The following is a 49,623-nucleotide window of genomic DNA, read 5'->3' as shown; positions in this document are numbered from 1 at the left end:
CGTCGCGACGGAGCTATTACAACGAAATACTGCCGGCCTTTTTCAACGGAATCGGCCCTTCGCGTCATTTGCTGCGGTTGCACAAAAGCGGTCGGTTTCGGGGCGAAGCGGACATCGACGAAGGTCCGGTAGCCGAGGAGGCCAGCCTGACGCCTTCAGTCGAATTGCGTCCATGATCGACGAGGAGCAGCGACCGCGCGGTTATTTGGAAAGCCACTCCTGAGAATGGGCGACCGATATCATGCCTTCAGGCGATAGGATGTGGAAGGCAGTTGTTGCAGGGTTGTGCGGAAGCATCACGCATTCGCTGCTGATGTATTTCAAATCTTGGGCTGAACTGCTTCCGTCATTCCAGCCCTACGAAAGTCTCCAGACGACACTGAGCCATGTAACGGGCACTGCAATCCATCCGGTGGTGCCTTGGTTACTTTCATTCCTGAATGGCTCAACCTTCGTCAGTTTCATCTTTGGACGTCTTTATCGATGGCTGCCAGGCAACGTCGGTGCGATCAAAGGAATGATATACGGTGTGCTCGGATGGGCGATTATGGGACTGGTGTTCTTTCCTATGATCGGCCTTGGGCTATTCGCACTCCAGGTTGGACTTGGCATTTCACCCGCACTGTTCTCGCTGGCAATGCTCCTAACCTACAGCGTAACACTGGGCATGGTTTACGGCGCACTCAATTCCTGACTTGTTTGAATGTGAGCAACGCATGCCCGTTTGGGGTCACAAGCGGCGGTCGAAGCGAGCGCGGCTCCTGTCCGCCGCTCTGCCGACAATAGCCGACATCACAACAGGATCAGCGTGGTTCGGCTAAGGGGCCAACAGGCGACATTCGCAAAATCAAAGAGGCCGCCAACTGAAGCGGCCTTAGTATAGCTCCCAATTCCTTCGGTCGGGCGCTCTTTTGTGAGCGCCGGGCGTCAATTTTCCAGTCCGGTACCGCTAATCGCAACGGCGGATCCTGCGGACCGAACCGTCGTCGCGCTCGATCGTGACGGTGCGGCATCCACCGCGATATCCGCGATCATATCCGTAAGCGCGATAAGCGGGTCGATCGTACTCTCGGTAGTACCGCCGCTCCGGGCCCACTCTCACGCCGCCGAGCGGAGTTTCAACGGCAACCTGAGCTGACGCGGGCGCAATGGAGATCGGCGTGGCGATAGCGAAACCAGCAACCGCCATTACACCGGCCAATAACAGAGTTCTCATACGAGTTCCTCCTGGGTATTGCAGTTGCTTTCCAACATCCCAGGTAGGGCAAGGTTCCTGCACGACATTCATCCAAACCGCGGGCGGCTCAGATCTAGGTCGCCCGCCTCGGATGGAATACGGACAGTGCCAGCCCGCCGCGCATATTCCTGAACCAAACAAATACCGACCGGAATGCCTGTTGAGGGTCAGACTCCGAAGAACTCGCTTTCAGCACAACGAGTCAGCCTTACTTCAATCAGCCGACATCAAGGCGGAGTTTGCAGAGGTCTGCGTCGAGCCAAAGCGGCGGTGCATTTCTGCAGCTACACATGAGGAGGAAAGGTCCGAGCTCCTTGCGGGAATGCCGGCCAAACATTCGCCGCAGTCGGCAAACTGCATTGGCAAAAATCGCGCACATCCTCGGATTTTCAAAAGGCATGGCGCAAGTTGGCGATTCGACCAATCAACCTGATCCCGTTCCTACAGTTGCCCTCGGGATGCCAACTGAGGTGTTTCAGCGGCCGGTGCGCACTGGCTGCTAGACGATCTGACGCAAGTCAGGTCGAATAGGAACAATTGGTGAACTCCGCCGTTCGTAGCGCACCGGCCGATGAACGTTCCAGGTCAGCCAAGAAGGCTGCTCAAACTCGCAAACGCCGCGCGGCGTGAAGGAGGCACAATGTCGACATGCGAAACCTGCGGCAATGACTATGACAAGACTTTTCAGGTGGTGATGAACGGCCAGGCGCACACGTTCGACAGCTTCGAGTGCGCAATTCATGCCTTGGCGCCAACGTGCAAGCATTGCGGAACGCGCATCGTAGGACACGGCCTGGAAAAGAGCGGCACCTACTATTGCTGCGACCACTGCGCCCAGAAGGAAGGCGTGACCGACCTCCGCGATCGTGTGTAGAGCCAGGAATAGACTCGGCGGTGTTGCACGCACCTTCCTCGGGAATTTTGGCGCCCACCCGGGGGAAGTGAGATGAAACCGGCTGCCGTTGCCAGCCGCTTTCGCGAGAATAGACGACCGACCAGCCGGCAGTCTCCGCTGGCCATGTCTTGCTTGAGACGATCTCAGTACGAGTTGCGCCATGGCGGCCGCAAATAATCGCCTTGTTACGGTGTTCGGTGGAACGGGGTTTCTCGGCCGCCGCGTTGTTCAACATTTGCTCCGGTCACCCGAGTTTTTCGTTCGGATTGCATCAAGACATCCCGAACGAGGCAGACAGCTTTTTGGCCACGACGACCCACGCCTCCAATCCGTGAACGTCGATCTACGCGACGAGGGTTCGATAGCCGCTGCTGTTGATGGCGCATACGGCGCCATCAACGCGGTCAGCCTCTATGTTGAACACGGACAGGAGACTTTTCATTCCGTGCATGTGGAATCAGCCCGGCGATTGGCGACCAGGGCACATCGAGCTGGCGTCAAGCGGCTCATCCACGTTTCCGGAATCGGCTCTGATGCCACGTCGCCGTCCCTCTATATTCGCAAGCGTGGCGAAGGCGAACTCGCGGTCCGCGCAGTATTTCCCGAGGCTACGCTGGTTCGCCCGGCGGTCATGTTCGGCCCGGATGACGCGTTTCTCACCATCATCCTCAAGCTGCTCCGCCGATATCCGATCTATCCGATGTTCGGCCGCGGATCGACGCGATTGCAGCCGGCCTATGTTGACGATGTGGCCGACGCGATCACAAGAGCGCTTCTGAACACCGAATCGAACGCAATCACGTATGAATGCGCGGGTCCTCGCATCTACACGTACGAAGAGCTTCTCAGAACCGTCGCGCACGCAGCCGGCCGCAGCCCCGTGCTGATTCCTGTACCGTTTACTGCTTGGCATGTCGCAGGATGGATTTCGGAGCTGCTTCCAAGGCCACCCATCACACGGAATCAGGTGGAATTGATGCAGATCGACAGCATCGCGTCGGTGGGAATGCCAGGATTTTCCGAGCTTGGAATCCCGCCGCAGTCAGTCGAACAGGTTGTACCGGCCATGTTGCGGGAAAGCTCGTAGGATGAGTTGAGTTCTTGCGAAACCCATCGCCCAAATGGGCGGACGCAGAATCTGGTAATGCTCTGTTAGCTCGATCCGATTTGTGAGGAAGAGGTTTGATGGGTTTCGCTTCGCTCTACCCATCCTACGAGCTGGACTCTGTCAGCTCCAAGGAGTTCTAATGTGTGTCTTGCTCCACATTACCGTGGGAGGAACTCACATGAAAAAGCTCTTGGTGATAGCGGGCTTGGTGGCGTTCTCATTCCCAGCGACCGCGCAAGACACGCCGACGCGGGTCACCCCTGATGCACTTGCGTGGAAGGAAAACCCGAGCTTTCCCAAAGGTGTCCAGCTCGCAACGCTGGTTGGAGACCCAACAAAAGCGGGGGATGTGGTTGTCTTGCGTATCAAATTTCCCCCTAATTTTCAGATGCCGCCGCACACTCATCCCTATTCCGAGGTCGTGACCATCATAAGCGGCGATATCGGGACTAGTCACGGCGAAACGTTCGAGAAGAAGGGCGAGTTGTTAAAGCCAGGCTCATTGTGGGTATATCCGGCAAAGCACCCTCACTACGCCTGGACCGGAAACGAGGAGGCCGTTCTCCAAGTTCAGTTTGTCGGTCCTGGAGGCATCGATTACATCAATCCAGCCGACGATCCGCGCAAGAAGTAAGCGTGGTCCCTACCGTCTTCGTGGCTCCCGATCGGACGGAACGAAACGGTTGGATGTGACCTTGATCCTCGCTACCAAATAGAGGACCATCGCGTTCCTGACCGCTCACGGCAGAATGGGCGAGGAAACGCAGCAATGAACGCAACTGCCGAATTCGGCTTGGTCGAACGTGCCTGCGCCATCGCGCCGCTGATTGCGCGCGAAGCCGATGAGATCGAGCTCACGCGGCGGCTGACGCCTCCTGTCGTCAATGCCCTCACCGAGAACGGGCTCTATCGCGCCCTCCTGCCGCAAAGCCTTGGCGGCGCTGAAGCGCCACCAGAAATCTTCATGCAGATGCTGGAGGAGATCGCGAAGGCGGATGCCTCGACCGCCTGGTGCCTCGGCCAGTGCAGCGTCTGCGCGATGATCGCGGCCTCGCTCGACCATGACACCGCGCAGGAGATCTTCAACACGCCGCCCGGCATCCTCGCCTGGGGTGCGATCGCGCATGAGGCACGCGCGGTCGAGGGCGGCTATCGCGTCACGGCGCGGTGGGATTTTGCCTCGGGCTCGCGGCAGGCGAGCTGGCTGGGGGCGCATGTGCGTATCGTCAATGCCGACGGCACGCCACGGAGGAATGCCGACGGGTCGCCGGAGGTGCGTACCATTCTGTTTCCGGTCGCGAGCGCCGTGCTGCACGATGTGTGGCAGGCAATCGGGCTGGCCGGCACCGGCACCGATTCCTACGAGGTCAGCGACCTCTTCATTCCCGAGCGCTTTACGGCGTTTCGCGACGTGCCGTTTGCGCTGCGCGAGACGGGTCCGCTCTACAAGATCGGTACCGGCTCGACCTTCAGCCTTGGCTTCGCCGCGGTCTCGCTCGGCGTGGCGCGGGCGACACTGGATGCGGCCATCGCACTGGCGCGTGGAAAACATCAGTCACTCGCGGCCAGCGCCATGCGCGACAACGGCGCGGTCCAGGGGCTGATCGGCCGCACCGAGGGCGACTTGCGCGCTGCGCGCGCCTATCTCTATGCGACCGCGCATGCGATGTGGCGCGATCTCTGCGCGACCGGCGAGTTCAGTGCGGCGCATCGCAGCGCGGTTCGGCTGGCCGCGACCTGGACCATCCACCAATCGGCGAAGGTGGTCGACGCCGCCTATCACATGGCCGGCGCGACCGCGGTGTTCCGCAGCAATCCGTTCGAGCGACGGTTTCGCGACATGCATGCGATCGCGCAGCAGATCCAGGCGCGCGACACGCATTACGAGGATGTGGGGAAGGCGATTTTGGCGGGAGGACGCTGAACGGCAGCCGCGATGACGTTGCACTCCCTCGCCCCGTTCTTACGGGGAGAGGGTTGGGGTGAGGGGCCTCTCTCCGCGGATGCGATCGGCGTGAGACCGGTACCCCCTCACCCGTAGGGCTATCGCTTATGCATTTCGCGGGGACCACCCGCGAGTTTGCTCCGCCTCTCCCGCTTGCGGGAGAGGCCGACGCGTCCCGGGCGATGCGAAGCATCGTCCCGAGCGCGGCGGGTGAGGGCTCGGGGAGAGGTGAGGGAGCATCACGCTCTTGCGCCGGACTCACGCCACCAGCGCGGCGTCCTCGTCCGTGGCGTCGATGCCGCGCTGCGCCGCCAAGAGGCTGATGATCTCCGCATTCGGCCTTGCCTTGCTGAACAGAAAGCCCTGGCCCTCGTCGCAGCCCTCGGTGCGGAGGCAGCTGAGCTCGGCTTCGGTCTCGACGCCTTCGGCGGTGATGGTGACCCCTAAGCCCTTGCCGAGGCTGACGATGGAGCGGATGATCGCCTGAGCTTCGCGGTTGGCCCCCAAATCACGCACGAAGGACTGATCGATCTTGATCTTGTCGAAGGGGAAGCTGCGCAGATAGCTGAGGCTGGAATAGCCGGTGCCAAAATCGTCCATCGAGATGCGCACATCGAGCGCGCGCAGCGCATGCAAGGTCGCCAGCACCTGCGTGCTCTTTTCCAGCAGCAGCGTCTCGGTGATCTCGAGCTCGAGCCGCCGCGGCGGCAGGCCGGAATGTTTCAGCGCGTCCGTCACCATCGACAGCAGATTGCCGCTGCGGAATTGCAGCGGGGACAGGTTGACGGCGACACGGACGTCGTCCGGCCACGCCGCGGCATCCAGGCACGCGCGGCGCAATATCAGGCCGCCGAGCGGATTGATCAGCCCGGTGTCCTCGGCGACCGGAATGAACTCGGCCGGCGAGACCATGCCGCGCTCGGCATGCGGCCAGCGCACCAGCGCCTCGAAGCCGGTGATGCGGCCGCTCTGGAGGTCGATCAGCGGCTGGTAATAGGGGCGCAGCACGTCGTTCTGGATCGCGTCGCGCAGCTCGACCTCGATCTTGCGCCGGCTCTGCGCTTTTGCATCCAGCGCCGCCTCGAAAAAGGCAAAGGTGCCGCGCGAATCGGCCTTGGCACGCGACAGCGCCATGTCGGCGCTCTTGAGCAGCTTTTCGGACTCATCGCCGTCGCCGGGCGCCATGGCGATGCCGATCGATGCGCCGATCACCACGGAATGACCGTCGAGCAGATAGGGATCGGCGATGGCTTCGAGCAGGCGCTTTGCCAGCATCACCGCATCCTCGGGACGTGCCAGGCCACTTTGGACAATGGCGAACTCGTCCGAATTCAACCGCGCCAGCGCGTCCTCCTCGCGCAAGGTCGAGCGCAGCCGCTTGGCGACGCCGCGGAGCAGCTTGTCGCCGACCGCGTGCCCCAGCGTGTCGTTGACCGCCTTGAAATTGTCCAGCCCCAGCATCAGCAGCGCGACCTTGTCGGTGCTGCGCCGCGTATGCAGCAGCATCTCGTCGACCTGCTGGCGCAGCAAATTGCGGTTCGGCAGCCCGGTCAGCCCGTCATGCTGAGCCATGAAGGCGAGCCGCGCCTCGGCGCGCTTGCGCTCGGTGATGTCCATCAGCGCGAGCAGCACCGCGGGCCGCCCGGCATAGGTCAGTTCGCGCGAGTAGATCGCAAGGTCGATCAGCGCGCCGTCGGCCTTGACATGCTTCCAGGTGCGGCCGGCGTGCTCCTCGCCGGTTGGATCGGTGGTCCAGGGCGGCTCGCTGTCGAAAGCCTGCAAGGAGCGGATCTTCAGCCGCTCGAACTCGGCGCGGCTATAGCCATAATGCGCGATCGCGGCATCGTTGACGCCGAGGATGCGTTCATCGTCCAGCGCGCAGACGATCATGGGAACGGGATTGCCGTCGAACAGCAGGCGGAACGAGGCCTCGCGCTGCTTCAATTCGGTGATGTCGACGCGCAGGCCGACGACGCCGCCGTCATCGGTCAATCGCTCGTCGATCAGGATGACGCGGCCGTCGGCGAGCTTCTGCTCGTGACGCGCGCCGGGCTGATAGAGCTTTTGCAGCCGCTGCGCGATCCACTCGTCCTCGTGGCCGACGGCCTCGGGATAGTCACCGCGGGCGACACCGATACGCAGCGTGTCCTCTAGGCGCGCGCCTTCGACGAACAGATCGGCGGTCTTGCTGTAGATCTCGGCGTATTGCTTGTTCCAGAGCACGTAGCGGCCGTCGGCATCGAGAAACACGATGCCCTGCGGCAGGATGTCGATGGCCTGGCGCAGGCGCTCATGGGATTTGTGCGCTTCCGCGATCGCGGCTTCCGCCTCGGCGCGGCTGCGCAAGAGTTCATCGCGGTCGGCAGGCGGATGAGGCGTGCGCGCGAAGCGCGGCTTGCGCGGCTGTCGGCCGGCTTGGGCAAGCACGTTGCGCTTTCGCTTTGCTGTCTTTCGAGACCCCAAACTCAACTTCACTCGTCCCAGTCACGCCCAGCGACCGCAGCTTTGGGGCAAGTGTCTGAAAAAAAAGTAATCTTGCCCGGCTGCGGCCGGCGCGAGTGGCCGCTTGCTGCCTGTTTGCGAGGCGCGGCTGCGTCGATGGGCGCCGCCAACCTCATCCCGGCGCCGCGGTGACGGACCGATCTGGCGCAAAATTGCGCGCGCGCTTGAATCATTTCCGAAATCGCGCGCGATTGCATGCGAACCGCGGTTATTCCTCACGTCGCGCACGAATTTTGGTCAATGCAGAACAGGGTTATCGCGCGATTAAGGATCGACCATCGCGCGCGCGACTTTGGGATGACGCGACGGATTTTGGCTGCCCGTGTGATCGCTGCACGGCGCTCATTCCTTAACCCTGACGCGGCGTTGGGTTATAAGGATTCGGCATGAGTCCCCGCCGCCTCGCTCCTCTCCTGCTTTTTGTGACATTCCTGGCCGCCGGCACCGCGCTGGCCCAGGACAAGGGCAGCGTCACCCCAAAACCGCTGCCGCCGCTCACCAATCCGAACGAGCCCTCCCTCGCCGCCAAGGAGCTGTTCGCGCGCAAGCTGCTGCCGTCGAAGGGATCGGCCCATGTCATCGGCTCCTACACCAAGGGCTGCATCGGCGGTGCCATGCAGATGCCGCTCAACGGCGACAATTGGCAGGTGATGCGGCTGTCGCGCAACCGCAATTACGGCCATCCCGACATGATCGCACTGATCAAGCGGCTCGCGGCCAAGGCGCACAAGGACGCCGGCTGGCCGGGCATTTTGGTCGGCGACATCGCGCAACCGCGCGGCGGGCCGGCGCTGTCAGGCCATGCCAGCCACCAGATCGGTCTCGATGCCGACATCTGGCTGACGCCGATGCCGGACCGCCGGCTTTCGCGCGAGGAGCGCGAGGAGATGTCGGCGGTGATGATGGTTCGCCCCGACCGGCTCGACGTCGATCCGAAGGTGTTCACGCCAGGCCATGTGCTGGTGCTGCGCGATGCGGCGCGGGAGCCGACGGTGCAGCGCATCTTCGTCAATGCCGCGATCAAGAAGGCGCTGTGCCGCGAGGCCAAGGGCGATCGCGCCTGGCTGTCGAAGATCCGCCCCTGGTGGGGCCACGACTATCATTTCCACATCCGCATGCACTGCCCGGCGGGCGCCGGAGAATGCGAGGGCCAGCCGTCGCAATCCGAGGACGAAGGCTGCAAGGCCTCCGATCTCGCCTATTGGTTCTCGGATGCAGTGCTACACCCAAAGCCGCCGCCGGAGCCGCCGAAACCGAAGCCGCCAATGACGCTGGCCGACATGCCGGCGGCATGCAAAGCCGTGCTCCATGCGGGTGATGCGAAGCCGTAGCCTCTCCGCCGTCGTCCTGGCGAAAGCCAGGACCCATTACCCCAGGGAGGAGTTGCGGCGCGAACTGGTCACCAGGAGTCTTCGCCAAACTGCATCTTGTGGTAATGGGTCCTGGATCGGCGCTCCGCTGGTCCAGGACGACGAACTGGGTTGGTTCGCGCCACCGAAATACGTTACAATACGTCGCCGCGCTGCCGTAAGCGTGCGACACCCGTCGGGACGCGCATCCCGCTCCAGCCGATCCCATCCGCATGCGCGGCGATATCGCCGTGCGCCAGCCACCGCGAGAACTCCATGCGCATCAGTGCACGCAATCAGATTAAGGGCAATGTCGTCGAGGTCACAAAGGGCGCCACGACCTCGCATATCCGCGTTGACATCGGCAACGGCACGATCGTGACGTCCTCGATCACCAACGAAGCCGTCGACGATCTCGGCATAAAGGCCGGCGGCAAGGTCACCGTGGTGATCAAGGCCTCCGACGTCATGATTGCCGTGGATTGATCATGAAATCGTCTCTCCTCATCGCGCTGCTGCTGCTCGGCGCAGCCCCCGCCTTTGCCGAGGAGCCGAGCGGCTGCGACAAGTTCAAATGGCCGATTGAGCGCGACCGCGCTGCGCTCATCGCGCCGGACCGTGCCAAGCTCGTCTCGGGCAGCGAACAGGCGGCAGTGCCGTCATCCGCCATCACGCTGGGGCTGGTCGCGCCCGCGGACGCAAAATTGCCGACGCCGCCTGAGCGCGCGCCCAAGGACGGCACCTTCGCGGGCTTCACCAGCATCAAGACGCCGAAGGCCGGGCTCTACGCGATTAGCCTGTCCACCGGGGCCTGGGTTGACGTGGTCCAGGATGGCCATGTCCTCAAGCCCGTGGCTTTTAGCGGCGCGACCGATTGCGACGGCATCCGCAAGACCATGAAATATCAGCTGTCGGCACAGCCCTTCGTGCTCCAGGTCAGCGGCGCCAAGGACAATTCGGTCTCGATCGCGATCCTGCCGGCGCAATAGCTCGATCCGTAGAGGCAAACGGCCGCCTTTGACCTGAGCCACCAGCCTGCTATCTTCGCGAGCAGCGATATCCCTGCCGGCCGTAAGCCGTCGCAAGGCCCGTGGAACAGCGCGTCCGCCCGTCGCATCAGACCCACCCAACGCCAGATTTGCGCGCCTCACCGCGCGCGAGCTCGCACGGAGCGCTATCCATGTTTCGTATTGCCGCACTTGTCACCGTCTTCGTCATCCTCGCGGGCGCAAGCCCGTCGCCCGCCGCCGAGGACAAGACCATCACCGTGTTCGCGGCCGCTTCGATGAAGAACGCGCTGGACGAGATCGACGCGGCCTACACCGCCAAGACCGGCGTCAAGTTCAGCGTCAGCTATGCCGCAAGCTCGGTGCTGGCCAGGCAGATCGAGCAGGGCGCGCCGGCCGACATATTCGTCTCCGCGGACACCGACTGGATGGACTACGCCATCGCCAGGAAGACCATCAACGAATCCACCCGCGTCAATCTGCTCGGCAACAGCATCGTGCTGATCGCGCCGAAGGACTCCAAGGTCGACGACGTCTCGATCGCGCAAGGCTTCGATCTCGCCAAGCTCGCCGGCGACGGCAGGATCGCGACCGGCGACGTGAAATCCGTGCCGGTCGGCAAATACGCCAAAGCTGCGCTCGAGAAGCTGGGCGCCTGGCAGGCCGCCGAGCCGAAATTCGCCATGGCCGAGAGCGTGCGCGGCGCGCTGACGCTGGTGGCGCGCGGCGAGGCCGTGCTCGGCATCGTCTATGCCACCGACGCCAAGGTCGAGCCGGGCGTGAAGATCGTCGGCACCTTCCCGGCGGATTCGCACCCCCCGATCATCTATCCCGTCGCCACGACCACGACCGCGAAGGGCGAGAGCAGCGACTATCTCGCCTTCCTGCGCTCGACGGCCGCCAAGACCATTCTGGAAAAATACGGCTTCAAGTTCCTGATCAGCCCCACCACGTGATATCTCTGGCTTGATGTCTGAGATTTCACCCGCCGAATGGACGGCGATCCTGCTTTCGCTCAGGGTCGCCATTGTCGCAACGCTGGTGGCGACGCCGTTCGGCATCGCGCTGGCATGGCTGCTCGCGCGGCGCGATTTCTGGGGCAAGTCGCTGCTCGACGCTACCGTGCATCTGCCGTTGGTGCTGCCGCCTGTGGTCACCGGCTATCTGCTGCTGCTCAGCTTCGGCCGCCGCGGCCCCGTCGGTAGTTTCCTCGCCGACCATCTCGGCATCGTGTTCTCTTTCCGCTGGACCGGCGCTGCGCTCGCCTGCGGCGTGATGGCGTTTCCGCTGCTGGTGCGGCCGATGCGGCTGTCGATCGAGGCGATCGACCGCCGGCTCGAGCAGGCCGCCGAGACGCTTGGCGCGGCGCCGTGGAAGGTGTTCTTCACGGTGACGCTGCCGCTCGCGCTGCCCGGCGTGCTCGCCGGCATGGTGCTCGGCTTCGCCAAGGCGATCGGCGAGTTCGGCGCCACCATCACCTTCGTCTCCAACATTCCCGGCGAGACCCAGACGATCTCGTCCGCGATCTATTCGCTGATCCAGACGCCCGACGGCGACGCTGCCGCAGGGCGGCTCGTCATCGTCTCGATCGTGCTCGCGCTCGGGGCACTGATTGCGGCAGAATGGTTCGCCCGCCGCGCCACGGCGCGGCTGCACGGGAATTGACCATGCTGCGCGTCGATGTCGAGAAACAGCTGGGTGAGTTTTCGCTGCACGCGTCCTTCACCAGCGAGGGCCGCGTCATCGGCCTGTTCGGCGCCTCGGGCGCCGGCAAGACCTCGCTGGTCAACATGATCGCGGGCCTGTTGCGGCCCGACCGCGGCAGCATCGTGATCGACGGCGAGACCGTCGACGACACCGCGGCCGGCATCCATGTGCCGGCCTGGCGCCGCCGCATCGGCTATGTGTTCCAGGACGCGCGGCTGTTTCCGCATCTCAACGTGGCGCAGAATCTCGACTATGGACGGCGGATGAACGGCCTCGCCGCCGATCCGGCCCAGCACAAGCGCATCGTCGATCTCCTCGACATCGGCGCCCTGCTCGGCCGCCGGCCCGGAAAGCTCTCCGGCGGCGAGCGCCAGCGCGTCGCGCTCGGACGCGCGCTGCTATCGAAGCCGCGCCTCCTGCTGCTCGACGAGCCGCTCGGGGCGCTCGACGAAAGCCGCAAGCTCGAAATCCTGCCCTATCTGGTGCGGCTGCGGGACGAGGCCAACGTGCCGATGGTCTATGTCAGCCACGACGCCGCCGAGCTGCGCCAGCTCGCCACACAGATCGTGATGCTGAAGCAGGGCCGCGTGACGTCGTTTGGCGGGGTGAAGGTGCTGACGTGAAGACGTAGTCCGGATGGAGCGCAAGCGTAATCCGGGGCGGTGCAGCGGGTGAGAGCGCACCCGGATTTCGCTTCTCGCTCCATCCGGGCTACGCGGCTGCATCATTCAGAGCTACCACCCGCGCTCGACGTTGCGCACCTCGCCCGTCCTCGCGTCGACATAGACTTCCATCCAGCGGCCGACACGATCCCGTCCATCAACCTCCCATTCGTCGCCGAGGAAGTTGGTGTGCGAGACCGTCACGACGCCGAGATCTGTCGCGACATCGAGTGCGGCCTGCATCGAGATCTGATCGCCGGTATCATAAGCCATCGCCGGTGCGGCAGCGCCAAGCGCAAGGGCCGTGAGAATCGGAAGAATGAACTTTCGCATTGCATACTCCTGTCAGTCCAAGCGGTTACGCGCCTTAGAACGAGCGGCATGGCGGAGTGTTCCGGGTTTCAAGGTCACGAAACCGCGCAAATCTTCGGCGGTTGCGGCGATTTGGTGACGGTTCCTCTTCGTGGTCGTCCTGGCGAAAGCCAGGACCCATAACCACCAACTGCGGTTTGGCGAGGACTCGTGGTTGCCACTCTCGGCAACAACTTGTTTCTGGGGTAATGGGTCCTGGCTTTCGCCAGGACGACACCCCAAGTTAAACCCCCGCCACCGACGCCCATACGTCGGCGAGCTTGCGCCGCAGCGCTTGCGTGCGGGTGAGCGGCGCGGGGGTCTCGTCCTCTTCCGGCAGGCGTAGGCCGACGACGTTGACGCGGCCGCCGGAGATCGAGCGCGCGACCAGCACGATCGTGTCCAGCGCGAGCTCGGCGCCCTCCTTCGGCGCGCGGTCGAGATGGACGTCGAAATAATCGGCCAGCGTCAGCTTGCCGTCGTCCGCGCCGAGCTTCACGCCGTAGATCTCGGCGAGTTCGGCAAGCGTGTGCTCGCCGGAGACCACGAAGTCGCCGAGCAGATGCGGATCGGGCGCCGAGCTCGGCTGCATGTCGACGAAGAAGCGGTCGAGCGCCTCGGCCTTTTCCGGCGGCGCCAGCAGGTAGATGTAGTCGCCCGGCGCGACCGGATCGGCCTCCGTCGGCGTCAATATGTTCTCGTTGCGGATCACCAGCGTCGGCTTGGACCAGGACGGGATCAGGCCACGGCGGAAATACAGGCTCTTCGGCCGCACCGGATAGCCGACCAGCTGCTGCTCGAGCTGGCCCGGCAGATCCAACTCGACGCGGCGCGGACCGCGCTCGGCGCGCGGCAGCGCCACGTGCAGCTTGCGCGCGGCAGGCGCCAGCGTCCAGCCTTGCAGCAGCAGCGAGATGATGACGACGACGAAAGCCACGTCAAAATAGAGATAGGCCTTGGACAGGCCGACCAGCATCGGGATCGACGCCAGGAAGATCGCGACGGCACCGCGCAGGCCTGTCCAGGCGATGAAGACCTTCTCGCGCCAGTTGAAGCGGAACGGCGCAAGGCACGCGAGCACCGCGAGCGGCCGCGCGACCAGCATCAGCATGAGAGCGACGGCGACTGCCGGCAGCACGCTGGCACCGAGCCGGCTCGGCGAGACCAGGAGGCCGAGCAGCACGAACATCACGATCTGCGCCAGCCAGGTCGCGGCGTCCAGGAAGGCCACCACCGAATTATGCGCGCGCGTCGGCCGGTTGCCGATGATGATGCCGGCGAGATAGACCGCGAGAAAGCCTGATGCGTGCATGATCTGCGAGCCGCCGAAGATGACGAGCGCGCCTGTCGTCACGAACGGCGCATGCAGGCCCTGCGGCAGTGCCACCTGATTGAGCGCGATCACGACCAGGCGTCCGCCGATAACGCCGACCACGGCGCCCAGCACCGCCTCCTGAACGAATTCGATCAGCACATGGCCGGGCGAGCTCGATCCCAGCGAGATGTACTCGACCAGCATGAGCGTGAGGAAGATCGCAAACGGATCGTTGGTGCCGGATTCCGCCTCCAGCGTCGCGCCGACGCGCGGGCGCAGGCGCAGGCCCTGGGTGTGCACCAGCAGGAAAACCGCGGCGGCGTCGGTCGAAGCGACCACGGCGCCGACCAGCAGCGACTCCGTCCAGTTGAGATCGAGCGCGTATTTCGCGAAGGGCGCCGTGATCAACGCCGTCAGCAGTACGCCGATCGTCGCGAGCACCACGGAGGGCGCGAGCACGGTGCGGATGCTGGCAAAGCGCGTCCGCAAGCCGCCGTCGAACAGGATCAAGGCGAGCGCGACCGAGCCGACCAGATAGGTGGTGCGGACGTCGTCGAACTGGAGCTGCCCGGGGCCGGAATCGCCCGCGAGCATGCCGATCGCAAGGAAGACCAGCAGCAGGGGCGCGCCGAAGCGCAGCGCAAGCAGGCTCGAGAGGATGCCGGCCATGACGAGGACAGCGCCGAGCAATATGGCGAGACTGACGGAGTCGAGGGAGGCCATCCACCTTCCGGGTACAAATCGCTGGAATTGCATCCTTATCGTCGGCGGACTCGCGCGCCAACCCATTTTCTCCCGCTCGCGGCAATCTGGCCGCATTTTGCGGCCTTAACGCGCATCACTTCGCGGTGTATCGATGGTCCGGCCGTGCCCTTTGTGGGATTCTGCGGCTCCTTCGAATCAATTCCTCCCGCCCGCTTCCCGACGAGACCGCCCCGATGGACATGGACCTCAAGGATTTCATGGAGTTCGTGCAGACCACCGCGCGCAGCGTCGGGGCGGAGATCTCCTCACCCTGGTTCTACCTGCAATTCGGTCTCATCCTGACCGCGGCCGGCATCGCCTATGCCGCGGAGGCGGCCATTCGCATCCGCGTCGACATGACGTCGCTGGCGATGCGCTGGCCGCTGCCGCTCCGGCACTTCGTCCGGGTGATGGTCGGAAGCGCCTCGACGGCGGTGTTCACCCTGCTCGTGATCATTTCACGCGTGGTGATGTACCATGCGACCTGGCCGAGCCGCAGCTATCTGTTGATGGTCGCGGCCAAGCTCGGGCTGGCGTGGCTCGTGATCCGGCTGCTCACCTCGGTGCTGCGCAACGCCTTCATCGTCAAGCTGGTGTCGATCACGGCGTGGTTCGTCGCCGCGCTCTCCATCCTCGGCCAGCTCGATGCGACGGTCGAGCTGCTCGATTCCTTCGCCATTGTGCTCGGCGGCCTGCGGCTGACCCCGCTGTTGGCGCTCAAGGCCGGCGCGCTGCTGCTGATCGCGCTCTGGCTGACCAACATCGCGAGCAATTTCGCCGAGAGCCGGATCAATGCGACCACCGATCTGACGCCCTCGGTGCAGGTGCTGCTGGTGAAAATCATCCGCATCGGGCTGCTTGCGGTCGCGATCGTGATCGCGCTCGGCGCGGTCGGGATCGATCTGTCGGCGCTCGCGGTATTCTCCGGCGCGGTCGGCGTCGGCATCGGTATCGGCCTGCAGAAGATCGTCGCCAATTTCATCTCGGGGATCATCCTGCTCGCCGACAAGTCGGTGAAGCCCGGTGACCTCGTCACCATCGGCGACAACACCGGGCGCATCAGCGCGATGAAGACGCGCTATATTTCCGTCGCTGCCGGCGACGGGCGCGAATTCCTGGTGCCGAACGAGGATCTGGTGACGCAGAAGGTCGTCAACTGGACCTATACCGACAAGAACACGCTGGTGAAGATCGCCTTCGGCACCAATTACGACGCCGACCCACGCCTGGTCTGCAAGCTCGCCGCCGAGACCGCCGCTGCCCATCCGCGCGCGCAGAAGGGCAAGCCGCCGAACTGCATTTTGACCGAGTTTGCCGAGGCCGGCATGAAGTTCTCGCTGACCCTGTGGCTCGCCGATCCCGACGGCATGGACACCGTCAAGAGCGACGTGATGCTGGCACTGTGGGACGCCTTCAAGCGCGAGGGCATCCGGGTTCCCTACCCCGTCCGCGAAATCCGCATTCGAGGTGGCGCGCTACCGGTGGAAACTACCGTAGAAGTCCCGAATTAGGCCCGGTTTCGGGTGCAAAGGTCACGCTTGGCTTGCATGAAGGCCCGCAATCATTAAATTAGGGCCTGAAATCAAGCCTTTCCGCCGAACATCGAAATCAGGCCCCGAGCCCGGAAGACAGTTCCCGCATGAGCTACGTCGAAGCCACCGATACCTCCCTGCGCAAGACCGGACAGATCAAGCTGCATGGGCCGAGCGCCTTTGCCGGCATGCGCAAGGCGGGCGCATTGGTGGCCAAGTGCCTCGACGAGCTCACCGACATCGTCGGGCCCGGCGTGCCGACTTCGCGCATCGACGAATTCGTCCGCGACTTCGCCTTCAGCAACAACGCCTATCCGGCGACGCTGATGTATCGCGGCTACCGTTACTCGACCTGCACCTCGCTCAACCACGTGGTCTGCCACGGTATGCCCGGCGACCGCCCGCTGAAGGAAGGCGACATCGTCAACATCGACGTCACCTTCATCGTCGACGGCTGGTACGGCGATTCCAGCCGGATGTATGCGGTCGGCCCGATCGCGCGGAAGGCCGAGCGGCTGATCGAAGTCACCTATGAAGCGATGATGCGCGGCATCGCCGCGGTGAAGCCCGGCGCCACCACCGGCGACATCGGCTACGCCATCCAGAGTTTCGTCGAGCCGCAGGGCATGAGCGTGGTGCGCGATTTCTGCGGCCACGGCCTCGGGCGCATGTTCCACGACGAGCCGAACATCATCCATATCGGCCGTCCCGGCGAGGGCGTGCAGCTCAAGCCCGGCATGTTCTTCACCATCGAGCCGATGATCAATCTCGGCAAGCCGCACGTCAAAATCCTCTCCGACGGCTGGACCGCAGTCACCCGCGACCGCTCGCTGTCGGCGCAGTTCGAGCATTCGGTCGGCGTAACGGCGACCGGCGTCGAGATCTTCACGCTGTCGGAGCGGCACGGCGAGAAGCAGATCGGGTGATTGCCGGCACCATCGTAGCGCGATCTTGCCGTCCTCTCGGCCGATGACGATCTCCCGCCAGAGCTAATGGGAGAGAGGTGAGTGAACGGATCGACGCGGCGCGGATTCCTGGGGTTTGTATCGGCCAGTGCGGCGGGATTGCTCCAGAGCGGTGCGAAGGCCGCTCCCGCTTCAACGGACGCTGAGCCGGCCTGCATCCTGACGCCCCAGGCGGAGGAAGGGCCGTTCTATGCCGACCCGAAACTCGTTCGGTCCGACATCACGGAGGGCAGGCCCGGTGTGCCACTGACACTGCGGCTGCGCGTGATCGAAGCCGGGCCCTGCACGGCAATCAGGGACGCCCGGGTCGACATCTGGCATTGCGATGCAAGAGGCCTCTATTCGGCGTTTCCCGGCCAGGGCGACGGCCACAACATCGACGCGACCAGCAAGACGTTTTTGCGCGGCACGCAGATGACCGACGAGGCCGGCTGGGTTGCGTTCAATACCATCTATCCCGGCTGGTACGACGGCCGCGCCACGCACATCCATTTCAAGGTATTTTTGGACGACCGCACGGTGCTGACCGGGCAGACTTTCCTGCCGGACGCACTGAACGAGTTCATCTACATCAACGTTCCCGCCTACAAGGACCGCGCCCGGCAGCGCACGATCATCAACGCCAATGACGTCGTGATCGGACGCTCCGATCCCGAGCATCGCGCCTTCTGCGCGGTGAAGGAGGAGCGCGACCGCTACGTTGCGACGCTGACGCTCGGCGTCGACCGCCGCACCGATGCGACCGTCGGGCGCCGCGGACCTCCGCCGGGTCCACCGCCGTCAGGCATGGGCGGATCGATGTTCGGCCGCCCGATCAAGGACAGGCTCGCCGCACTGGTGCCGGGGTTGAAGCCGGGGCGCTAGAGCTGCGTCTCTGACGTCTGGTTCACTCAATGTCATTCCGGGACGTCATTCCGGGGCGCGACGAAGTCGTAAGCCCGGAATCCATTCAGCCGCGTACTCTATGGCCCGATGGATTCCGTGCTCTCTCGCTCCGCTCGGGCCGCGGAATGACGGAATGGACTGTTGGGGTCACAACGCCAGAGCGGCGCCGTGCCGCAATTGACGGTTGCAAAAAAGCCGGCCCCCGGCAATGCTGGCGGCCGATGCCCGCCAAGCCAGACCACGACAAGAGCAAGCCTGAGGACACGCCGCATTATCACGGCCATCGCGAGCGGCTGCGGGAGCGCTTCTACAGCGCGGGCGCGGATGCGCTCAGCGACTACGAGCTGCTCGAGCTGGCGCTGTTTGCCGCGCTGCCGCGGCGGGACACAAAACCGCTGGCGAAGACGCTGATCAAGACTTTTGGTTCGTTCGCCGAGGTCGTGCATGCCCCGGTGGCGCGCCTGCGCGAGGTGGACGGCGTCGGCGAGGCCGCGATCCACCAGCTCAAGCTGATCGCAGCGGCGGCGCACCGCGTCGCCAAGGGCGAGGTCAATAGCCGCAACGCGCTGTCGTCCTGGAACGAGGTGATCGACTACTGCCGCACGAGCATGGCCTTCGCCGACAAGGAGCAATTCCGCCTGCTCTTCCTCGACAAGCGCAACCAGCTCATCGCCGACGAGGTGCAGCAGACCGGCACCGTCGACCATACCCCGGTCTATCCCCGCGAAGTGATCAAGCGCGCGCTCGAACTCTCCGCGACTGCGCTGATCCTGGTGCACAACCACCCATCCGGCGATCCCTCGCCCTCGCAGGCCGACATCCAGATGACCAAGGCGATCATCGACATCGCAAAGCCACTGGGGATTTCCGTGCACGACCACATCATCGTCGGTCGAAGCGGCCACGCCAGCCTGCGCGGGATGCGGTTGATCTAGAGCGGAATGGCTTTAGCCTGTCTCCGCTTGGGGATTGTCCCATTGCGGAAGCACCCTCTCCCCAACCCTCTCCCGCAAGCGGGAGAGGGAGTGCACCTCCATTATGACCGGCAATGTCATCGAACGGACTGCCATCCTTTCGGCGTCCAGCGGAGCAGCGCTCCCGAAAGCGGCTTCGGCGCACGGGCCACGACGTTCCGGGCGAGCGTACGCAGCGCGTCGAGCGCGGCGCTGCTGTCCTCGCCCGAATAGAGCACGAGATCGGGCGTCGGAACCGCCACGATCAGAACGCCACCCTGGGCTTGCGCGAGCGGCGCCCAGCTGTCGATCAGCGCAAGCCGGCTTGTCGCATAGTAATCGCCCTTCAACGTGCCGAACTGTCCGGGCACGGCCGGCTTTGCACCGGACATGAGCGGCTTCAAGCTGCTGCGTACATTGGCGATGGCGATGTCGAAGACCTGGTCCGATGTCAAGCCGAGCGCAGCACGGTCCTTGTCATTGAAGATCCTGACCGTGCGCGGCGAGTCGAGCACCGGGACGATCACCAACCCCTCCGCGAGCGGACGCGTCGGGATGGTGCCGGCAGACTCGAGCTCGCGAAGCGCCTGCCGCATATAGTCGGTCGAGCGCACCACAATTCGGAGAGCTGCTTTGGTCGGAGCGTCCTTTACGTTGCCGGTCGTTGCGACGACCCCGCCGACATAGGTCTCGATCTCCTTGGCGCAGCCGCTCGTGTTGGCCTTGCAGAAAGCGTAGATGCGATCGAGGTTGGCTTGCAAGGGACCGATCGAAAGCGTCAGAGGGCCCTTGATCACGACTTGTGTGTTACGAACCACGGCCTTTATCCGTGCCGCCACGAAAGCAGTGAACGCAGGCTCGTCGGTGGGGATTCGTTGCGCAGATGCAGGGCCGACAGCGAGGAGAGAGCCGCCGACGATCGCAGCGGTCAGCCACCGGCACATGCGAGACCGGATACACATACGCCTCGCTCGGGCCTGTTGCGCCAAAGGGCGGGCATGTCGCGACAGCACGCTTGCAGCGCCCTCAGACCGAGGGGCCCCTGGCCAGAGCAAAGGAAAGCACGATCGCATCCGGCGTCTGCTTGAATTCTCTGGTCACCGTCTCGTGCACGAGGCCGGCAAGGTCGCCCAACGGCTTGGTTTGATAAAGGCCCGGAAACATGACCGTCACCGATGCGAGGCGGCCATTGTGCCAGTTGAAACCGACCTTCGGCCTTACGCCGGTCGACTGCTCGAGATCACCCTCCACGGCCCGTGCGTACTGCATTCCGTTTTTCAGCGCGCCAAAGGCATCGCAGCCGGACAGGGCAAAGGCGAGGACGATGATGACGATGGCTCTGAACATCGAAAGGACCTGAACGGAATGCACGCTCTACGTTGGATTGCGGCAACCGTATCATGCAACACGCCGATCAGACCACAGAAAAGACGTGGCGGCGCCCAGCCGCCGGAGGCGGGGTGTCGCGGCCGTTAGTGGTGGCGGATCGCCGAGCCGGCTGCGGGCTTGCCTACAGAGTGGGGTTACGGTTCGACCCAGCGCTGCACCGCTTCGACCGTGTCGGCGGGCGTCGTATTGAAGCAGATCGCGGCTTCCGGCGCCAGGCGGTGGATGAGGTTGAGCACCTTCTCGAACAGCAGCAGGCGCTCCTTGGGCTCGCGGAGCCCGGCGCCGATCACGATGCAGTCGAAGCGCTCGTCGCGCAGCGCCGCCGTCACGGCAGCCTCGGCGGTCGCATCGAGATCGATCAGACAGCTCGTGACCTCGAAGCCGAGGCCGCGCAAACGCAGGAGCTGGGCCTCGATGTAGCTGCGGACATGTTCGGGCGTGAGCTGCGGGAATGCGCTATAATCCGCATTGCCGGGTTCGATGCCGATCGCGAGGACACGCTTGGCCATGCGGATCTCCCAACGGAATCACCTGTTCCGCTAACCGATTCCCTGCCGGTCCGGTTCCCGTGAGAGCTCGCCGTGTCATCGTCGCAGCGGGGCTGAACGAGCCTACTGACGCAGCATGATCAGGGGATCGGCGGTGTCGGGAACACGCCGCCACTGCGCATTGTCGTCGGCCTCGAACTGCCAGGCCTCGCCCGCCTTCGACATCAGGATGATCTGGCCGCGCTCGAGCCGCCATTGCGTCGGGTTGAACTGTGCGATCGCCGCGTCGCATTTCGGCTTGAGGAAGACCTGGAAATTGTCCGGTCCCGCCTCGGTGTTGGTCAGCGTCAGCCCGCAGACCGGCTGGCCGTTGCCACGCACCATCGACCAATCGCCGATCATCTGGTCCATCGACTTGGCCATCGAGCGCGCGGCGGCGAGATCTTGCAGGATGTAGACGCCCTCGCCCTGACGCAGGCCCTCGAAGATGCCGGCCTCGACCTCGGTGAAGTCGATCACGGCTTCACCGGTCGCGTCCTGCAAGCGGACAATGTCGAGACCTCGAACGTTCCAGGCGACGATGTCCTTGGTGAAAGGCAGCGCGGTCTTGCAGGCCGGCTCCAGCTCCAGTTTAAAACCCTGGCCCGCGGCGTCGCCCTTGAGCGTGACGACGCAGGTCTTGCTGCGCTCGGTGGTCGACAGCTCCCACTGCCCGGGCATCTGCTTCTTCAGGGTCGTCGCATCCTGCGCATGCGCGATGCCGATCGCGGCCAAGTAGGCCGCGACGGCGAATGCAACGCCCCGAAGAGCTCTCATCAGCGCCCCCTGAACGGCGTTTCCGCAACCGGCGTCAGCGGCGCCTTGCCGGCGAACCAGGACTTGAGATTGTCGACCACGAGCTGGTCCATCGCGTTGCGCGTTACCACCGAGGCCGAGCCGATATGCGGCAGCAGCACGACGTTCTGCATGGACTTGAGCTCGTCCGGCACGTTCGGCTCGGCCGCGAACACGTCGAGGCCGGCGGCGAGAATGGTGCCGGATTTCAGCGCCCGCACCAGCGCCGGCTCGTCCACCACCGAGCCGCGCGCGACGTTGATCAGCACGCCGCGCGGGCCGAGCGCCTTCAGCACCTCGGCATTGATCATTTTGTTCGTGCTGGCGCCGCCGGGCACGATCACCATCAGCGTGTCCACCGCCTTCGCCATCTCGATCAAATCAGGATAGTGCTTGTAGGAGACGTCCTTGGACGGATTGCGGGAATGGTAGACCACCGGCACCAGCGATGCATCGAGCCGGCGCGCGATGGCCTGGCCGATTCGGCCCATGCCGACGATGCCGACCTTGCGGTCGCGCAGCGAGCCGACGCTGAGCGGATAATTCTGCGTCTGCCACAGTCCGGAGCGGACATAGCGGTCGGCCTTGATGAACTCGCGCAGGGTGGAGATCAGAAGGCCCATCGCGACGTCGGCGACCTCCTCGGTCAGCACGTCGGGCGTGTTGGTGACGATGATGTTGTGCTCGGCCGCGTATTTGGCGTCGATGTGGTCGTAACCGACGCCGAAGCTCGCCACCATCTCGATCTTGGGCAGCTGCGACAGCGAATCCTTGTCGGCGCGCACGGTGTGATAGGTCACGGCGACGCCGCGGATCTTGTCGCGGACCGCCGGCGTCAGCCTCTCGAGGTCACCGCGCGTCTCGGCCTTGTGCACGACGAAATGGTCGGAAAACCCGTTGTCGAGGATCGGCCGCACCGGCCCATAGATCAGAAGGTCGATCTTTTCGGACGAAATCGAACCGGTAGACATCAGCTTTCCTTTCCAAGCGCGCTCTCATGCCAGCGCCGTAAAACGAGGTGCGAAACTAGCGCCAGCACCCCATAGATGACAATCCCGGCCAGCGACAACAAAAGCAGCGCCGCGAACATGCGGGGTATGTTCAATCGATACCCTGACTCGGCGATCCTGTAGGCGAGCCCGGAGCCGGCACCGGCCGTTCCGGCCGCGATCTCGGCCACGACTGCGCCGATCAGCGACAGGCCGCCGGCGATGCGCAAGCCGCCGAGAATGTAGGGCAGCGCCGCGGGCAGCTTGAGAAAGCGCAGGGTCTGTGGCGGCGAGGCGCCATAGAGCTGGAACAAGCCGGCGAGATTGCGGTCGACCGAGTTGAGTCCGAGCGTGGTGTTGGACAGCACCGGGAAAAAGGCGACGATGAAGGCGCAGACCACCACCGCGGTCTGCTGCTCCAGATAGATCAGAAGCAGCGGCGCAATCGCGATGACAGGCGTCACCTGGAGGACGACGGCATAGGGGAACAGCGAATATTCGACCCATTTCGACTGATTGAACAAGAGCGCCAGCGCGATGCCGCCGACGCTCGCGGCGACAAACCCTTCGAGCGTGGTCAGCAGCGTGGTCGCGAGCGACTGCGACAGCACCGCCCAGTCCTTGATCAGTGTCAGAAAGATGACGGAGGGCGCCGGCAGCACGTAGGGCGGAATGTCCTTGATGCGAACCACCAGTTCCCAGGCGAGGAGGCCGGCCGCGAACACGATGACGGGAAGCACGAAGCGCATCGCACGTTGCGCGCCGGACGGTTTTACGGTGACGGCAGCTTGCGCGTTCATAGCGTCGACTGCCCCGCATAGGACGGCGCCAGCGCGGCCGACACTCTTCGGCAATAATCAGAATAGGCCGCTGAGGTGCGAAACTCCTCAGCGCGCGGCTCGATTGTCTCGATACGGAGGTCGGCTTGAATGCGGCCGGGCCGCGCCGTCATCACCACCACGCGCTGCGACAGGTAGACGGATTCGAACACCGAATGGGTGACGAAGATGATGGTCTTGCCGAGGCTGCGCCACAGCGCGAGCAAATCGTTGTTGAGGCGGAAGCGCGTGATCTCGTCGAGCGCCGCGAACGGCTCGTCCATCAGCAGGATATCGGGATCGGTGACGAGCGCGCGCGCCAGCGACACCCGCATCTTCATGCCGCCGGAGAGCTCGCGCGGAAAGGCATCGGCAAAATCGGCAAGCCCGACGCTCGCGAGCGCCGCGTCGGCACGCGCGCAGGCCTCTGCCTTCGGAACGCGGCCAAGCCTTAGGGGTAGCCGCACGTTGTCGCGCACGCTGGCCCAGGGCATCAGCGTTGGCTCCTGGAACACGAATCCGATGCCGTGGCCCGGTTGCGGCACGCCTTCGTGACGTGCCACCCGCACGATTCCCGACGATGACGTGCTGAGCCCCGCGATCAGCCGCAGCGCGGTCGACTTGCCGCAACCGGACGGGCCCAGCAGCGAGATGAACTCGCCCTTGCGCACCGCGAGATCGAGCGGGCCGAGCGCCATGACACCGTTATCATACGTCTTCGTCACGCCGCGCAGGCTGACGGCGAGAGCCGTCAGGCTGGCCTCGACGGCGGATGACGTTGAGTGCTCTACCATCGATCGCAGGCTGTGATGCGGTGAGATCGAGCTGCAACCTGCACCTCTCCCCAACGGGGAGAGGTGGACGACGCCGACGCACCTTGCTCAAATCTCAGCATGCGTTACGGCTTGTTCGGGCGCAGTTCGACGCCGACGCCCTTGTTGACGAAGCGCAGCGTATAGGATTTGCGGAAATCGAGATCGGGCTTCACCACGCCGGCCTTCACCATCTTGTTGAAGAAGGAAGTGTAGCGCTCGTCGCTCATGGCGCCGATGCCGTTCTTCAGGCTGTCGCCGGAATCGACGATGCCGTGCTCCTTCATCTTGGCGACGGAATAGGCGAGCAGATCGTCGGTCATCTCCGGGTTGAGCTGCTTGATCATGGCGTTGCCGGCGGAATTGTCGCGGTAGATGTAATTGTACCAACCGATCATGGAGGCATCGACAAAGCGCTGGACGAGATCGGGCTTCTTCTCGACCACGTCGCGGCGGGTCTCGATCAGGGTCGAATAGGTGTTGAAGCCGTAGTCGGCGAGCAGCAGCACGTTGGGCTTGAAGCCGGCCGCCTTCTCGACCGCGAAGGGCTCGGAGGTCACGTAGCCCTGCATGGCGCTCTTGGGGTTGGCGATGAAAGGCTGCGGATTGAAATTATAGGGACGGACGTTCTTCTCGCTGAATCCATATTCGGACTTCAGCCACTGGAAGTAGCTGGTCATGCCCTCCTTGGAGACGAACAGCGTCAGCGGCTTGAGATCCTCGATCTTGGCGACCTTGGCGTCGGGCTGCGTCAGCATCACCTGCGGATCCTTCTGGAAGATCGCGGCGATGGTGACGACGGGGACGTTATTGGCGACCGCATCGAATGACATCAGCGTGTTCGCGGCCATGAAGAAATCGATCTTGCCGGCGATCAGCAGCATCCGGTTATTTTCATTGGGCCCGCCGGGCACGATGGTGACGTCGAGGCCGTATTTCTTGTAGGTGCCGTCGGCGACCGCCTGGAAGAAGCCGCCATGCTCGGCCTCGGCGACCCAATTGGTGCCGAAGGTGACCTTGTCGAGCGTCTCGGCCCGCACCGGCACGCTTCCGACCAAAGCGGCCATCAAGCCCGCCGTTAACGCTCGCCGCAGATGAGAAGGGCTCATGAAGGGACTCCGTCGATCGTTGCTGGCCGATGTGAACGCAACGCGATAAAACCGCATGAAGTTCGGGGACGCGAGCCGGCCGGGCCCACGTCCCCTCATACCCCAAATTACGTGACAAATTCAGGCAAAGAAACCTCCAAAGAAACCTTCAAGGAAAGCTCAATGATGCCGTCGCGCGACTGGACCGAGAACCGCTGGGCCGATGCGGCCCCGGCCGAGGTCTCGCGCTGGATTGCGGTGCTGCCGCTGGCGGCGACCGAGCAGCACGGCCCGCATCTGCCGCTCGAAACCGACGTGCTGATCGCGAATGCCTATCTGGCGCGCGTGCGCGAGCTGTTGCCCGAAACCGTTCCGGCCACTTTCCTGCCTGTCGAACCTGTCGGGATTTCCACCGAGCATATCGACTATCCGGGCACGCAGACGTTGCCGACTGAAACCGCGCTGAAGCGATGGACCGCAATCGGTGAGGACGTCGCGCGGCGCGGGTTAAGGAAGCTCGTCATCATCACCAGCCATGGCGGCAACAGCGCGGCCATGATGCTGGTGGCGCAAGATCTTCGCGCGCACCAAAAACTGTTCGTGGTGACGACGTCATGGTCGCGGCTATCAGGCGCCGACAAACTGTTCCCGGCCGATGAAGTGCGCCACGGCACTCACGGCGGCGCGGTCGAGACCTCGATCATGCTGGCGCGCTATCCCGACCAGGTGCGCATGAATGCGATCGCGGATTTTCCCGCGAGCAGCATCGCCATCGAGCAGCAATATCGCTGGCTGTCGACGCAACGCCCCGCGCCGTTCGCCTGGCAGGCGCAGGATCTCAACACCAGCGGCGCCGTCGGCAACGCGACCTTGGCTGTGGCGGAAAAGGGCGAGCAGCTTCTCGATCAGGGCGCGACAGCCTTTTGCGAACTGCTGAGCGAGGTCGATAACTTCGACGTGAACAGGCTCGCCAAGGGGCCCCTCGGCTAGCTCCCATCCTCCTGGAATTGTTCAGGAAAGCATAGGGCTCGGCGACCACCTTTCCCGGCTTCGAACCGGACGCGAGCAGCCTCCGTCCAACTGGGCACGCGGGCCACAACGGACCGCCTCAACCCCGGATGGAGTTTCACATGTCGATCAAGACCAAGCTTGCCGCTGTCGCTCTCGCTGCCCTCGCCGTGACCGGCAGCATCGTGTCCACCACCTCCTCGGCCGAAGCCAAGCAGCCCGGCTGGGTCTGGGGTGTGGGCGCCGGCATCGCCACCGCCGCCGTCGTCGGCTCCGCGATCGCCGCCAGCAACGATCCCTATTACTACGGCTATCACCGCTGCGGCTGGGTCGCCCAGTACAACGCCTTCGGCCAGTACGTCGGCCGCGTTCGTACCTGCTACTGATCTGAGTATCTGAGGCCGATCTCCCACGTGGATCCTGCGTCCGACACGGGCGCCTCATCCACCCCGTGTCGTGCCCCCGACCCCGCCCGGCGTCCCCCCGGGCGGGGTCATCTGTTTTGGACTCCGACTTTGTTGCAGTCCCGTCACACAGGGGTGCGAACCATCACCGCGGCAATCCGCGCCAGTTGCTATTGCGAATTAATCGCAATAAGGTCCACAACAAGCACAGGGGCTTGGGACGAAATCGCGCCGGATCGAGATCATCTCGTTCGATCGCGTGGGCACCTAAGACCTGATGACAGGGTCGCCGCGAATCGGCAGGGATGTCGCGGCGGGTGGATGCATTCGCGTTTGGGGGCGTGCGTTTTGACGTTGAGAAGTCACCGTTACAGGTACTTGCGGACGGCTGCGGCGATTGCCACCGGCGTGTTGGCTTTGCCCGCCAAAGGTACCGCGGCTGATCTGCCGCTGAAGGCGCCGGCGCTGAGAGCGGTCTATGATTGGACCGGGTTCTACGTCGGCGGCCATTTCGGCTATGGCGACGCAAGCTTTGGACCCGGCACCAATTCACCGCCGTTGCAAGGCGTGGCCCTGCCGCCCAGCGCAACCGGGCTCAACGGCGGCTATCAGCTCGGCTACAATCGCCAGCTCGCAAACCGCGTCGTGCTCGGCATCGAGGCGGACTCCACGTTCACCGGTGCGCGCGACATCGTCGCGCATGAACGGTCGCCGGCTCCGTTCAACACCACGCTCGACTATGTCGGCACCGTGCGCGGCCGCATCGGCTATGCCTTCGACCGCTTCATGCCCTTCGTCACCGGCGGTTTCGCCTGGGGCCATACCCATATCAACGTCAACGATGCCGACGGAGTCTCTGAGCTGTTTCCGGTCGGAAAGTATCAGACCGGGTGGACGGCGGGGCTTGGCCTGGAATTCGCCGTCAGCGGGAATTGGACCGCGAAGGCCGAGTACGACTATGTCGCGCTGTCGCGGCGAACCTACGATCTCAGCGGCTTTGGCCTTGCAAATGTCGACGTCGAGCCACGCGTTCACCTGTTCAAGCTCGGCCTCAACTATCAGTTCGGCGACACGCCCTGGATGGCCCCCATCAACGGCAAGACGAAACTGCCGGAGTCCAGCGACTGGAACGTTCACGCGCAGACGACAGTGCTGCCCCAGGGCTACGGACCGATCCACTCGCCTTACGCGAGTCCGCAAAGCCTGCCCGGCGGCGGCCAGTTTCAGGCGACATGGACGACAACTGCATTCCTCGGAGCGCGGCTTTGGGACGGCGGCGAGTTCTATTTCAATCCCGAACTGGCGCAGGGCTTCGGCATCAACGGCACGCTCGGACTGGCCGGCTTCCCCAATGGGGAGGCGCAGAAGGCCGGCGCGCCGTTCCCGAAGATTCGCCCGCAACGCTACTACTTCAAGCAGACTTTTGGCCTCGGCGGCGAGCAGGAAGAAGTGCCCGACGCTCCGAACCAGCTCGCCGGTAAGCGCGATATCGACCGTGTCACAGTGATCGTCGGCCGTTTTGCCGTCGGCGACTTCTTCGACGGCAACTCATACGCAAAAGACCCGCGCGCCGACTTCATGAACTGGGCGATGTGGGCCTCGGCCGCATACGACTTCCCTGCCGACCTTCCGGGTTACACCCGGGGTGCCGTGGTCGAGCTCAATCGCAAGGATTGGGCCGTGCGCGGCGGACTGTTCCAGGTCCCCGATGCGCCCAACAGCGATACGCTGGTCTACAAGACGGGCGGCGCGGTCGTCGAGTTCGAGGAGCGCCATTCGATCTTCGAGCAGCCGGGCAAGCTGCGCGTCGGCACGTTCTACAACAGCGGCAACACCGCCAGCTATCGCGAGGTGCTGGAGCAGGCCGCCGCCAATCCCGCGCTCGACATCAATGACGCCGCGACCGCGAACCGGCGGATCCGGTCGAAATACGGCTTCTACGTCAATCTCGAGCAGCAGATCGTCACCGACGTCGGATTGTTCGCCCGGGCGAGCTGGAACGACGGCCAGAACCAGATCCTGTCCTTCACCGACATCGATCGCAGCGTGTCAGCCGGCCTGTCGATCAAGGGCAGCCGCTGGGGTCGTCCAGACGATACCGTCGGCATCGGCGGCGCCATCAACGGCCTGTCGGCCGCGCATCGCGATTTCCTCGCTGCCGGCGGCGTCGGCCTCCTGATCGGCGACGGCCGTCTCAACTACAGCAACGAGCGCATCCTCGAGGCCTACTACGCCTATTCGGTGATCAAAGGCGTCACCCTCACTGGCGACTATCAGCTGATCGTGAATCCAGCCTATAACACCGACCGTGGGCCGGTCTCGATCTTTTCGGGCCGCCTGCACGCGGAGTTCTAAGCGCGCTCTGCGTCTTCTATGCGGCGCAGATCGCGTCCAGGAATTTTCCGACCTCGAGCTTGAGACGGCTGCTCTCGCCGGACAGCGATCTCGCGGACGCGAGCACGTTGGCGGAGGCCGAACCAGTCTGACTGGCGCCGCGCTGCACGTCGACGATGCTGGCGGAGACCTGCTGAGTGCCGCGGGCCGCCTGCTGCACGTTGCGGGAAATCTCCCGCGTCGCCGCGCCCTGCTCCTCGACCGCCGCGGCGATTGCGGAAGCAATCTCGGACATGCGGCCGATGGTGCCGCCGATCGCCTTGATGGCGCCGACCGAATCCTCCGTCGCGGTCTGAATGCCAGTGATCTGCTGGCTGATCTCGCCGGTGGCCTTGGCGGTCTGCTCGGCCAGCGCCTTGACCTCGGAGGCGACCACGGCGAAGCCGCGGCCGGCCTCGCCGGCGCGGGCCGCCTCGATGGTGGCGTTGAGGGCGAGAAGATTGGTCTGGCCCGCGATCTGGCTGATGAGCTCGACCACGTCCCCGATCCGCCCCGCCGCCTTGGCGAGCTCGCCGACATAGTCGTTGGTGCGCCCGGCCTGCTGCACCGCCTCGCCGGCGATGCGCGCGGAATCCTGGACCTGCCGGCTGATCTCGTCGACCGACGAGGCCATTTCCTCCGCCGCCGCGGCAACGGTCTGCACGTTGGTCGAAGCCTGCTCGGAGGCGGCCGCGACGGTCGCGGTGACATTTTCCGATTGATCGGCCGTATTCGTCAGCGTTCCCGCCGAGACTTCCAGCTCCGACGATGCCGACGACACGGTGTTGATCACGTCGCCGATCATGGCCTCGAACTCGCGCGCGATCTGATCCATACGTTGGCTGCGCTGAAACTTCGCCTCGGCTTCGACCGCGGCGGCCTCGTCGGCGGCTTTCTTGGCGACGAGTGAATCCTTGAAGTGCCGGAGCGAGCCCGCGACCTGACCGATCTCGTCGTTGCGGCCGCTCGCGGGAATCTCGACCTCGTGCTGCCCGGCGGCGAGCGTTCCGATCACATCGGCGAGCCGGCCGAGCGGCGTCACCACACGGCTGCGCAGCATCACGGTCACACCACCGAGCGTGCCGAGCAATGCCAGCACCGCGACGGCCGCAAGCGCCAGCATCGCCAGCGCACCATCACGAGAGGACGAGGCGCGCTCGGCCGCTTCGGCCAGCGCCGCGTCGCGCACGCCGTAGAACATCTGGATGGCCGGTACGATGACCTTCGCCAGCTCATCGCTGTCGATTCCATATTTACCATCGCTGCGCGCAGCAGCCATCTCCTTGTCCACGGCAGCCGCTGCTTTTCCGAAATAAGATTCCGTTGCCGCCTTCAGCGCGGTGGCGATCCGCGGCGGATTCCCGAGCTGGTCGATGCCGGCCTCGATGCGCTCGCGGTCGGCCTCGACGCGTCCTTGCATGCGATCCATCAGCGAGAATTCGGCCGACGTGAGCGGGCGACGCGCGGACAGCGCGGGGGACAGCGTGGCCGCGCGGCTGCCGGCGGCAACGCGCAGATCCTGCGCCGTCCGCGCCAGGCTCAACAGCGCCGCAAGCGAGGAATCGGCATTGATGACCTTCGCCTCGAGCCGGTTCATGATCGGCTCGATACTGGCGAGGACCTCGGCGACTCCGGGCAGGAAGCCCTTGATCGCAGAGCTATCGCGCGCCGCCAGAGGAAGGCCCATCGCGCGATCGGCCGCCGTGTGGATCTCCTTCAACCGCCGCGTGGCACGGTCGAGGTTCTCGACCATCGCAGCACCGTCATCGAGCACAATGATGGCTCGCCTTGCGCCCTCGAATGCGGCATCGGCGGCTTTCCCCGCCTTCGCGGCATTATCGATCTGGGCCTGTGTGGCTGCGGCATCCTGGAAGATCGGTCCAATGTAGGGGGCACGAAGGCCGGCGACCTGCTGGCTGACCATCAGGGTCGCCGCAAAGGCGTCGACGGTCTTGATCGCGTCGGAGCGGTTCGTGAAGATGCGCGTCTGGGGTATGAGCACCTCGGCGCCGAGGATGACTGCAAAAACCGTCACCGTCAGCATCGACAGCGCGAAAAGCTTCCCGATCCGCATTCCTGGTCCCCGAATACATTCTGCAAATGTCGGAAACCTAGCCGGCGGCCACTAAGAGCCCGTTAAGTAACGCCCCATAGTTCCGCGGAGTGCCATCTCGTCGCGGGTCTGTCGGAACGCCGTCGATCACGGTTCCCCGTGGTACCGGATGCGACAGAATGGTCGGCATTTCCTCCCGGAATACCTATATCAATACGCGTGCCCTCATCCGGCGACACTGGCTTACTCTCGGAACGTCAATGCTCTCGATCGAACTCGTCATCGTCGTCGTCCTGATCGTCATCAACGGCCTGTTGTCCATGTCCGAGCTGGCCGTGGTGTCGTCCCGCCCGGCGCGGCTGTCGCTGCTCGCGGCCAAGGGCGTGCGCGGCGCCGAGCGGGCGCTGACGCTGGCGGCCGATCCCGGCAAATTCCTCTCGACGGTGCAGATCGGCATCACGCTGGTCGGCGTGCTCTCCGGCGCATTCTCGGGCGCGACGCTCGGGCAGCGGCTGACGCAATGGCTGATCGAGCTCGGCATGTCATCAGGCATTGCCGACATCGTCGGCGTCGGCCTCGTCGTCACGCTCATCACCTACGCCACCCTGATCGTCGGCGAGCTGGTGCCGAAGCAGGTGGCGCTGCGCGATCCCGAGAGCATCGCGGTCAGGGTCGCGCCCGCGATGCACCTGCTGGCGCGGATCTCGCTGCCGCTCGTGTTCCTGCTCGATGTCTCCGGCAAGCTGATCCTCACACTGCTCGGCCGCGGCGGCAGGACCGAGGAGAAGGTCTCGGAGGACGAGATCCATCATCTTGTCCGCGAGGCCGAGAGCGCAGGCGTGCTCGAGCCCGGCGAGAAGGAGATGATTGCCGGCGTGATGCGGCTCGGCGACCGGCCGGTCGGCGCGGTCATGACGCCGCGCACCGAGGTCGACGAGATCGACCTGAACGATGATCCGGAGACCATTCACGAGATCATCGCAAAGAGCCCGCATTCGCGCTTCCCCGTCTCGGACGGCGATCGCGACAAGCCGATCGGCGTGCTCCAGGCCAAGGACCTGCTGATTGCTTATATGAACCAGCGCGCGCCGGATCTGCGCGCACTGGTGCGCGAGGCGCCGGGCATTCCGGCCTCGGCGGATGCTCGCGACGTGCTGACCATCCTGAAAGCTGCGCCGGTCCATGTCGGCTTCGTCTACGACGAATACGGCGCCTTCGAAGGCATGGTGACGGCCGCAGATATCCTCGAGTCGATCGTCGGCGCCTTTCATTCCGAGGAAGGGCCGCCCGAGCCGGCCTTCGTCAGGCGCGACGACGACTCGCTCCTGATCTCCGGCTGGATGCCGGTCGACGAGTTCGGCGAGCTGCTCGGCATCGAGCTGCCGCCGCACCGCTACAACACGGTGGCGGGCCTCGTGCTGCAACAGTTCAGCATGCTGCCCAATGTCGGCGACGCCTTCGACTTCGCCGGCTGGCACATCGAGGTGGTCGATCTCGATGGACGACGGATCGACAAGATTTTGGCGAGCCGGCGCGGCGAGCAGGCGGCGGCGTGAGGCGCGCGCTCGCTAATATCTTCAGTCGTGTCCCCGCACGGGCGAAGTTTGTGGCATCGCTTCCCTTCTCCCCTTGTGGGAGAAGGTGGCGCGAAGCGCCGGATGAGGGGTTCTTTCCGCACAGTTAATCGTAAGAGGAGTGCTCGCGGAGACAACCCCTCACCCGTCTCGCCGCTACGCGGCGAGCCACCCTCTCCCACAGGGGGAGAGGGTACATCCTCACCCGAACCTCACCCCGATCCGCTTTTCCTTGCGCCAGACCACGGTGCAGGACAGATGCTTTCCGTCGGCGTGGACGAACAGGGTGAAACGGTCGGGGATGCCGACCGGGCTGGTGACGTCGAGCGCTGCGCCGGTATCGGACAGGTTGCGGACGGTGCAGTCGATCGCGCCGCCGCCGAACTCGATGGTTCCGGCTTTCAGAACACGATGTCTCGCCTTGTCGCGCCGTTCGTCCATGGGACCAATTTACACGCAAAGCTGACACAAACCTTAAGATCACCCCGCTCCGGATAAATTTGCGGCGGGTGAGGCGGACGGAATCATGCGGCAGAGCCGCGCTCACAGTGCGGGCTGGAACGTCTCCGGCCGCGCCATCCGCCAGCCGTCGCGGAACCGCGGATCCTCCGTGCCTTCGAGCAGCTCGCCCGGGCGCAGCGCCGGATAGAGCTGTGCAAAGGATTGCACCTGGGTCGTCGAGGTCCGTTGGCTGAAATGGATCGGGCGCAGCTGCTGCGGATGTTCGAGGCCGGCGGCGGCGATCAGCTCGGTCAGCGAATGCAGCGTCGCATGGTGGTAATTCTGCACGCGGTCGATCTTGAGCGGCACGTAGAGCGCGCGCGCACGCGTCGGGTCCTGCGTCGCGACGCCGGTCGGGCAGCGGTCGGTGTGGCAGCTCAGCGACTGGATGCAGCCGAGCGAGAACATGAAGCCGCGCGCCGAATTGCACCAGTCGGCGCCGATCGCCATCGCGCGCGCCATGTCGAAGGCGGTGGCGATCTTGCCGGACGCGCCGATCTTGATGCGGTCGCGCGCCTTGATCCCGACCAGCGCGTTGTGGACGAAATTGACGCCCTCGCGCATCGGCATGCCCAGATGATCCATGAATTCCAGCGGCGCCGCGCCGGTGCCGCCCTCATTGCCGTCGACGACGATGAAGTCGGGATAGATGCCGGTCTCCATCATCGCCTTGCAGATCGCCAGGAATTCCCAGGGATGGCCGATGCACAGCTTGAAGCCGGCCGGCTTGCCGCCGGACAGGCGGCGCATCTCGGCGATGAACTGCATCATGCCAATGGGCGTGGAGAAGGCGCGGTGCGAGGCCGGCGAGATGCAATCCTCTCCCATCGCGACACCGCGGATCTTGGAAATCTCTTCCGAGACTTTTGCGGCCGGCAGCACGCCGCCATGGCCCGGCTTGGCACCTTGGCTGATCTTGAGCTCGACCATCTTGATCTGGTCTTCGCCGGCGACGCGCGCGAACGCCTCGGGGTCGAAGGAGCCGTCGAGGTGGCGGCAGCCGAAATAGCCGGAGCCAATCTCCCAGATGATGTCGCCGCCCATCTCGCGGTGATAAGGGCTGACGCCGCCCTCGCCGGTGTCATGCGCAAAGCCGCCTTTCTTCGCGCCCGCATTGAGCGCACGCACAGCGTTCGGGCTGAGCGCACCGAAGCTCATCGCCGAGATGTTGAACACCGAGGCCGAATACGGTTTTGCGCAATCCGGCCCACCGATGACGACACGGAATTTTTCCCTGGCATGCATCTTCGGCGAGACCGAGTGATGCATCCACTCATAGCCCTCGCGATAGACGTCCTCCTGGGTGCCGAACGGCCGCTTGTCGAGCTCCATCTTGGCGCGCTGATAGACCACCGCGCGGGTGTCGCGCGAGAACGGCATGCCGTCCTTCTCGCTCTCGAAGAAGTATTGCCGCATTTCGGGGCGGATTTCTTCCAGCAGGAAGCGGATATGCGCCGAGATCGGATAGTTGCGCAGCACCGCGTGGCTCTTCTGCAGGAGATCGCGGACGCCGAGCAGGGTCAGCGCGGCGAAGATCAGGATCGGGACCAGCAGGATGTCGAAGATCTTGCGGTCGGCGATACCGACGCCGATCAGGAGCGCGGTGACGACCGCGCAGATCGTCAGCACGATGAAGCGCGGCGAGAACGGAAGCAGCAGGGTTTCCATGACCCCCTCTTCCGCCAGTGGCAGGCGTTTCGGAGCTTCTTGCGTTTTGTTGTCCTCGGCCACGATCACGTCCTCTCGCCAGCATCAGCGCTACGATACGCCTGTGCCTGTCATACGGATATGACGCGGCCCTTGTTTCAGGCTAGCGAATTCGGCTGAGACAAATCAATCAGCCCGATGGGCGGGCTTTTGCAGTGCAGCAGAGGGGTGGGAGGAGAAAGGGACGGTCAGCCGGGCAAGACGCTTCACCCACCGCCGTCGTCCTGGCGAAAGCCAGGACCCATAACCCCTAAGCGGGGTTGTTGCGAAGACTGACAACGACCAGCCTTCGCCAAACTTCACACGGTGGGTATGGGTCTTGAATTGCGCACAAGGCCAGGACGACAACCGAGAGCGCACAAAGAGCGGGCTTACCGCTCGACGAACGCCTTCTCGATCACGAAATGGCCGGGCTTGTTGGCAGAGCCCTCGACGAAGTCGCGGCCTTCGAACATCACCTTCAGCTCTTCGAGCATCGCCGGGCTGCCGCACATCATGACGCGGTCGGTTGCGATGTCGAGCGGGCCCTGGCCGATGTCGTTGAAGATCTGCTCGGAGTTGATGAGGTCGGTGATCCGGCCGCGGTTGCGGAACGGCTCGCGGGTCACGGTCGGATAGTAGACCAGCTTGTCCGCGAGCAGCTCGCCGAACACCTCGTCCTCACGCAAATTCGCGACGAGCTTCTCGCCATAGGCGAGCTCGGAGACCTGGCGGCAGCCATGCACCAGCACGATCGACTCGAACTGGTCGTAGACCTCGGGGTCCTTGATCAGGCTCGCGAACGGCGCAAGGCCGGTTCCGGTCGAGAGCAGCATCAGCCGCTTGCCGGGAAGGAGATTGTCGGTGATCAGCGTGCCCGTCGCCTTGCGGCCGACCAGGATGGTGTCGCCTTCCTTGATCTTCTGCAGGCGCGAGGTCAGCGGACCGTCCTGAACCTTGATCGAGAAAAACTCGAGCTGTTCCTCGTGATTGGCGCTCGCCATGCTGTAGGCGCGCAGCAGTGGGCGGCCGTCAACCTCGAGGCCGATCATGGCGAACTGGCCGTTCTGGAAGCGGAAGCCGGTGTCGCGCGTGGCGCGGAAGCTGAACAGCGTGTCGGTCCAGTGGTGGACGGAAAGAACCTTCTCTCGGTAAAACGCGCTCATGATTTTCGATATTCCGAATATATTGCGGTTTTCGGGCAAAAGCGTTGCCCGGCCCCTGACAGCGGGGCGGGCACCATCTGCCATGGCGGAGGATTTCGCGTGTGTGATCTACGCCATTGAGACCAATAATCAACCTCGTTTCGGAAGCAATTGATGCCGATCAAACCGGCATTTGGGCTGAATTGGGCGCATCATTAATGAATTTGCTGCCGAGCGCGCGCGGCGGGCAATTTCTTTTCCCTTGGGGGCTCGACGGCAGCACTTAATTTCCATCGCGCTAACGAGAATTTCATTAAGAATAGCTCTGATTTTCACCCCGGTTTGGCGCCGTTTTCCGCATTTTTGCGGCTTTTGGCGACAGGAACGACTGAATCACATGGCAAGCGGCGAGCGGATCTTCGTCCAGGCGATCAGGCGCTATTGCGCGGAGCACGGCATCACGGTCGATGTCCGCGCCAGTGGCTGGCTGATCGCGATGCGCCGGGGCGAAACGCGCCGCTTCGCCTTCGGCTATGATATCGGCCTCAACAGCGCCATCGCGCATCGTCTCGCCAACGACAAATCGGCCACCGCCGAAGCGCTGACGCTTGCGGGCGTGCCCTGCGTTCCCCATCACCTCTTCCTCAACCCGAAGCTGGGCAAGCATGTTGTTGGCCCCACTTGGCGAGAGGCAATGCTCAAGCTGCTTCGCGACCATCCGCAAGGCGTGGTGGTGAAGCCCAACGAGGGGACGTCGGGGCGATCGGTGTTCAAGGTGACGACGGAGGCGGAACTCGACCACGCGGTTGGCGAAGTTTTTTCGATGAGCGCCGGACTCGTGATCTCGCCCTATGTCGCGATCGAGGAGGAGGTCCGTGTGGTGCTGCTCGATGATGTACCTCTCATCGTCTACAGCAAGCAGCGCGGCACAGATTGGCGACATAATCTCGATGCCGGCGCAAAGCCGGTGTTGCTGGAGGACGGCGAGGCTCGCGAGGCTTGCGTGAGACTCGCCACCCACGCAGCAAACGCCATCGGCATCGCCTTTGCGTCAATTGACGTGGTCCGCGTTGATGGCACCTGGCGCGTGCTCGAGATCAACTCCGGCGTGATGATGGAAACGCTGGGCAAGCTGCATCCGGAGCTGGTGCAGGCGACCTATGACGCGGCGCTGGACCGGGTGTTTGGGGACGACAGGTGATTTGAACTCTCGCCGCGAGCTCGCTGCCCCTCTCCCCTTGTGGGAGAGGGTGGCTCACCGCGTAGCGGTGAGACGGGTGAGGGGTTTCTCTCCGCGCGCGCCCTTTCACGATTGAATTCGCGGATGCATACCCCTCATCCGGCGCTTCGCGCCACCTTCTCCCACAAGGGGAGAAGGAAGAGCAGTGAGTCCGCGGCGCCCAGCCCTGCAACAAATTCAACCTAATTATTCGCGCTCGGCGAATCGTCCATGGCCTTGAAGGCTTCCTCCAGCTGCAGCGAGATCGGCACGTTCAGCCGTTCGCCGGTGGGGAGCCTTGCGGTGAACCATTTGTTGTAGAGCGGGACGAGGTCGCGGTTGGAGCCGAGCTTGCGGAAGGCGCGTTCGACCACGGCGGCGAGTTGCGGCTCGCCCTTCCTGAACATGATGCCGTAGGGGTCGTAGGACAGATAGTCCCCGACCACGCGAAAATATTCCTGCGCCTTGTGACGCGCGATCAGGCCGTAGAGCAGGATGTCGTCGGTCGCGAACGCATCCGCCTTGCCGTCGGCCACCATCCGGAACGACTGCTCGTGATCCGGCGCGGTCACGATGTTAAGGCCGAGCGAGAGCTTTTTGTCGACGGCGTGCATCGCCTGCTCGTTGGTCGTGCCCTTGGTCACGACGACGGTCTTGCCCTTCAAATCCGCGACACCGGAAACGGCCGCTCCCTTCGGCACCATCAGCTTGGTGCCGGCGACGAACATCAGCGGCGAGAACGCGACGCGCTTGCCACGCTCGGCATTGGCCGTGGTCGAGCCGCATTCGAGATCGATCTTGTTCTGAAGCACGGCCTCGATGCGATCGTCCGAGGTGACCTTGACGTAGTCGATTCTGAGATTGGGATCGTCGACCTCGATGCCGATCTCCTCGACGATGGCCTCGCAGAGCTCGAGGCTGTAGCCGATCGGGCGACCCGCCTGGTCGAGGAAGGAGAACGGCGGCGAGCTCTCGCGATAGCCGAGCCGCACGGTGTGCGCCGTCTTGATGGCCGACAGCGTCGGGCTGAGCCCCTCGCTGCCGCCGGTCTGTGCGACCGCCGAAGTCGCGAGCAACGATGCTGCTGCGACCCACAGGACGCCGACGATCACTAACCTCGCCAGTGCCTGGCCCATGGCTCGCTCCTATCCATGGCCGGCCATCGCAGGCACTTCGCCCGGAACCATGTCCTCAGGCACGAGATCGCCCGGTTCAAGCGCATGCTCGGGCCCGAGCTCGCCTTCCCATTTCGCAACCACCGAGGTCGCAAGCGTGTTGCCGATCACGTTGGTGGCGCTGCGACCCATGTCGAGGAAGGTGTCGATTCCCATGATCATCAAGAGGCCCGCCTCGGGGATGTTGAACTGCGCCAGCGTCGAGGCGATCACGACGAGGGAGGCGCGCGGCACGCCGGCGACGCCCTTCGAGGTGATCATCAGCGTCGCCAGCATCGCGAGCTGGGTGCCGAGCGGCATATCGATGTGGTAGCTCTGCGCGATGAAGATGCTCGCGAAGGTGCAGTACATCATCGTGCCGTCGAGGTTGAAGGAATAGCCGAGCGGCAGCACGAAGCTCGAGATCCGCGACGAGGCGCCGAAGCGGTTGAGGCCCTCCAGCGTCTTCGGATAGGCCGCCTCCGAGCTCGCCGTCGAGAACGCGATCATCAGCGGCTCGCGGATCAGCTTCAGCAGATGACTGTAGCGCGGCCCGATCACGATGAAGCCGACGATGACGAGAAGGCCCCACAGGATCGCCAGCGAGAGATAGAAGCCGCCCATGAAGACGACGAGCTTCCACAGCACGGCAAGCCCGTTCTTGGCGACCGTCGCGGTGATCGCGGCCCACACTGCGAGCGGCGCGAACAGCATCACATAGCTTGTCACCTTCAGCATGATGTGGCCGACGTCGTCGATCAGCGCCAGAATCGATTTGGAACGTTCAGGCATCGCGCCCATCGCCACCGAGAAGAACACGGCGAAGATCACGATCTGGAGGATCTCGTTCTGCGCCATCGCGTCCGCAATCGAGGTCGGGATTAGATGGGTCAAGAATTTCTCGATCGAGAAGGCCGAGACCGGCAGGCCGGTCGATTGGCCTGCCGCGGGCAGCGTGCCGGGGAAGTTGGCGCCGGGCTGGAGCAGATTGACCATCACGAGGCCGAGCAGCAGCGAGACGAAGGAGGCACTGACGAACCAGCCCATGGTCTTGGCGAAGATGCGGCCGAGCTTGGAGCCCGAGCCCATATGAGCGATGCCGCCGACCAGGGTCGCGAACACCAGCGGCGCGATGATCATCTTGATCAAGCGCAGGAACATCATGGCGATCAGGTTGATGGAGGACGCCCAATCGGCGCGCGTGTCGGGCAGGAAATTGTAGATCGCCGAACCAATGATGATGCCGAGCACCATCGCCGCCAGAATGTATTGCGTGAACCTGTTGGACATCGCTTACCCCCACGTACACCGGCGCTTCATGATGTCGCAGATATCACGGCGACGCAACACGCTTTGCGTGTGGTCGCGTTGGCCGGATGTTCCCGTTGTGAAATGGAGCGCGGCGATTTAGCTTTCATGCAACGCACAACAGATGCGGCTTGCACGTTTTCTTGGCTGCGGCTGCATCAATAATTGCCAAACAATCGAGGAGGGGAACGCCATGAGCGGCAACATCAATCGCCAGATTCTCCTGGTGGAAAAGCCCAGCGGCAAGCTCGGCCCCGAGCATTTCAAGATGGTGGAGAGGGCACTGCCGGAGCCGAAGGACGGCGAGGCCCTGCTGCGCGTGCGCTACATCTCGCTCGACGCCGCCAACCGTGCCTGGATGCACGGCGCGACTTATCGCTCCGCCGTCGAGGCCAACAGCGTGATGGCCGGCGGCGCCATCGCCGAGGTCGTCAGCTCGAAGGCGCCGGAGCTTGCGGCGGGCGACATCGTGTTCGGCGACACCGGCTGGCAGGAGTTTGCCGCGGTGCCTGCGAAGCACCTCACCAAGATGCCGAAGCTCGAACCAATGACGCATCTGCTCAGCGTGTTTGGCATCGCCGGCCTCACCGCCTATTTCGGCCTGCTGGAGATCGGCAAGCCCAAAGAGGGCGAGACGGTCGTTGTCTCCGCGGCCGCGGGCTCGGTCGGCTCGATCGTCGGACAGATCGCCAAGATCAGGGGATGCCGCGTGATCGGCATCGCCGGCGGCACGGACAAGTGCAACTGGCTGACCTCAGAGCTCGGCTTCGATGCGGCCGTCGACTACAAGGACGGCGCAGTGTTCAAGGCGTTGCGGGCAGCCGCGCCCAAAGGCATCGACGTCTATTTCGACAATGTCGGCGGCGACATTCTGGAAGCCTGCCTGCCGCAGATGAACAATTACGGCCGCATCGCCTGCTGTGGCGCGATCTCGCAATATGACGGCGCGCCTGCCGCGCACGGCCCACGCGGCGTACCCGGCCTGATCGTGGTGAAGCGGCTCGTCATGCAGGGCTTCATCGTGATGGACTACATGAAGGACAGCCAGCGCGCGCTCGCCGACCTCCAGGCCTGGGTCAAATCCGGCAAGCTGAAGGTGCAGGAGGACATCATCGATGGCCTTGAGAACACACCGAAGGCGCTGATCGGATTGCTCGCGGGCGAAAACCGCGGCAAGCGCATGATCAGGCTCTGACGCCGTATCGTTTGAGCATGATCTTTTTCGGAAGAGAGGCTGCAGACTTTGCGCTAGCGCGGCCCGTCGGATCCGGATCATGCTCTCGTTGCGGCGCAATTGCGGCGGCATAATTGACTTGCGGGAGAGGTCAAAGCGGCGAATGATGCCGCTCGCGAGGCATTACTCGCGACGATTGCGATTGCATCACATTTTCAGAATCGTCGGCGTGACCGACGGGGCAGGAAATACTCAGATGTTCAACACGTTGAAACATGCATCAACGCGCCAGGCGTTGCTGGCGGCAGCGTTCTTCGCAACTGCAACAAGCGCATTCGCGCAAATGCCGACCGAGGCGCAGAAAGGCGCCATCCGCTCGGCATGCCGCTCGGACTTCATGGCGCATTGCGCAAGCGTGACGCCCGGCGGGGTGGAAGCGTATCAATGTCTGGCGAAGAACATGTCCAGCCTGTCATCGGGATGCCAGACCGCGGTTCGCGCGGTCGAACCTGCTGCGGCTCCGAAGACCGAAGCTGCGCCCGCTACGCCGAAGACCGAGGCTCCACCCAAGGCAGCAGCGGCGCCTGCCACACCGAAGGCTGACTCCGCTCCCGCTGCAAAGCCGGCCGCCGCGCCGGCGCCGAAGGCTGCTGCCGCCACGCAGCCGAGCAGCGCGCAGGTTGCGGCGGTCAAGAGCGCGTGCCGCGCCGATTATCCCAAGGTCTGCGCCGGCGTGCCGCCGGGCGGCGCCGCCGCGCTCGAATGCCTGGAGAAGAACAAGGCCAAGGTCTCGCCGGCCTGCGAGAAGGCCGTGAGCGCCGCAGCCGGCGGTGGCGCGGCAGCAACGGCAGCGCCCGCGGGTGCAGCTCCCGCGGCAGCAGCGCCGGCGGCCGCGCCAGCGGCGATCGCTTTACGGCCGCTGCGGCCGCGCGAGGAGCTGTTCATCGTCAGGTCGGCCTGCGGCGCCGACATCCGCACGCTCTGCGCCGGCGTCGCGCCCGGCGGCGGCCGCATCGTTCAATGCATCTCCAGCAATGCCGCCTCGCTATCGCCTGCGTGCAAGGACGTGCTCGCCCCGTTCGCAGCGCGATGAGGCGGCGCATGATCGCGCGCCAAGGCAGGGGGCAATGATTGGCGGCGTGCGCAATGAATTCCCGCACGCCTGCAACGACAAATCTTTGGCAAGGATCCGATTTCGATCACGACCAGACCGGGAGGACAACATGCGTTCATTGCTGCTCGTCGCTTCTGCACTCCTCGCCTTCGCGGCGACCATGACGTTCGAGGCCACCGACGCCAATGCGGTGGTCTGCGCCCGCGGCGTGTATCGCGCCGGCTGCGCCGGGCCGAACGCGGCCGTCGTGGTCCGCAAACCGGTTCCGGCCGTCCGCTGCACCAGGGTGCTGGTGAACGGGGTCTACGTGAAGCGCTGCGTCTGACGGTGCCGATGGCCAAGCCCGCGTGGTTTGGCTATGCTTGCGCGCGAAACTGCTTCGGACACGCGCCAAAGGCGCGGTCCGAAAGTGAGCTTCGGCGCGCCACGCTTTGCCGATAATTCTGCTGGCGCCGGACGCCGGAGCACATTAGTCTATCCCTAGATAGTAAGTATACTGTCAATTAGGGAGGCAGACGTTGCGGATCGCCGTGATTGGCGGGGGGCCCGGTGGGCTCTACTTCGCCTATCTCTGGAAGAAGCGTCACCCCGAGGATCAAGTCGACCTGTTCGAACAGAACCCGGCCGACGCGACCTGGGGCTTTGGCGTCGTGTTCTCGGACCAAGCTTTGGAATTCCTGCGGGCGGACGACCCCGAAACGGTCGACGCGATCGCGCCGCATATGGAGAGCTGGGAGAACATCACGCTGAACCTGCACGGCGACAGCGTCGCCATCGACGGGGTCGGCTTCTCCTCGATCGGACGGCTCGAGCTCCTCAAGTTCCTGCAGCAGCGCGCGCTCGATGCCGGCGTCACCCCGCGCTTCGACACCCAGATCCACGCGATTGACCAGCTCAACGGCCACGACCTCATCGTCGCCGCCGACGGGCTCAACTCGCTGGTGCGCCGGGCCTATGAGGGCGATTTCGGCACCTCGCTGTCCTACTCCTCCAACAAGTTCGTCTGGTACGGCACCTCGAAACGCTTCGACACGCTATCGCAGACTTTCGTGAAGACCGACCGCGGCGCCTTCAACGCCCATCACTACCGCTACTCGCCCACCATGAGCACCTTCCTGGTCGAATGCGATCACGCGACATGGCACGCCTATGGCTTCGCCTACAAGGACGTCGAGCAGTCCAAGGGCATTTGCGAGGAGGTGTTTGCCGATACGCTTGGCGGCCATTGCCTCATCTCCAACAAATCGGTCTGGCGTAACTTTCCCTGGGTCTGGAACGAGTACTGGTCGTTCAAGAACATGGTGCTGCTCGGCGATGCCCTGCACTCGGCGCATTTCTCGATCGGCTCGGGCACGCGGCTCGCGATCGAGGACGCCATCGCGTTGGTCAAGGCGCTGGAATCGGACGCGCATCTGTCGACCGCGCTGCATCGCTACCAGGCCGCGCGCAAGCCGGTGGTGCAGAAGCTCGTCAACGCCGCGCGCACCTCGGCCTTCTGGTACGAGCATTTTGCCGAGCACATGCAGCTCGATCTGATGGATTTCGCCTACAGCTACATCACCCGGTCCGGCCGCATCGACGATTCCCGGCTGCGGGCGATGTCCCCAGCCTTCATGGCGCGTTACGAGGTCGCCAAGAACGGCGGAGGTGCGGCATGAGCAACGTGATTCGCGACCAGGTGCCCGCGGACAGCGCGGGCGCACGCGAGATCGGCTTTGCCGTTCCGCAAATCTATAACGCCAGCCGCGTGCTGTTCGACAATCTCGACAAAGGACGCGGCGACAAGCTCGCGCTGATCGGTCCGGCGGGCATGCGGACCTATGCCGAGCTCTGTGCGGAGGCTTGCCGCTGGGGCAACGGCCTCGCATCGCTCGGCCTCAAGCGCGGCGATCGCGTGCTGTTGTTCCTCGACGACACGCCGGCCTATCCAGCCGCCTTCTTCGGCGCAGTGCGCGCCGGCTTCGTGCCGCTCCTGATCAACACGCTGACGCCACCGGACCTCTTGCAATTCTATCTCGCCGATTCCGGCGCGACCGTTGCGGTGGCCGATGCCGAATTCGCGACGCGCTTCAATGCGGAAGCCTGCAAGGAGACGGAGCTACGCACGCTGATCGTCGTCAATGGCGAGGCGCGCGACCACGCGGCGCCTGGTGCGGTGGCAGCGGCAAGCTGGCTCATGCAATTCCCGGCCGAGCTCGCCGAAGCGAACACGAATCGCGACGAGATGGCGTTCTGGATGTACTCCTCCGGCTCCACCGGCCGGCCCAAGGGTATCGTGCATCTCCAGCACGACATGGCCTATAGCGAGGCCGCCTTTGCGCAGAGCGTATTGAAGCTGACGTCTGACGACATCTGCTTCTCGGTGCCAAAGATCTTCTTCGCCTACGGCTTTGGCAATTCGGTCACCTTCCCGTTCTCGGCGGGCGCGGCAACACTGCTGTTGCCTGGCCAGCCGAAGCCCGCGGCGATCTTCTCCGTGATCACGCAGTACAAGCCGACGGTCTTCTTCGGCCTGCCGACGCTCTACACGTCGCTGACCAAAGCCGAAGGCGCCGAGAAGACCGACTTCTCGTCGTTGCGCATGTCGCTCTCTGCGGCCGAGGTGCTCTCCGCCGAAGTCTTCAACGGCTGGAAGACGCTCACCGGCCTCGAGATCGTCGAGGGCCTCGGCTCGACCGAGGTGCTGCACATCTATCTCTCCAACCGTCCAGAGCAGAAGAAGCTCGGCGCCGCCGGCCTGCGCGTGCCCGGCTACGAGGTCGCGCTGCGCGACAAGGACGGCCGCGACGTCGCCGACGACGAGGAAGGCATCTTGTGGGTGCGCGGCGATTCCAACACGCCGCTGTACTGGAACCGGCCGGACAAATCCGTCGAGACTATCCGCAACGGCGGCTGGATCTACACCGGCGACCGCTTCGTCCGCGATACCGACGGCTTCCACTTCTTCCGCGGCCGCGCCGATGATCTCATCAAGATCTCCGGCCAGTGGGTCTACCCACTCGAGGTCGAGCTGTGCCTCGCCGATCACCCGGATATCCGCGAATGTGCGGTGTTCGCGGCCGAACTGCCGGACCGGCGCATGACGCTGAAGGCGGTGGTGGTGATGAACAACCGCACCACTGATCAGAGCGAGACGACGCGCAAGCTCCAGGACTATGTGAAGGGTAAGCTATTGCCCTACAAATATCCGCGCGAGGTGATCTTCATCGACGAACTACCGAAGACGGGCACGGGGAAGATTGACCGGCAGGCGCTGCTGAGGCTGTAGCCACCGCTGTCATCGCCCGGCTCGACCGGGCGATCCAGTACGCCGAGACGGTCGTGATTGAACCGAGACACCGCGGCGTACTGGATTCCCCGCCTTCGCGGGGAATGACAGTTGAGATTGAGGCGACAGCGCAGCCACACATTCAGCGTCGTCCCGGCGAAGGCCGGGACCCATACGCCGCAGCAGTGGTTGTAGCGTCAGGTGGTCATTTCCAATCTTCGCCAAATTAAGATTCGTGGTAATGGGTCCCGGCCTTCGCCGGGACGACGGCTGAATATGAGGCGCCAGCGCGGACTCACCCCTCCCTCACCCACCCTTGCCCAGATGCTCCAGCGCATCCTCGGCCCGCAGTGGCACCCGTGACGCCTCGTTGTTGAGGTCGACCAATTGCACCAGCAGCCCCAGCAGCGCCTTGCGATCTATTGGCTTGAGTGGCTCAAGCATGCGCGCCTGGGCGCGCTCGACGGCGGGGATGATCTCGCGCAGGATCGCGGCGCCGGATTTCGTCAGGTACAGGAGCTTGATCCGCTTGTCCTCGGGTGCCGGCTTGCGCTCGATATAGTCCTTGGCCTGCAGCCGTTCGATCACGCTGCCGAGCGTGGAGCGGTCGAAGGCGATCACCGCCGACAGACGCGTCGCATCGATGCCGGGATGGGTGTGGATTGCGATCAGCGCCGCATATTGCACCGGCGTCAGGTCGAACGCCTTGCACTCCTCCATGAAGATCGAGACCGCGATCTGCTGCATGCGCCGGAACAGATAGCCCGGCGCAGCATAGACCGCGTCCATCGTGATCGGAGGAAGAGGCTTACTCGGCATCGGGCTGCTTCTCCGGGGCGGCATCGGCAAATGCGGCTAGCGCCTTGGCGGCGGCTTCTGCCTTCAGCAGGCGCGGATAGGCCGACACATCGACGCCAAAGCGGCGGGCATTGGCGAGCTGCGGCACCAGACAGAGATCAGCAAGCGTCGACGCATCGCCGAAGCAGAACGGCCCAGGCTCGTCCTTGATCAGCGTCTCGCATGCCGACAGCCCCTCGCGGTTGACCCACGCCGCCCACTCCTGGACCTTTTCCTCAGGCAGGCCTAGCTCGCGCAGCCGCGCCAGCACCTTCAGGTTCTGCACCGGATGGGTGTCGCAGGCGATCGCCAGCGCGAAGGCGCGCACCTTGGCGCGGCGCAGCGGATCCTTCGGCAGCAGCGGCGGATTGGGGTGCATTTCGTCGAGCCATTCAATGATCGCAACCGATTGGGTCAGCACTACACCCGCATCGCTCTCCAGCGCCGGCACCAGACCTTGCGGATTGATGGCGAGATAGGCAGGCGCGCACTGCTCGCCCTTGCGCAGATGATGCGGCAAATGCTCGGCACCGAGGCCCTTGAGGTTCAGCGCGATCCGCACCCGATAGGCGGCGCTGGAGCGGAAATAGCCGTGCAGCTTCATCGGAACCCTCCCGTTTTCCCGTTGCTTGTACGTCGTTCGTCACGTTGACGCTAGCCAGATCGTCAGTATACTGTCAATCAACAAGACGATCGGGAGCAGCAACCATGGAAGCCGTGACCAAGACGCCGGAACGCGAGGCGTTCTACAAGAAGATCGACGGCGAAAATCTCACCGCGCTGTGGACGGTGATGAGCGATTTGATCACGCCGGAGCCGAAGAGCGCCTGCCGGCCGCATCTCTGGAAGTTCGATGTCATCCGCGACTACATGACGGAAGCCGGCAAGCTGATCACCGCCAAGGAAGCCGAGCGGCGCGTGCTGGTGCTGGAGAACCCGGGCCTGCGCGGACAGTCGAAGATCACGACGTCGCTCTATGCCGGCGTGCAGATGGTGGTGCCCGGCGACGTCGCACCCGCGCACCGGCACAGCCAGTCCGCGCTGCGCTTCGTGCTCGAAGGCAAGGGCGCCCACACCGCTGTCGATGGCGAGCGCACCGCGATGGAGCCCGGCGACTTCATCATCACGCCGTCGATGACCTGGCACGATCATTCCAACGAGACCAGCGAGCCGATGTTCTGGCTCGACGGTCTCGACATCCCGCTGGTGCAATTCTTCGACTGCTCCTTTGCGGAAGGCTCCAAGGAAGACCAGCAGAAGATCACCAAGCCGGCCGGCGATAGCTTTGCCCGCTACGGCCACAATCTGTTGCCGGTGGACGTGAAACGGAGCTCGAAAACCTCGCCGATCTTCAGCTATCCCTATGCCTACACCCGCGAGGCCCTGGAGAAAGCCCGCGTAAGCCAGGAATGGGACGCCTGCCACGGGTTGAAGCTGAAGTTCAGCAATCCCGAGACCGGCGATTTCGCGATGCCGACAATCGGCACCTTCATCCAGCTCTTGCCGAAGGGTTTCACGACCGCACGTTATCGCGCGACCGATGCGACGGTGTTTTGCCCGATCGAGGGCAAGGGGCGCAGCCGGATCGGCGACACCGTTTTCGAATGGGGCCCGCGCGATCTGTTCGTGGTGCCGAGCTGGCACTGGGTCACGCACGAGGCGGATGAGGACGCCGTGCTGTTCAGCTTCTCGGACCGGCCGGTGCAGCAGAAGCTGGATCTGTTCCGGGAAGATCGCGGGAATGCGTGAGGCGAAGGTCTCGTAGGGTGGATTAGCCGAAGGCGTAATCCACCAACTTCGTTCGGCAAACGCAGAAGCAGAAGAGGTGGGTTACGCCTTGCGGTTTGCGCTTTACGCAATCCGCAAGGCTAACCCACCCTACGGCAGCTCGGATCGTGGCTACCGCCAGTGCAACAGCCGCATCTCCAGCCAGCCGATCACCTTCCCCACCGCCAGCCCGAACACCGACAGGATCACCACGCCCGCGAGCAGCTGATCGGTCTGCATCAGATTGCCGGCCTGGAGCACGAACGCGCCGATGCCGTATTGAGCGCCGATCATTTCGGCGCTGACGACGAGCAGAAGCGCGACTGAGGCGGTGATGCGGAAGCCGGCGAGGATCGCGGGCAGCGCGCCGGGCCAGATCACCTTGCGCACGATGGTCGCAAACGGAACGTTGAAGCTCTGCGCCATGCGGATCAGGTTGCGCGGCACCGCATCGACGCCGCTATAGACCGAGATCGCGGTCGAGAAGAACACCCCGAGCGCAATGGTTGCGATCTTCGGCTCTTCGCCGATGCCGAGCCAGAGGATCAACAGCGGCAGCAGCGCGATCTTGGGGATCGGGAACAGCGCCGAGATGAAGGTGATGCCGACGCTGCGCGCGAGCCGCGACAGGCCGATGGCGAAGCCGACGGCGACGCCGGCCGCAGTCCCGACCAGCCAGCCGACGCCGATGCGCAGCAGCGAGGCCGAAACGTGCTGCCAGAGCGCACCTGACATCGCGAGCTCGTAGATCGCGCGCGCGATCGCCGATGGCGCCGGCAGGAACAGCGGATTGACAAGGCCCACGGTGCCGGCGGCCTGCCAGACTGCGATGACGAGCGCGAGCGCGATCCAGCCGCCGAAGCGGCTCGACGCAGGCACGAAGCCTGCGCCGCGGAAGCGGACGCGCCGGGTCGCCTCGTCCTTCGCTGATGTTTCCGCCAGGGCCCGATCAAGCATGTTGGACCTCGCGCTCCGCATCGATCGCCTCATTGCGGATCAGCGACCAGATCTGGTTCTGCAGCGCCAGCAGCTTTTCACGCGCCGCGGTCTCGCCGCGTTCGGCGCGCGTCATCGGCACCGTCACGACCTCGCGAATCCGCCCGGGCCGGCGCGACAGCACCACGATGCGGTCGGCAAGCCGCGCCGCCTCTTCGAGATTGTGCGTGACATAGACCGCGCCCATGCCGCCATCGGCGAGCAGGCTAACGAAATCCTCCATCAACAGCTCACGCGTCTGCGAATCCAGCGCCGACAGCGGCTCGTCCATCAGCAGGATCGCAGGTTTGACCGCAAGCGCGCGCGAAATGCCGACGCGCTGGCGCATGCCGCCGGAGAGCTGTTTTGGATAGGTTTTGCGAAAATCGGTCAGGCTGGTGCGGCGGAGCGCATCGTCGACCAGCGCGCGGCGCTGCGTCGCCGAGAGCTGCGTATGCAGCAGCGGGAATTCGACGTTCTCCTCGACC

General features: G+C 64.1%; 47 protein-coding genes (1 of these 47 cut by a window edge). 26 read left to right on the top strand and 21 right to left on the bottom strand.

Annotation, left to right across the window (positions count from 1 at the left end):
• Positions 1 to 259: 259 nt before the first annotated feature.
• From AAE027_RS22905 to AAE027_RS22885, 5 genes are all read left to right on the top strand, one after another.
• Complete coding sequence (locus tag AAE027_RS22905; RefSeq protein ID WP_370989598.1) at positions 260 to 694, top strand: DUF6789 family protein; 435 nt, start codon at positions 260 to 262, stop codon at positions 692 to 694.
• Positions 695 to 1,877: 1,183 nt separating this feature from the next.
• Positions 1,878 to 2,111: a hypothetical protein gene (locus AAE027_RS22900; protein ID WP_370989597.1), complete on the top strand. Its 234-nt coding sequence runs from the start codon at positions 1,878 to 1,880 to the stop codon at positions 2,109 to 2,111.
• Positions 2,112 to 2,292: 181 nt separating this feature from the next.
• A complete protein-coding gene (locus AAE027_RS22895; protein ID WP_370989596.1) occupies positions 2,293 to 3,219 on the top strand; it encodes a complex I NDUFA9 subunit family protein in 927 nt (308 codons plus the stop codon).
• A 199-nt stretch (positions 3,220 to 3,418) separates the two neighbouring features.
• Positions 3,419 to 3,874, top strand: a complete 456-nt coding sequence (locus tag AAE027_RS22890; RefSeq protein ID WP_370989595.1) for a cupin domain-containing protein — start codon at positions 3,419 to 3,421, stop codon at positions 3,872 to 3,874.
• A gap of 135 nt (positions 3,875 to 4,009) precedes the next feature.
• Entirely contained in the window at positions 4,010 to 5,164 is a 1,155-nt protein-coding gene (locus tag AAE027_RS22885; RefSeq protein WP_370989594.1) for an acyl-CoA dehydrogenase family protein, read from the top strand.
• Between the two features lie 279 nt (positions 5,165 to 5,443).
• Here AAE027_RS22885 and AAE027_RS22880 read toward each other — a convergent pair whose 3' ends face one another.
• On the bottom strand, positions 5,444 to 7,612 hold the full coding sequence (locus AAE027_RS22880) for a putative bifunctional diguanylate cyclase/phosphodiesterase (RefSeq protein ID WP_370989593.1): 2,169 nt from the start codon (positions 7,610 to 7,612) through the stop codon (positions 5,444 to 5,446).
• A 461-nt stretch (positions 7,613 to 8,073) separates the two neighbouring features.
• Between AAE027_RS22880 and mepA the strand changes: the two genes are divergently transcribed.
• The 6 genes from mepA to modC all read left to right on the top strand — a co-directional run bounded on the left by mepA (position 8,074) and on the right by modC (position 12,373).
• Positions 8,074 to 9,018: a penicillin-insensitive murein endopeptidase gene (mepA, locus tag AAE027_RS22875; RefSeq protein WP_370989591.1), complete on the top strand. Its 945-nt coding sequence runs from the start codon at positions 8,074 to 8,076 to the stop codon at positions 9,016 to 9,018.
• A gap of 294 nt (positions 9,019 to 9,312) precedes the next feature.
• Positions 9,313 to 9,522, top strand: a complete 210-nt coding sequence (locus tag AAE027_RS22870) for a TOBE domain-containing protein (protein ID WP_091896881.1) — start codon at positions 9,313 to 9,315, stop codon at positions 9,520 to 9,522.
• 2 nt (positions 9,523 to 9,524) lie between these two features.
• Entirely contained in the window at positions 9,525 to 10,025 is a 501-nt protein-coding gene (locus AAE027_RS22865) for a hypothetical protein (RefSeq protein WP_091896878.1), read from the top strand.
• Positions 10,026 to 10,216: 191 nt separating this feature from the next.
• Positions 10,217 to 10,999 carry a molybdate ABC transporter substrate-binding protein gene (gene modA / locus AAE027_RS22860; protein WP_370989590.1) on the top strand — a complete coding sequence of 261 codons (783 nt, stop codon included), beginning with the start codon at positions 10,217 to 10,219 and terminating at the stop codon, positions 10,997 to 10,999.
• Between the two features lie 13 nt (positions 11,000 to 11,012).
• Positions 11,013 to 11,708, top strand: a complete 696-nt coding sequence (gene modB, locus AAE027_RS22855; RefSeq protein ID WP_130217833.1) for a molybdate ABC transporter permease subunit — start codon at positions 11,013 to 11,015, stop codon at positions 11,706 to 11,708.
• Between the two features lie 2 nt (positions 11,709 to 11,710).
• A complete protein-coding gene (gene modC, locus AAE027_RS22850; protein WP_370989589.1) occupies positions 11,711 to 12,373 on the top strand; it encodes a molybdenum ABC transporter ATP-binding protein in 663 nt (220 codons plus the stop codon).
• 111 nt (positions 12,374 to 12,484) lie between these two features.
• On the opposite strand, the gene AAE027_RS22845 is transcribed toward modC, so the two are convergent.
• Positions 12,485 to 12,745 (bottom strand): PepSY domain-containing protein, encoded by a 261-nt coding sequence (locus tag AAE027_RS22845; protein WP_128936962.1) that lies wholly within the window; start codon positions 12,743 to 12,745, stop codon positions 12,485 to 12,487.
• A gap of 262 nt (positions 12,746 to 13,007) precedes the next feature.
• Positions 13,008 to 14,801 (bottom strand): potassium/proton antiporter, encoded by a 1,794-nt coding sequence (locus AAE027_RS22840; protein ID WP_091896859.1) that lies wholly within the window; start codon positions 14,799 to 14,801, stop codon positions 13,008 to 13,010.
• A gap of 215 nt (positions 14,802 to 15,016) precedes the next feature.
• On the opposite strand from AAE027_RS22840, the gene AAE027_RS22835 reads away from it, so the two are divergent.
• The 4 genes from AAE027_RS22835 to radC all read left to right on the top strand — a co-directional run bounded on the left by AAE027_RS22835 (position 15,017) and on the right by radC (position 19,139).
• Positions 15,017 to 16,333, top strand: coding sequence for a mechanosensitive ion channel family protein (locus tag AAE027_RS22835; protein WP_370989588.1), 1,317 nt, complete (start codon positions 15,017 to 15,019; stop codon positions 16,331 to 16,333).
• Positions 16,334 to 16,461: 128 nt separating this feature from the next.
• Positions 16,462 to 17,280: a type I methionyl aminopeptidase gene (gene map / locus AAE027_RS22830; RefSeq protein ID WP_128940269.1), complete on the top strand. Its 819-nt coding sequence runs from the start codon at positions 16,462 to 16,464 to the stop codon at positions 17,278 to 17,280.
• Positions 17,281 to 17,361: 81 nt separating this feature from the next.
• On the top strand, positions 17,362 to 18,183 hold the full coding sequence (locus AAE027_RS22825; RefSeq protein ID WP_091896853.1) for an intradiol ring-cleavage dioxygenase: 822 nt from the start codon (positions 17,362 to 17,364) through the stop codon (positions 18,181 to 18,183).
• Between the two features lie 242 nt (positions 18,184 to 18,425).
• On the top strand, positions 18,426 to 19,139 hold the full coding sequence (gene radC / locus AAE027_RS22820) for a RadC family protein (protein WP_370989587.1): 714 nt from the start codon (positions 18,426 to 18,428) through the stop codon (positions 19,137 to 19,139).
• A gap of 116 nt (positions 19,140 to 19,255) precedes the next feature.
• Here radC and AAE027_RS22815 read toward each other — a convergent pair whose 3' ends face one another.
• The 8 genes from AAE027_RS22815 to AAE027_RS22780 all read right to left on the bottom strand — a co-directional run bounded on the left by AAE027_RS22815 (position 19,256) and on the right by AAE027_RS22780 (position 25,596).
• Positions 19,256 to 19,975 (bottom strand): DUF1444 domain-containing protein, encoded by a 720-nt coding sequence (locus AAE027_RS22815; protein ID WP_370989586.1) that lies wholly within the window; start codon positions 19,973 to 19,975, stop codon positions 19,256 to 19,258.
• A gap of 208 nt (positions 19,976 to 20,183) precedes the next feature.
• Positions 20,184 to 20,504: a hypothetical protein gene (locus tag AAE027_RS22810; RefSeq protein ID WP_370989585.1), complete on the bottom strand. Its 321-nt coding sequence runs from the start codon at positions 20,502 to 20,504 to the stop codon at positions 20,184 to 20,186.
• Between the two features lie 176 nt (positions 20,505 to 20,680).
• Positions 20,681 to 21,055 (bottom strand): hypothetical protein, encoded by a 375-nt coding sequence (locus AAE027_RS22805; protein WP_370989583.1) that lies wholly within the window; start codon positions 21,053 to 21,055, stop codon positions 20,681 to 20,683.
• A gap of 102 nt (positions 21,056 to 21,157) precedes the next feature.
• Positions 21,158 to 21,850, bottom strand: coding sequence for an AprI/Inh family metalloprotease inhibitor (locus tag AAE027_RS22800; RefSeq protein WP_091896838.1), 693 nt, complete (start codon positions 21,848 to 21,850; stop codon positions 21,158 to 21,160).
• Positions 21,850 to 22,839: a 2-hydroxyacid dehydrogenase gene (locus AAE027_RS22795; RefSeq protein WP_370989582.1), complete on the bottom strand. Its 990-nt coding sequence runs from the start codon at positions 22,837 to 22,839 to the stop codon at positions 21,850 to 21,852. Before AAE027_RS22795 ends, AAE027_RS22800 begins: the two co-directional genes overlap by 1 nt.
• On the bottom strand, positions 22,839 to 23,657 hold the full coding sequence (locus tag AAE027_RS22790) for an ABC transporter permease (protein WP_370989581.1): 819 nt from the start codon (positions 23,655 to 23,657) through the stop codon (positions 22,839 to 22,841). The genes AAE027_RS22795 and AAE027_RS22790 overlap by 1 nt, the downstream gene beginning before the upstream one ends.
• Positions 23,654 to 24,469, bottom strand: coding sequence for an ABC transporter ATP-binding protein (locus tag AAE027_RS22785; RefSeq protein ID WP_370989580.1), 816 nt, complete (start codon positions 24,467 to 24,469; stop codon positions 23,654 to 23,656). The genes AAE027_RS22790 and AAE027_RS22785 overlap by 4 nt, the downstream gene beginning before the upstream one ends.
• Before the next feature lie 104 nt (positions 24,470 to 24,573).
• The gene (locus tag AAE027_RS22780; RefSeq protein WP_370989579.1) at positions 24,574 to 25,596 is read right to left on the bottom strand and encodes an ABC transporter substrate-binding protein; all 1,023 of its coding nucleotides are present in this window, start codon (positions 25,594 to 25,596) and stop codon (positions 24,574 to 24,576) included.
• 162 nt (positions 25,597 to 25,758) lie between these two features.
• Between AAE027_RS22780 and AAE027_RS22775 the strand changes: the two genes are divergently transcribed.
• The 3 genes from AAE027_RS22775 to AAE027_RS22765 all read left to right on the top strand — a co-directional run bounded on the left by AAE027_RS22775 (position 25,759) and on the right by AAE027_RS22765 (position 29,342).
• Positions 25,759 to 26,565 carry a creatininase family protein gene (locus AAE027_RS22775; protein WP_370989578.1) on the top strand — a complete coding sequence of 269 codons (807 nt, stop codon included), beginning with the start codon at positions 25,759 to 25,761 and terminating at the stop codon, positions 26,563 to 26,565.
• Between the two features lie 140 nt (positions 26,566 to 26,705).
• Complete coding sequence (locus AAE027_RS22770; protein ID WP_370989577.1) at positions 26,706 to 26,969, top strand: hypothetical protein; 264 nt, start codon at positions 26,706 to 26,708, stop codon at positions 26,967 to 26,969.
• Positions 26,970 to 27,308: 339 nt separating this feature from the next.
• Positions 27,309 to 29,342, top strand: a complete 2,034-nt coding sequence (locus AAE027_RS22765; RefSeq protein WP_370989576.1) for a carbohydrate porin — start codon at positions 27,309 to 27,311, stop codon at positions 29,340 to 29,342.
• A gap of 16 nt (positions 29,343 to 29,358) precedes the next feature.
• Here the strand turns inward: AAE027_RS22765 and AAE027_RS22760 are convergent, their stop codons facing one another.
• Positions 29,359 to 31,434: a methyl-accepting chemotaxis protein gene (locus tag AAE027_RS22760; RefSeq protein ID WP_370989575.1), complete on the bottom strand. Its 2,076-nt coding sequence runs from the start codon at positions 31,432 to 31,434 to the stop codon at positions 29,359 to 29,361.
• A 239-nt stretch (positions 31,435 to 31,673) separates the two neighbouring features.
• On the opposite strand from AAE027_RS22760, the gene AAE027_RS22755 reads away from it, so the two are divergent.
• Positions 31,674 to 32,969, top strand: coding sequence for a hemolysin family protein (locus AAE027_RS22755; RefSeq protein WP_370989574.1), 1,296 nt, complete (start codon positions 31,674 to 31,676; stop codon positions 32,967 to 32,969).
• Positions 32,970 to 33,188: 219 nt separating this feature from the next.
• On the opposite strand, the gene AAE027_RS22750 is transcribed toward AAE027_RS22755, so the two are convergent.
• The 3 genes from AAE027_RS22750 to AAE027_RS22740 form a co-directional block, all read right to left on the bottom strand.
• On the bottom strand, positions 33,189 to 33,428 hold the full coding sequence (locus tag AAE027_RS22750; protein WP_091896804.1) for a PilZ domain-containing protein: 240 nt from the start codon (positions 33,426 to 33,428) through the stop codon (positions 33,189 to 33,191).
• A 102-nt stretch (positions 33,429 to 33,530) separates the two neighbouring features.
• Complete coding sequence (locus AAE027_RS22745) at positions 33,531 to 35,156, bottom strand: FMN-binding glutamate synthase family protein (protein ID WP_370989573.1); 1,626 nt, start codon at positions 35,154 to 35,156, stop codon at positions 33,531 to 33,533.
• Between the two features lie 410 nt (positions 35,157 to 35,566).
• Positions 35,567 to 36,340 (bottom strand): ferredoxin--NADP reductase, encoded by a 774-nt coding sequence (locus AAE027_RS22740; protein ID WP_370989572.1) that lies wholly within the window; start codon positions 36,338 to 36,340, stop codon positions 35,567 to 35,569.
• Between the two features lie 376 nt (positions 36,341 to 36,716).
• Between AAE027_RS22740 and AAE027_RS22735 the strand changes: the two genes are divergently transcribed.
• Positions 36,717 to 37,520: an ATP-grasp domain-containing protein gene (locus tag AAE027_RS22735; protein WP_370989571.1), complete on the top strand. Its 804-nt coding sequence runs from the start codon at positions 36,717 to 36,719 to the stop codon at positions 37,518 to 37,520.
• 221 nt (positions 37,521 to 37,741) lie between these two features.
• Here the strand turns inward: AAE027_RS22735 and AAE027_RS22730 are convergent, their stop codons facing one another.
• The gene (locus tag AAE027_RS22730) at positions 37,742 to 38,674 is read right to left on the bottom strand and encodes an amino acid ABC transporter substrate-binding protein (protein WP_370989570.1); all 933 of its coding nucleotides are present in this window, start codon (positions 38,672 to 38,674) and stop codon (positions 37,742 to 37,744) included.
• Between the two features lie 9 nt (positions 38,675 to 38,683).
• On the bottom strand, positions 38,684 to 39,982 hold the full coding sequence (locus AAE027_RS22725) for a dicarboxylate/amino acid:cation symporter (protein WP_370989569.1): 1,299 nt from the start codon (positions 39,980 to 39,982) through the stop codon (positions 38,684 to 38,686).
• Between the two features lie 211 nt (positions 39,983 to 40,193).
• Between AAE027_RS22725 and AAE027_RS22720 the strand changes: the two genes are divergently transcribed.
• The 5 genes from AAE027_RS22720 (at position 40,194) to AAE027_RS22700 (ending at position 45,556) form a co-directional block, all read left to right on the top strand.
• A complete protein-coding gene (locus tag AAE027_RS22720) occupies positions 40,194 to 41,195 on the top strand; it encodes an NADP-dependent oxidoreductase (protein ID WP_370989568.1) in 1,002 nt (333 codons plus the stop codon).
• 235 nt (positions 41,196 to 41,430) lie between these two features.
• Positions 41,431 to 42,267: a cysteine rich repeat-containing protein gene (locus AAE027_RS22715; protein WP_370989567.1), complete on the top strand. Its 837-nt coding sequence runs from the start codon at positions 41,431 to 41,433 to the stop codon at positions 42,265 to 42,267.
• A gap of 130 nt (positions 42,268 to 42,397) precedes the next feature.
• A complete protein-coding gene (locus AAE027_RS22710) occupies positions 42,398 to 42,613 on the top strand; it encodes a hypothetical protein (protein WP_018316432.1) in 216 nt (71 codons plus the stop codon).
• A gap of 193 nt (positions 42,614 to 42,806) precedes the next feature.
• On the top strand, positions 42,807 to 43,946 hold the full coding sequence (locus tag AAE027_RS22705; protein WP_370989566.1) for an FAD-dependent monooxygenase: 1,140 nt from the start codon (positions 42,807 to 42,809) through the stop codon (positions 43,944 to 43,946).
• On the top strand, positions 43,943 to 45,556 hold the full coding sequence (locus AAE027_RS22700) for a benzoate-CoA ligase family protein (RefSeq protein ID WP_370989565.1): 1,614 nt from the start codon (positions 43,943 to 43,945) through the stop codon (positions 45,554 to 45,556). The genes AAE027_RS22705 and AAE027_RS22700 overlap by 4 nt, the downstream gene beginning before the upstream one ends.
• Positions 45,557 to 45,862: 306 nt before the next feature.
• Here AAE027_RS22700 and AAE027_RS22695 read toward each other — a convergent pair whose 3' ends face one another.
• Both AAE027_RS22695 and maiA read right to left on the bottom strand, forming a co-directional pair.
• Entirely contained in the window at positions 45,863 to 46,375 is a 513-nt protein-coding gene (locus tag AAE027_RS22695) for a MarR family winged helix-turn-helix transcriptional regulator (protein ID WP_370989564.1), read from the bottom strand.
• Positions 46,365 to 46,997 carry a maleylacetoacetate isomerase gene (gene maiA, locus AAE027_RS22690; protein ID WP_370989563.1) on the bottom strand — a complete coding sequence of 211 codons (633 nt, stop codon included), beginning with the start codon at positions 46,995 to 46,997 and terminating at the stop codon, positions 46,365 to 46,367. Before maiA ends, AAE027_RS22695 begins: the two co-directional genes overlap by 11 nt.
• 104 nt (positions 46,998 to 47,101) lie before the next feature.
• Between maiA and gtdA the strand changes: the two genes are divergently transcribed.
• Complete coding sequence (gtdA, locus tag AAE027_RS22685) at positions 47,102 to 48,142, top strand: gentisate 1,2-dioxygenase (RefSeq protein ID WP_370989562.1); 1,041 nt, start codon at positions 47,102 to 47,104, stop codon at positions 48,140 to 48,142.
• A 150-nt stretch (positions 48,143 to 48,292) separates the two neighbouring features.
• On the opposite strand, the gene AAE027_RS22680 is transcribed toward gtdA, so the two are convergent.
• Positions 48,293 to 49,117 carry an ABC transporter permease gene (locus AAE027_RS22680; RefSeq protein WP_370989561.1) on the bottom strand — a complete coding sequence of 275 codons (825 nt, stop codon included), beginning with the start codon at positions 49,115 to 49,117 and terminating at the stop codon, positions 48,293 to 48,295.
• Positions 49,110 to 49,623, bottom strand: partial view of an ABC transporter ATP-binding protein gene (locus AAE027_RS22675; RefSeq protein ID WP_370989560.1) — the 3' portion only. Its footprint extends 260 nt past the window's final position; only the last 514 of its 774 coding nucleotides appear in the window; its start codon lies beyond the right edge, outside the window; the stop codon is at positions 49,110 to 49,112. The genes AAE027_RS22680 and AAE027_RS22675 overlap by 8 nt, the downstream gene beginning before the upstream one ends.

The organism is Bradyrhizobium sp. DN3 (assembly GCF_041357655.1).
Lineage (GTDB): Bacteria > Pseudomonadota > Alphaproteobacteria > Rhizobiales > Xanthobacteraceae > Bradyrhizobium.
Note: the sequence above shows the minus strand (reverse complement) of the source record. Positions and strands in the feature narration are given on the sequence as shown.

Excerpts from the sequence above, each read along its gene's own strand:
- AAE027_RS22905 (WP_370989598.1), top strand. The coding sequence starts at position 260 with ATGTGGAAGGCAGTTGTTGCAGGGTTGTGCGGAAGCATCACGCATTCG.
- AAE027_RS22900 (WP_370989597.1), top strand. The coding sequence starts at position 1,878 with ATGTCGACATGCGAAACCTGCGGCAATGACTATGACAAGACTTTTCAG.
- AAE027_RS22895 (WP_370989596.1), top strand. The coding sequence starts at position 2,293 with ATGGCGGCCGCAAATAATCGCCTTGTTACGGTGTTCGGTGGAACGGGG.
- AAE027_RS22890 (WP_370989595.1), top strand. The coding sequence starts at position 3,419 with ATGAAAAAGCTCTTGGTGATAGCGGGCTTGGTGGCGTTCTCATTCCCA.
- AAE027_RS22885 (WP_370989594.1), top strand. The coding sequence starts at position 4,010 with ATGAACGCAACTGCCGAATTCGGCTTGGTCGAACGTGCCTGCGCCATC.
- mepA (WP_370989591.1), top strand. The coding sequence starts at position 8,074 with ATGAGTCCCCGCCGCCTCGCTCCTCTCCTGCTTTTTGTGACATTCCTG.
- AAE027_RS22870 (WP_091896881.1), top strand. The coding sequence starts at position 9,313 with ATGCGCATCAGTGCACGCAATCAGATTAAGGGCAATGTCGTCGAGGTC.
- AAE027_RS22865 (WP_091896878.1), top strand. The coding sequence starts at position 9,525 with ATGAAATCGTCTCTCCTCATCGCGCTGCTGCTGCTCGGCGCAGCCCCC.
- modA (WP_370989590.1), top strand. The coding sequence starts at position 10,217 with ATGTTTCGTATTGCCGCACTTGTCACCGTCTTCGTCATCCTCGCGGGC.
- modB (WP_130217833.1), top strand. The coding sequence starts at position 11,013 with ATGTCTGAGATTTCACCCGCCGAATGGACGGCGATCCTGCTTTCGCTC.
- modC (WP_370989589.1), top strand. The coding sequence starts at position 11,711 with ATGCTGCGCGTCGATGTCGAGAAACAGCTGGGTGAGTTTTCGCTGCAC.
- AAE027_RS22845 (WP_128936962.1), bottom strand. The coding sequence starts at position 12,745 with ATGCGAAAGTTCATTCTTCCGATTCTCACGGCCCTTGCGCTTGGCGCT.
- AAE027_RS22840 (WP_091896859.1), bottom strand. The coding sequence starts at position 14,801 with ATGGCCTCCCTCGACTCCGTCAGTCTCGCCATATTGCTCGGCGCTGTC.
- AAE027_RS22835 (WP_370989588.1), top strand. The coding sequence starts at position 15,017 with ATGGACATGGACCTCAAGGATTTCATGGAGTTCGTGCAGACCACCGCG.
- map (WP_128940269.1), top strand. The coding sequence starts at position 16,462 with ATGAGCTACGTCGAAGCCACCGATACCTCCCTGCGCAAGACCGGACAG.
- radC (WP_370989587.1), top strand. The coding sequence starts at position 18,426 with ATGCCCGCCAAGCCAGACCACGACAAGAGCAAGCCTGAGGACACGCCG.
- AAE027_RS22810 (WP_370989585.1), bottom strand. The coding sequence starts at position 20,504 with ATGTTCAGAGCCATCGTCATCATCGTCCTCGCCTTTGCCCTGTCCGGC.
- AAE027_RS22805 (WP_370989583.1), bottom strand. The coding sequence starts at position 21,055 with ATGGCCAAGCGTGTCCTCGCGATCGGCATCGAACCCGGCAATGCGGAT.
- AAE027_RS22800 (WP_091896838.1), bottom strand. The coding sequence starts at position 21,850 with ATGAGAGCTCTTCGGGGCGTTGCATTCGCCGTCGCGGCCTACTTGGCC.
- AAE027_RS22795 (WP_370989582.1), bottom strand. The coding sequence starts at position 22,839 with ATGTCTACCGGTTCGATTTCGTCCGAAAAGATCGACCTTCTGATCTAT.
- AAE027_RS22790 (WP_370989581.1), bottom strand. The coding sequence starts at position 23,657 with ATGAACGCGCAAGCTGCCGTCACCGTAAAACCGTCCGGCGCGCAACGT.
- AAE027_RS22785 (WP_370989580.1), bottom strand. The coding sequence starts at position 24,469 with ATGGTAGAGCACTCAACGTCATCCGCCGTCGAGGCCAGCCTGACGGCT.
- AAE027_RS22780 (WP_370989579.1), bottom strand. The coding sequence starts at position 25,596 with ATGAGCCCTTCTCATCTGCGGCGAGCGTTAACGGCGGGCTTGATGGCC.
- AAE027_RS22775 (WP_370989578.1), top strand. The coding sequence starts at position 25,759 with ATGATGCCGTCGCGCGACTGGACCGAGAACCGCTGGGCCGATGCGGCC.
- AAE027_RS22770 (WP_370989577.1), top strand. The coding sequence starts at position 26,706 with ATGTCGATCAAGACCAAGCTTGCCGCTGTCGCTCTCGCTGCCCTCGCC.
- AAE027_RS22765 (WP_370989576.1), top strand. The coding sequence starts at position 27,309 with ATGCATTCGCGTTTGGGGGCGTGCGTTTTGACGTTGAGAAGTCACCGT.
- AAE027_RS22760 (WP_370989575.1), bottom strand. The coding sequence starts at position 31,434 with ATGCGGATCGGGAAGCTTTTCGCGCTGTCGATGCTGACGGTGACGGTT.
- AAE027_RS22755 (WP_370989574.1), top strand. The coding sequence starts at position 31,674 with ATGCTCTCGATCGAACTCGTCATCGTCGTCGTCCTGATCGTCATCAAC.
- AAE027_RS22750 (WP_091896804.1), bottom strand. The coding sequence starts at position 33,428 with ATGGACGAACGGCGCGACAAGGCGAGACATCGTGTTCTGAAAGCCGGA.
- AAE027_RS22745 (WP_370989573.1), bottom strand. The coding sequence starts at position 35,156 with ATGGAAACCCTGCTGCTTCCGTTCTCGCCGCGCTTCATCGTGCTGACG.
- AAE027_RS22740 (WP_370989572.1), bottom strand. The coding sequence starts at position 36,340 with ATGAGCGCGTTTTACCGAGAGAAGGTTCTTTCCGTCCACCACTGGACC.
- AAE027_RS22735 (WP_370989571.1), top strand. The coding sequence starts at position 36,717 with ATGGCAAGCGGCGAGCGGATCTTCGTCCAGGCGATCAGGCGCTATTGC.
- AAE027_RS22730 (WP_370989570.1), bottom strand. The coding sequence starts at position 38,674 with ATGGGCCAGGCACTGGCGAGGTTAGTGATCGTCGGCGTCCTGTGGGTC.
- AAE027_RS22725 (WP_370989569.1), bottom strand. The coding sequence starts at position 39,982 with ATGTCCAACAGGTTCACGCAATACATTCTGGCGGCGATGGTGCTCGGC.
- AAE027_RS22720 (WP_370989568.1), top strand. The coding sequence starts at position 40,194 with ATGAGCGGCAACATCAATCGCCAGATTCTCCTGGTGGAAAAGCCCAGC.
- AAE027_RS22715 (WP_370989567.1), top strand. The coding sequence starts at position 41,431 with ATGTTCAACACGTTGAAACATGCATCAACGCGCCAGGCGTTGCTGGCG.
- AAE027_RS22710 (WP_018316432.1), top strand. The coding sequence starts at position 42,398 with ATGCGTTCATTGCTGCTCGTCGCTTCTGCACTCCTCGCCTTCGCGGCG.
- AAE027_RS22700 (WP_370989565.1), top strand. The coding sequence starts at position 43,943 with ATGAGCAACGTGATTCGCGACCAGGTGCCCGCGGACAGCGCGGGCGCA.
- AAE027_RS22695 (WP_370989564.1), bottom strand. The coding sequence starts at position 46,375 with ATGCCGAGTAAGCCTCTTCCTCCGATCACGATGGACGCGGTCTATGCT.
- maiA (WP_370989563.1), bottom strand. The coding sequence starts at position 46,997 with ATGAAGCTGCACGGCTATTTCCGCTCCAGCGCCGCCTATCGGGTGCGG.
- gtdA (WP_370989562.1), top strand. The coding sequence starts at position 47,102 with ATGGAAGCCGTGACCAAGACGCCGGAACGCGAGGCGTTCTACAAGAAG.
- AAE027_RS22680 (WP_370989561.1), bottom strand. The coding sequence starts at position 49,117 with ATGCTTGATCGGGCCCTGGCGGAAACATCAGCGAAGGACGAGGCGACC.